This is a genomic window from Rhodopirellula bahusiensis (assembly GCF_002727185.1).
Lineage (GTDB): Bacteria > Planctomycetota > Planctomycetia > Pirellulales > Pirellulaceae > Rhodopirellula > Rhodopirellula bahusiensis.
Genome location: NZ_NIZW01000040.1, coordinates 1 through 46,150, shown reverse-complemented (window position 1 = coordinate 46,150; position 46,150 = coordinate 1). Strand labels below are relative to the sequence as shown.

At 55.6% G+C, this 46,150-nt stretch carries 36 protein-coding genes and 1 pseudogene; 15 read left to right on the top strand and 22 right to left on the bottom strand.

The window, feature by feature from the left end:
• Positions 1 to 97: 97 nt before the first annotated feature.
• Positions 98 to 157, top strand: a pseudogene (locus CEE69_RS33785) (DUF1589 domain-containing protein); the annotation flags it as partial.
• 182 nt (positions 158 to 339) lie between these two features.
• On the opposite strand, the gene CEE69_RS29710 reads toward CEE69_RS33785, so the two are convergent.
• From CEE69_RS29710 to CEE69_RS29695, 4 genes are read right to left on the bottom strand one after another with little or no spacing between them, the layout of a single operon-like run.
• Positions 340 to 1,761 carry a FecR domain-containing protein gene (locus CEE69_RS29710; RefSeq protein WP_099264153.1) on the bottom strand — a complete coding sequence of 474 codons (1,422 nt, stop codon included), beginning with the start codon at positions 1,759 to 1,761 and terminating at the stop codon, positions 340 to 342.
• On the bottom strand, positions 1,748 to 2,332 hold the full coding sequence (locus tag CEE69_RS29705; protein WP_099264152.1) for a sigma-70 family RNA polymerase sigma factor: 585 nt from the start codon (positions 2,330 to 2,332) through the stop codon (positions 1,748 to 1,750). The genes CEE69_RS29710 and CEE69_RS29705 overlap by 14 nt, the downstream gene beginning before the upstream one ends.
• A 6-nt stretch (positions 2,333 to 2,338) precedes the next feature.
• Entirely contained in the window at positions 2,339 to 3,358 is a 1,020-nt protein-coding gene (locus CEE69_RS29700; protein WP_099264151.1) for a DUF4405 domain-containing protein, read from the bottom strand.
• Positions 3,358 to 5,208 (bottom strand): FAD-dependent oxidoreductase, encoded by a 1,851-nt coding sequence (locus CEE69_RS29695; protein WP_099264150.1) that lies wholly within the window; start codon positions 5,206 to 5,208, stop codon positions 3,358 to 3,360. The genes CEE69_RS29700 and CEE69_RS29695 overlap by 1 nt, the downstream gene beginning before the upstream one ends.
• A gap of 253 nt (positions 5,209 to 5,461) precedes the next feature.
• Here CEE69_RS29695 and CEE69_RS29690 point away from each other — a divergent pair, with 253 nt between their 5' ends.
• Together CEE69_RS29690 and CEE69_RS29685 are read left to right on the top strand one after the other, a co-directional pair.
• The gene (locus CEE69_RS29690; RefSeq protein WP_233215785.1) at positions 5,462 to 6,604 is read left to right on the top strand and encodes a DUF1559 domain-containing protein; all 1,143 of its coding nucleotides are present in this window, start codon (positions 5,462 to 5,464) and stop codon (positions 6,602 to 6,604) included.
• Positions 6,601 to 6,780, top strand: coding sequence for a hypothetical protein (locus CEE69_RS29685; RefSeq protein WP_099264148.1), 180 nt, complete (start codon positions 6,601 to 6,603; stop codon positions 6,778 to 6,780). The genes CEE69_RS29690 and CEE69_RS29685 overlap by 4 nt, the downstream gene beginning before the upstream one ends.
• 336 nt (positions 6,781 to 7,116) lie before the next feature.
• Here CEE69_RS29685 and nth read toward each other — a convergent pair whose 3' ends face one another.
• From nth to CEE69_RS29670, 3 genes are all read right to left on the bottom strand, one after another.
• Positions 7,117 to 7,776 (bottom strand): endonuclease III, encoded by a 660-nt coding sequence (gene nth, locus CEE69_RS29680; RefSeq protein ID WP_199169988.1) that lies wholly within the window; start codon positions 7,774 to 7,776, stop codon positions 7,117 to 7,119.
• 32 nt (positions 7,777 to 7,808) lie between these two features.
• Positions 7,809 to 8,783, bottom strand: a complete 975-nt coding sequence (locus CEE69_RS29675) for a serine O-acetyltransferase (protein ID WP_099264146.1) — start codon at positions 8,781 to 8,783, stop codon at positions 7,809 to 7,811.
• Between the two features lie 115 nt (positions 8,784 to 8,898).
• Entirely contained in the window at positions 8,899 to 9,360 is a 462-nt protein-coding gene (locus tag CEE69_RS29670; RefSeq protein WP_233215784.1) for a hypothetical protein, read from the bottom strand.
• Between the two features lie 412 nt (positions 9,361 to 9,772).
• Between CEE69_RS29670 and CEE69_RS29660 the strand changes: the two genes are divergently transcribed.
• Complete coding sequence (locus tag CEE69_RS29660) at positions 9,773 to 10,678, top strand: hypothetical protein (RefSeq protein WP_233215783.1); 906 nt, start codon at positions 9,773 to 9,775, stop codon at positions 10,676 to 10,678.
• A gap of 13 nt (positions 10,679 to 10,691) precedes the next feature.
• Here CEE69_RS29660 and CEE69_RS29655 read toward each other — a convergent pair whose 3' ends face one another.
• Positions 10,692 to 11,258, bottom strand: coding sequence for a TetR/AcrR family transcriptional regulator (locus CEE69_RS29655; protein ID WP_390180011.1), 567 nt, complete (start codon positions 11,256 to 11,258; stop codon positions 10,692 to 10,694).
• 410 nt (positions 11,259 to 11,668) lie between these two features.
• On the opposite strand from CEE69_RS29655, the gene CEE69_RS29650 reads away from it, so the two are divergent.
• Together CEE69_RS29650 and CEE69_RS29645 are read left to right on the top strand one after the other, a co-directional pair.
• Positions 11,669 to 13,264, top strand: coding sequence for an efflux RND transporter periplasmic adaptor subunit (locus CEE69_RS29650; protein ID WP_099264159.1), 1,596 nt, complete (start codon positions 11,669 to 11,671; stop codon positions 13,262 to 13,264).
• The gene (locus CEE69_RS29645) at positions 13,261 to 16,593 is read left to right on the top strand and encodes an efflux RND transporter permease subunit (RefSeq protein WP_099264141.1); all 3,333 of its coding nucleotides are present in this window, start codon (positions 13,261 to 13,263) and stop codon (positions 16,591 to 16,593) included. Before CEE69_RS29650 ends, CEE69_RS29645 begins: the two co-directional genes overlap by 4 nt.
• 1 nt (position 16,594) lies before the next feature.
• Here the strand turns inward: CEE69_RS29645 and CEE69_RS29640 are convergent, their stop codons facing one another.
• Together CEE69_RS29640 and CEE69_RS29635 are read right to left on the bottom strand one after the other, a co-directional pair.
• Positions 16,595 to 16,987, bottom strand: coding sequence for a hypothetical protein (locus CEE69_RS29640; protein ID WP_099264140.1), 393 nt, complete (start codon positions 16,985 to 16,987; stop codon positions 16,595 to 16,597).
• Between the two features lie 84 nt (positions 16,988 to 17,071).
• Positions 17,072 to 20,194 carry a hypothetical protein gene (locus CEE69_RS29635; RefSeq protein WP_099264139.1) on the bottom strand — a complete coding sequence of 1,041 codons (3,123 nt, stop codon included), beginning with the start codon at positions 20,192 to 20,194 and terminating at the stop codon, positions 17,072 to 17,074.
• Between the two features lie 58 nt (positions 20,195 to 20,252).
• On the opposite strand from CEE69_RS29635, the gene CEE69_RS29630 reads away from it, so the two are divergent.
• Entirely contained in the window at positions 20,253 to 20,996 is a 744-nt protein-coding gene (locus CEE69_RS29630; protein ID WP_158231104.1) for a hypothetical protein, read from the top strand.
• Here the strand turns inward: CEE69_RS29630 and CEE69_RS29625 are convergent.
• Entirely contained in the window at positions 20,906 to 22,636 is a 1,731-nt protein-coding gene (locus tag CEE69_RS29625) for a HEAT repeat domain-containing protein (protein WP_199169987.1), read from the bottom strand. The genes CEE69_RS29630 and CEE69_RS29625 overlap by 91 nt on opposite strands.
• Positions 22,637 to 22,929: 293 nt before the next feature.
• Between CEE69_RS29625 and CEE69_RS29620 the strand changes: the two genes are divergently transcribed.
• The 3 genes from CEE69_RS29620 (at position 22,930) to rdgB (ending at position 26,329) form a co-directional block, all read left to right on the top strand.
• Positions 22,930 to 24,441, top strand: coding sequence for a c-type cytochrome (locus CEE69_RS29620; RefSeq protein WP_233215781.1), 1,512 nt, complete (start codon positions 22,930 to 22,932; stop codon positions 24,439 to 24,441).
• A gap of 83 nt (positions 24,442 to 24,524) precedes the next feature.
• Positions 24,525 to 25,706, top strand: a complete 1,182-nt coding sequence (locus CEE69_RS29615) for a hypothetical protein (protein WP_099264137.1) — start codon at positions 24,525 to 24,527, stop codon at positions 25,704 to 25,706.
• Between the two features lie 5 nt (positions 25,707 to 25,711).
• A complete protein-coding gene (gene rdgB / locus CEE69_RS29610) occupies positions 25,712 to 26,329 on the top strand; it encodes an RdgB/HAM1 family non-canonical purine NTP pyrophosphatase (RefSeq protein WP_099264136.1) in 618 nt (205 codons plus the stop codon).
• Here rdgB and queD read toward each other — a convergent pair.
• On the bottom strand, positions 26,305 to 26,718 hold the full coding sequence (gene queD / locus CEE69_RS29605) for a 6-carboxytetrahydropterin synthase QueD (protein WP_099264135.1): 414 nt from the start codon (positions 26,716 to 26,718) through the stop codon (positions 26,305 to 26,307). The genes rdgB and queD overlap by 25 nt on opposite strands.
• Positions 26,719 to 27,177: 459 nt before the next feature.
• Here queD and CEE69_RS29600 point away from each other — a divergent pair, with 459 nt between their 5' ends.
• The 4 genes from CEE69_RS29600 (at position 27,178) to CEE69_RS29580 (ending at position 32,829) form a co-directional block, all read left to right on the top strand.
• Positions 27,178 to 28,128 carry a hypothetical protein gene (locus CEE69_RS29600; protein WP_099264134.1) on the top strand — a complete coding sequence of 317 codons (951 nt, stop codon included), beginning with the start codon at positions 27,178 to 27,180 and terminating at the stop codon, positions 28,126 to 28,128.
• Positions 28,129 to 28,144: 16 nt separating this feature from the next.
• Positions 28,145 to 29,986: a Gfo/Idh/MocA family protein gene (locus CEE69_RS29595; RefSeq protein ID WP_099264133.1), complete on the top strand. Its 1,842-nt coding sequence runs from the start codon at positions 28,145 to 28,147 to the stop codon at positions 29,984 to 29,986.
• Between the two features lie 459 nt (positions 29,987 to 30,445).
• Positions 30,446 to 31,000 (top strand): sialidase family protein, encoded by a 555-nt coding sequence (locus CEE69_RS29585; RefSeq protein WP_390180010.1) that lies wholly within the window; start codon positions 30,446 to 30,448, stop codon positions 30,998 to 31,000.
• A 260-nt stretch (positions 31,001 to 31,260) separates the two neighbouring features.
• Positions 31,261 to 32,829, top strand: coding sequence for a sulfatase family protein (locus CEE69_RS29580; protein ID WP_099264131.1), 1,569 nt, complete (start codon positions 31,261 to 31,263; stop codon positions 32,827 to 32,829).
• Positions 32,830 to 32,859: 30 nt separating this feature from the next.
• Here the strand turns inward: CEE69_RS29580 and CEE69_RS29575 are convergent, their stop codons facing one another.
• The 10 genes from CEE69_RS29575 to CEE69_RS33425 form a co-directional block, all read right to left on the bottom strand.
• The gene (locus tag CEE69_RS29575; protein ID WP_099264130.1) at positions 32,860 to 36,099 is read right to left on the bottom strand and encodes a DUF1583 domain-containing protein; all 3,240 of its coding nucleotides are present in this window, start codon (positions 36,097 to 36,099) and stop codon (positions 32,860 to 32,862) included.
• A gap of 435 nt (positions 36,100 to 36,534) precedes the next feature.
• On the bottom strand, positions 36,535 to 37,161 hold the full coding sequence (locus tag CEE69_RS29570) for a sigma factor (RefSeq protein ID WP_099264129.1): 627 nt from the start codon (positions 37,159 to 37,161) through the stop codon (positions 36,535 to 36,537).
• Positions 37,162 to 37,245: 84 nt separating this feature from the next.
• Positions 37,246 to 38,229 carry a DUF1559 domain-containing protein gene (locus tag CEE69_RS29565; protein ID WP_099264156.1) on the bottom strand — a complete coding sequence of 328 codons (984 nt, stop codon included), beginning with the start codon at positions 38,227 to 38,229 and terminating at the stop codon, positions 37,246 to 37,248.
• Between the two features lie 334 nt (positions 38,230 to 38,563).
• On the bottom strand, positions 38,564 to 39,505 hold the full coding sequence (locus CEE69_RS29560) for a PepSY domain-containing protein (protein WP_099264128.1): 942 nt from the start codon (positions 39,503 to 39,505) through the stop codon (positions 38,564 to 38,566).
• A 163-nt stretch (positions 39,506 to 39,668) separates the two neighbouring features.
• Positions 39,669 to 40,073, bottom strand: a complete 405-nt coding sequence (locus CEE69_RS29555) for a hypothetical protein (RefSeq protein ID WP_158231103.1) — start codon at positions 40,071 to 40,073, stop codon at positions 39,669 to 39,671.
• A 356-nt stretch (positions 40,074 to 40,429) separates the two neighbouring features.
• Positions 40,430 to 41,959, bottom strand: coding sequence for an arylsulfatase (locus CEE69_RS29550; RefSeq protein WP_099264155.1), 1,530 nt, complete (start codon positions 41,957 to 41,959; stop codon positions 40,430 to 40,432).
• A gap of 532 nt (positions 41,960 to 42,491) precedes the next feature.
• Positions 42,492 to 42,893 (bottom strand): hypothetical protein, encoded by a 402-nt coding sequence (locus CEE69_RS29545; protein ID WP_099264126.1) that lies wholly within the window; start codon positions 42,891 to 42,893, stop codon positions 42,492 to 42,494.
• A complete protein-coding gene (locus CEE69_RS29540) occupies positions 42,890 to 43,741 on the bottom strand; it encodes a hypothetical protein (RefSeq protein WP_099264125.1) in 852 nt (283 codons plus the stop codon). The genes CEE69_RS29545 and CEE69_RS29540 overlap by 4 nt, the downstream gene beginning before the upstream one ends.
• A gap of 217 nt (positions 43,742 to 43,958) precedes the next feature.
• On the bottom strand, positions 43,959 to 45,113 hold the full coding sequence (locus CEE69_RS29535) for an alpha-amylase family glycosyl hydrolase (RefSeq protein WP_233215778.1): 1,155 nt from the start codon (positions 45,111 to 45,113) through the stop codon (positions 43,959 to 43,961).
• Positions 45,035 to 45,520 (bottom strand): hypothetical protein, encoded by a 486-nt coding sequence (locus tag CEE69_RS33425; protein ID WP_233215777.1) that lies wholly within the window; start codon positions 45,518 to 45,520, stop codon positions 45,035 to 45,037. Before CEE69_RS33425 ends, CEE69_RS29535 begins: the two co-directional genes overlap by 79 nt.
• Before the next feature lie 150 nt (positions 45,521 to 45,670).
• On the opposite strand from CEE69_RS33425, the gene CEE69_RS29530 reads away from it, so the two are divergent.
• Entirely contained in the window at positions 45,671 to 45,976 is a 306-nt protein-coding gene (locus CEE69_RS29530) for a hypothetical protein (protein WP_099264154.1), read from the top strand.
• Positions 45,977 to 46,150 lie beyond the last annotated feature (174 nt).

Genomic DNA, 46,150 nt, shown 5'->3' with positions numbered 1-46,150 from the left:
GTGGAACGGCCTACGTCGCATGCATGACTTCACGCTCGCTTGGCGAGCGTTCGGCCGTGCCGAACAATGACGACTTACGTATAACTGACAGAGTCTAGTAGGCCAGGTTATCACCTGGCATCCCGCCGATGCTTTGGAACAAAGCGAGGCGGTTTAACCTGCATTCTCGAGTTCGCAGTTCACCGGCCAGTCACCTCGCCAGGTGGAACCTGGCCTACGTTGACGTCTGCTGAATGCCTTCACGCAGCGTAGCCGGATTCGCCAAGAATTCGGTCGAGAAGAATCTGGAACGTCTGAATTCTGGCGAATTCAGCTACATGCACTGGACACCAAGCGACTTCAGTTCGAGACCGTTTGCTTGACGTGCAATCGCAGCGTTGGCGGGCTGGCGGTTGGGTGGGTTCGACTGGCGAATCCGTGGACGTAGCTTTGCGTTTGATTCACGGATGTCAGCCGGGTGATCACCAGCGTCGGTGTGGAGCCCAAATTGTCCTGCAAGAATTGTTGCAACCGAGGGTCGGCGATCACAAATTGTCCTTGCGGTTTCGACTGTGGAATCACGAACTCACCGAGTAGCTGCACTTTATCTGGATCAAGCTTGTGAGTCTTCAATTTCCTGCCGGGGAAGTTGCTTCGATCAAGAGTCTGAGAATTCCAATCGGTGTTGTGCTCGGGCTTCACGCCGTAGATGTGGAAGGTGGAGTCCGGCAACAAGGACGTGTAACCCATTCTTGTGTGAACGCCTTCAAGCCGAAGCTCAACCCCTGACAATTCCGAGATTTCCAATCCTTGGAGGTCAAAACGAATGAACGCCTTTCGATTCCAATGAGGTTCGCTGTCCGCACGCTTGACCAGCAGCACATGATCGGGTGTGGGAAAGGAGTCGCCTTCTCGCCGTTCGCCTGAAGTGACATCGCCCTCGTCACCATCACCGTAGGCGGAGCTGATGTGAAGCACTTTGTCTAAGGTGGTCGGAGTCATGGCATTCTGTTGGTCTTCCCCTTCCTTTTTCGGGGCAAACGTTTCCAAGGCATGAACGGAGGCAAACGCTCGGCTGGCTCCTTCGAGTGTTAGCTGTCGTCCCGTTTTGGTATGTTTGACATCGACCTTGCCTTCCAGGACGTCAAGCCGAGCGTCACCGACGTTATCGACAAACACGCCAAACTTGGTGCCTCGATCGGTAATCTCAGCCCGAGGTGTTTCGACCACGAAGCCCTCGCCACCATCACTGACCGATCCGACGATGCTGCCTGAATGAAGCCGGCAGCGTTCGGCGGAGATGAGTTCGATATCAACCGGCCCTTCCATCGAAACTGTCGCGTGAGGGAATTGCAATTCCGCGATTCCTGAGATCAAACGCAAGCGTCCCGATGTCAATTCTTGTCCAACGGTGGTCGGCAAAGTCCCAGTGCCCCAATGGCAATCTGTTGATGAGAGAATTGTTGCGACGGATCGCGGTTTCAATGTCATCCATTCCCATCCCACTGCCGCAACAAACAAAAGGCTTGCCGCAATCAACGGCATGTAGCGGACGAAACGAGACGTACCCGCCGCTGATGTTGTTGGGTGGACTGTGGGCGAAGGGCGGTTTGGGATGCCATTCCAGATCAACGCTGCATCTTGGTTGGCATGTTCGATGTAGTCGTCGAGCCATTCATCCGAGGAGTGCAGCAATCGTTGCAATTCCTCCGTTTCAGCTGGCGATGCGACACCATCCAAAAACGCGTCTCGCAATTCGTTAAATCGTTCACGCTGGGTCATTGGAGCCAACTCCTTCGTGCGAGAGGGTGCGGTCAACACATGCGTGAAGTGTCTCACGAATACGATGCAACATTTTGTAGACGGCATCCACGCTGGAGCCCATCTCGTCTGCGATATTTTCCACCGGGACCCCCTGTCGATAACGTTGCTCCACAAATTCCCGTTTTCGCTCGGGAAGTTTCTGAACACAGTTTTCCAAAGCGTCCAATCGATGTTGCAAGTAGGCCGATCGTCGTTCTTGCCGTTCGGAAATTAGCATCATGGTGTCCGTATCGAAGTGGGGACGTTTGGCACGTCGCTTCGATGTGAAGGCTCGCACTTGATTGAGTGCCACCGTGCAGGCCCAAGCTTTGAAATTCGTTCCCATTTCGAATCGTTCGTATTCTCGCCAAAGCACGAGGTTGGTCTCCTGCAATACTTCATCCGCATCCGTTCGATTGGGAATGAGCGAATGGATGTAATAAAACAGCGATCGTTGGGACTCAGTAAGCAACTGAACGAACTCAGTGGTGGCCTGGTCGTTGTCGCTCATCAGTCTTTGATTGGATTCAGTCACCGCGCTGTTTCGCATGGGAGATCATCGGTCTGCCGAGGATGCGGATGGTTGGGGAAGGTCGATCTTCGCCAAGAACAGATCCGCGATGTTTCTAGCGGTCGAGATGTTCTCCAAGTCGTAGCGAATGTTGCCGTCGCTCTCGGATCCTCCCCCGTGTCCCGTCAATTCTAAGATTGCATGGGGACTCTCGCTATCGACATCAATGAGAGCCGTATAGAGCAACGAAGGCTGGCCCCATTCGCGTTCTTGCCAGTCGTCGCTGGTGTCTCCGGGCAAATTGAATTCCACGCAAACGACAAAGCGATTGCCTTTCCCCGGTTGAAGATATGGATCCAGTTCGAAACGGTGGTTTTGTGTGGCACCTGATAGTCCGTCGATGTCGCCGTCGGGATCAACCCCAGAGACAATCGTGTATGCGTGCCGCCAAATCGGAAGCACATCGCTTCGGCGAAGAACCGAGTCCACGCCAGAACTTTGTGTGCGTGGAACGACTTCGCCGTAGGCGATTCCTTCGTCCAGGTACAGAGTTTCAATCATGGTGCCCGTGGTGGATTCAACCCAGGCGGCCGTCACCGGCAGTTGGTCGAGCGACGTCGAATAGCCCAGATGAATCGAAAGCGTCGCGTCGTCTTCCTGCTTTGGTTTCCGCACGACGATTCGTTGATGTGGGCTCGTTTGTCCAAAGCCCACCAATGACGAGGTTCGCACAATCTGGGTTCGTTGCCGAGTCTCATAGCTTTGGTCCATCAACCAATTGGTAGGCGGGACCGCGGCAACCGAGGCAACCAGAACCACCGCCCAAAACCCAAGCACGCTAGCCTTGCGCATCAGCCCCATCGCTTTTGACTGCCTCGATGCAATGGATCGAAAGTAGGTGAGTCGGCTCAACACATGCTTTGTCACCAAGACGACACACACGACCCCGGAAACCACATGCAATCGCGTGTTGGTTTGCGAAAATGGCAGCGTGAACGCCAGCACCCCGGTGACCATCAGGGTGCTGAACGAAAACAGCAAGGCAAGATTGACCCAGTGTCTCATCAGGACGAGCGATCCTCAAAACCGATCAGACCGCGGAGTTCTCGGACATGCTTCCGCCCAACTTCCCGTGGCGTTGTTTGGTAGGCCTTGCACAACGAAGCGGCGTACCCGGTTGCAACTCCCATTTGCCCGCAAGTGTTCATGACGCGAGGTCCAGCCAATCCAATGTGGGAACAACTGAAACACCGTCCGGCCATCATCAGATTGTCGATGTCCTTCGAATACAGACTTCGGAATGGAACGAAGTATTCACCACCGGTTTTGTAGAACAACGCCTTGGACAAGAAATCGACCAGGTTGCCTTGCAAGACTTGTTGGTAGTGTGAGTCAATCTCGCGAGTTTCCACCACCACCGCATCCTCAAATTCGCGTCGTTCAGCGGCATCTTTCATCGTATAGATGTGATCGCCCATCAGACGCCGTGATTCGCGTTTGCCACCGACAAACGAAACCCATTTCAATGTCCAGGGTGCATTCTTGGGATGGCGTTTGGCATTTGCAAACGATCCGTAGATTGCACGCAACATGTGGTCACGGATCGTTTCCGCATCGTCGATTTGGTCCAAATCGTTGTTGGAGTATTCCCAGTACCATTCCCCCGCGGTCGCTTCGTGATCCTTTGCCACCGGCATGGCCCAAGGCACATCCGGGAAGTTGCTGCGTTGGTTTGTTTTCTCGGCGTTCCAAAGCACCGACGTTCCCATCACACGTTTGTCGGGAATTTCGGGACTCCAAAGATCGCCGTGCTTGTCCCAAGCTTCACCGAACTCCGTGTGCGATTCGCGTCCGACACGGTACTCTGCCCCGGCCCAGTATCCCAACCAGCCATCACCGGTCGCATCGACAAAGACCGGAGCGTAGAAGCGACGCAAAAGACCGGAGCCCACGTCCCTGGCTTCCACGCTTTCAATGCGGCCATCGTTCTTTGATAGTCCACACGCGACGTGCCCGGCAAACAGTTTGACACCCGATGCGGCCATGGTGGCCTCTCGTTTTTTCTGGTCCTTGATCGCCAGAGCGCTGCCGTTGGGGTAGTGCTCGGTGTCAATCTTTTTCAGGATCCCCGCCGCACGGCCATGGATGCCAAGCGTGTGAACTCGGACCTCTTCCGACGCATTGCCACCGAAGATCGGCCGGTCTTGGATCAAAGCGACCTTCAGTCCCTGAGATCGTGCCGCGAGGGCCGCGCCGCAACCGGAGATTCCACCGCCGACGATGACCAGGTCGAATTCGAATTCATCGACCTTTCGTGCGGCGCGGCCGGTGACTTGATCTTTCCACTGAACCACTTCCGCGGCTTCGTTGGGCAGCGATGGCGCGGATGACTTCGAAAAGTAGACCGCGTCGCATCGGCCATCAAAACCAGTGAGGTCAGCGAGCTCGATCTTGACCTTGGTAGGATCATCGATCTGAACCGCACCGCCTTTTTGCCAATGCCAGCTCGTGTCTTCCGTCCCAAACTCGGGCGAGAGCGTTTCGTCGTTGACCGACACTTGGAAACGTCCAGGTGATTTCCATTCGCCCTGGCACCAATCGCGAGTCCGCACCCAAACGTGCCAAGTTCCCGCGGAAGGGAGTGCAACTTGGGTGGTCGCATTGGCGACAGGCTTTCCCATTCCGTGGGCCAACAGATAGCAGCCGCCCATTTGTTGGTAATGTTGTGTGTCGATTTTCCATCCGCCCAGTTCATCAAATTGACTGGACTCAACCAGAACACCGTCGGCAGCGGAGCCTGCCTTTGAGAACAGTTGTTCACTTCCCAGTACGTAACCCGGCGCCGTCGCTGATAGCACGCCCGCTCCTCCGACCACTCGCAGAAAGCCACGTCGTCCAATTCGGTTGTTTTTCATCGTTTCTCTGGTGTCGCTGGATGGAAATCGATTGATTGAATCGTCGACGCTGAACGCCCGATCCACGCAAACACAGAGTCCAACTCAGCCGTTTTTGGACAACTAAAAGGACCTATTTCAGCTTTTAAGAGAAAATTCTGTCCAAAAGGAAGCTTGCCCCCCTCTATCTGAGCGAGACACGAGTTCCATCGTGTTATTGGTGCCGAGTTTTAGGCGGCACAGTCGTTGTTCGTTCATTCAAAGGAGGCGTATTGTGAGAACAGACATGAAGCGTCATGCGTTTACGCTCGTTGAGCTGTTGGTCGTCATTGCAATCATTGGGGTTTTAGTCGGGCTGTTGCTGCCGGCGGTCCAGGCAGCTCGTGAAGCTGCTCGGCGGATGTCGTGCAGCAACAATTTCAAACAGATTGGCTTGTCACTGCACAACTATCACGCGGCATTCAACCGATTGCCACCCAATGGCACCGGTCCTTCGATGCCCGCTTTGAAGCAGCTCAGTGCCAACATTGGTCTGTTGCCGTTTCTGGAGCAGCAAGGTTTGTGGGAGATGATGTCCAACCCATTGATGCCCGAGGCTGGTGAATCAGCGTCGGATGCCCTTGCTTCGGGTGCGTGGCCACCATTCGGTCCTCGTCCGTGGCTCGACTTGAACGAATACGATCCTTACCAAATGCAAACACCGGCGTTCCGATGCCCTTCGGATCCCGGCATGTCGCCATTGGGAACCGGCATGACGAACTATGCGTTCTCGCATGGCGATGCGATCTTGCGAATCGGTTACCCGCCTTCGAACCAGTACGCCGATCAAGGCGTCTTTCGTGGTCTTTTCAAACGAGATGATCCACGCAGATTTCGAGATGTACTCGACGGTCTATCCAACACCATCGCGATGGCCGAGATCATGACGAATCTGGGCGACCGCAGTGTTGGTGGTTCCGTTGTCAACCTCTCGCACTTCCCCGCTGATGACTCGATGGGATCCGATCTGACGATCTGCACCGCGGTGATCGATCCCAATCGTCCTCAGTTCATCGAGAGCAGCGTCCCGTTATGGGACAGCGGAGGAACATCACGTGGCGGTCGCTGGTGGAACTATCACTTGATGATCACGGGAATGAACACCGTGCTTCCTCCGAACTCACCAACCTGTCCGATGGGATGGGGAACGGGTTGGCAGTCGGGTGTGTTCAGCTCGGCAAGTCACCATCAAGGTGGCGTGCATATCTTGTTGGCGGACGGGGCGGTGAAGTTCGTCACCGACTCCATCGAAGCGGGCAACCAACAAGCCCAAAGCATTTCAAAGAACTACGGCAACCTGGGACAGAAAAGCCCCTACGGATTGTGGGGAGCTCTCGGTTCCATTTCCTCCAAAGAAACGATTGAAGGACTCGAATGATGAATATGAAGCAAGCAATCGCCGCACTGTGTATCGCCTTGGGCCTATTGGGTTTGACCGCTTGTGCACCGGGCGGCGGTGACGCGGAAAAGTTGACAGCTCCCGAAGGCATCGACTGGGAAGCCATCGAAGCGGAAGGCGGCGCGATCGCTGACGCACAAAGCGAAGGCGAGTAGAGCGTTCGGAATCGAATCAGTGTTCACCTCGGTGTTTGGTCGCCGAGGTGAACGCTGGTTTGACCTGGGAATCATCTGGCCGTAGCCGGATTCGCCAAGAATTCGGATGCGACGCAACTGGAACATCTGAATTCCGGCGAATCCAGCCACATGCATTCACGTAGGCCAGGTCTCACCTGGCAACCCAGCCGATGCTTTGGAACAAAGCGAGGCGATTTAGCATTCATCCGCGAGTTCGCGAGGCTCCGTCCGGTCACCTCGCCAGGTGGAACCTGGCCTACGTCGACGTCTGCTGAATGCCGTCACGTATCGGCGATGAATGGAATGTGGGACGGATCAGGGTTTGTTCCAGGTCACTGGCTTGCGGCGGTTCGGGTACAGTTCCCGACACAGATCACAAACCCGTCCGTCACAGGCTCGTGCGGTGCAGAATTCTCGACCGTAGAAGATGATTTGCAGATGCAATTTGTTCCACGTTTCTTCGGGGAACAACTGTTTCAAGTCTCGCTCGGTTTGCACAACGCTTTTGCCGCTGGACAATCCCCATCGTTGGGCCAATCGATGGATGTGCGTGTCGACAGGAAAAGCGGGAAAGCCAAACGCTTGCGACATCACCACGCTGGCAGTTTTGTGCCCGACGCCCGGCAATGCTTCCAGCTCTTCAAACGTGCTGGGTACTCGGCCTTCGTGCAAATCGATCAGCATCCCGGACAACTTGGCCAGGGCCTTGGCTTTCTGCTTTGAAAGTCCCAGCGGCCGGATGATTTCGAGGATTCCATCTTCGCCAAGCTCACGCATCTTCGATGGCGTTCCGGCAACCGAAAACAACTCCGGCGTGATCTCATTGACCTTTTTGTCGGTGCACTGCGCACTCAACAAAACAGCGACCAACAACGTGAACTCGTCGGTGTGGTCCAGCGGGATCGGCGGGTCAGGATAGAGCGTGTTGAGACGCTCGAGGACAATGGTGGCACGTTCTTTTTTCAACATCGCCACACTATACCGAATCGTCTGGATATACCCAGTGATCAGATTTGGTAGTTCACTTCGGGACGCAGCTCATCAGCAGGCTCGTCCGAGCCACGCACTTTCAGCTGCGGCTTTTCAAGCACCACCGTTGTGCCCGGCGAGACCGTGCGAGTGATCCAAACGCTGGACCCGATCACCGATTCACGACCGATCACCGTGCGTCCACCGAGAATCGTTGCGTTGGCGTAGACCACCACGTCGTCTTCAATGGTTGGGTGTCGTTTCTGACCACGGATCAGTTGACCATCCGCGTCGGTGGGGAAGCTGAGTGCTCCCAGCGTGACGCCCTGGTAGAGCTTGACGTGTTTGCCAATGTGACAAGTTTCGCCAATCACCACACCGGTTCCGTGATCGATGAAGAAGTATTCTCCGATCGTGGCACCCGGGTGAATGTCGATGCCCGTTTCTTTGTGCGCCCATTCCGTCATCATTCGAGGGATGAAGGGAACGTCCAACTGAACCAATTCATGAGCGATCCGGTAGACCGTGATCGCTTCGAATCCAGGGTAGCAAAAGACGACTTCATCGGTCGTTTGACAAGCTGGGTCGCCGTCATGAGCGGCTTGCACATCGGTTGCGAGCATCTCTCGAAGCTTGACGATGCGTTTCAGCATCTCGATCGCCATGGCTTGGCCTTTGGCTTCGAAATCGATGTCCGTCTCGCAATCCTTGTGATTCTGCAGCACCCGGTGCTCGTGCCGCAAGGCGCGAGCGATCTGGGTCGTCAGTTGATCATGCAAGGAGTCGATCAAACCGCCAACGTGGTAACGAATGTTGCCAGCGTGCAAGTTCGTATGACGCTTGTACCCGGGATACAGGATGTCCTTGAGATCCAACAGGATGTCAACGACAGCGGTGTAGCTAGGCAATGGGCAGTGCCCCAAATGATTGATTGAATCATCGGAGGTGTATGTGCTGACGATTTGCTCGGTCAGCTCAGGTAACTGCTCTTTCAGCCGAAAATCGGATGCCACGCCTAAACTCCCTCGGGCGACTGCGGAACATTCTTCACCGTCGGAACCAGTTCGAGGGACTCAGGCACGATGGCCTGAGCTAGCTCGATCTCGTTTTCCAAAACAACCAGTTCGATCAGGGACCGATGCTGGGCGGGTTGTCCAGCAAGAAGTCGCGAGGACCGCGGTGGGTATAGTAAGGGTACGCGACTTGGGCAGACGGCGCACCTGCAGTGAATGGCTGGCCTTGCATTTGAGCCGCCGCTCCGTGACCCAACAGGCCCGGATTCAAGTGCGAGCTGTAGTCCAAGCCACCTTGTTGCCAACCGAGTGGACCGGCTTCGCAGCCAGTCCGGCAACCGGTTTTGCAACCCATCAGGCGACCGCGGGTTTTACCCAACAGTCCGCCATTTCCAACGCGACCGCACGAGCCGCTGCTGCATGCGCCGTTTCCGCAAGACGAGTCACCACATCCGCAATCGCTCGATGCGGCACCGCAGTTGCCAGTCGAGCATCCGCCGCGAGTGTTGTGGTGAAGGCATCCGGTGCTGATCATCAGCATTCCGGCCATCGATCCGAGTAAGAGCCAACGATTCATTCCGAACCCTTCCATCCAATATGAATTGGGTGCCGAGAACAAACGCCTCGGCACGTGATACGAGCTTTTCTTTCACCTTTCGTTTCGGCCGTTGACACCGATTCGATGCACACAATCGCACCAACCGCGCCAGAAGTCGGACGGGGTTGGCGGCAAGGTTTACCTAAATTGACAATCGCGGCTTCACGCGGTGTTGTCGACATCAGTGGCCCACCCGAGGTTCGCGGCGGAGATGACTGGCAAAACCACGCCCCACAGCCGTTTTGCCGGGTTTCCATATTGAAACTGCGTGCAAAGATCGCGGGTCCGCGTTAGGCTGAGATGTCCGAACAACTTCGGCACACCTAGGATTGCAATCGAGAAGGTGTCGCAAGTTACCCAGAACGAAAGCCACCATTCGCAGGCAGGGATCATGACTATCCAGACGCCCGCCATCGCGCCGGACGAGCCATTCCCCGACGAGCCAGGGCCGAACGAGACGGTCTCAGATCATTTTGCAGCGATCCAAGAGTTTGGCTCCGATCTTCCGGCGGAACGCCCCGGGCGAGTGCTGAATTGGTTCCGCCAAATCGTGACGCTGCTGGGCATCACCGTTTTCCACGGCACGCTCGCCTTCATCGCCAGCATGTGCTTTATCGTGACGGTGCGGTTCGTCTTTTTCTCATCCCGGGTGGATGCATACGGGACGCTCTTGTTTGTTGGTTCCGTGATCGTTGGTGGGCTCGTTGCTTTGACGCAACTGACGATTGTGTGCCGCTACGAGGAGTACCCGTTTCACCTGCTGTTGGCCCGTCGCCTTCGCCGAGTGATCGCCGTTCGTTCCAATCCGGTCGTTCGCCCGAGTGACGATGGCGCGAGGTTCTGTGAGATTGTTCCGCAAGAACGATGGAATCGGTTGCGGTTGGAAACAGCTTCCGACCTTGTCTGGGTTCGCGTCGACGAAAACGGAGTTTGGATGGAAGGAGATCGGCATCGCTATCACTTCGGGCCAAATTCAATCCTTGGCGCGATCCCACAATCATTCACGCCCGCGGGTGGTTGGACGCAATTGCACGCGGCAATGATTTATGTTCGCACCGCAGATGGTCCCGAGGAATTCCCGTTGGTCTATCGCGATTTTCAATTCGCGAACATGAAGTCGGCTGACCGGCGACGCCAAAGGGATGCAATGGTCGATGCAATCTGCGAGATCGCACGAGGCAGTGAATACGAACCAATCTCAGTGCCTGGCCTATCGAACGAAGCGCATCTGTCAGTCGTTCAAGCGAACGACAATCCCTACGCCCCGCCGCGAATGACATCGAACACTGGAGTCTGACGGTCGCTTGTGGTCAGTCAGATACTTGGTAGCTGGCGAGGAATATTTCGACGGTGGATTCGACGATGCAGTCCCGCTTCTTCTTGCTAGGCGGGGATTCGCCGTTGACGATGGTTGGCCAAAAAGCAAACGTCATCAACATTCCAACGAATTGCTTGGCCGCAAATTCTGTGTTCGTGTGATTCAAGCATCCCGCGGCGTGCGCGTCGTCAAGCCAATGCTCGACGCGTCGGTGAAAGCGACGATGATCGATTTTCTTCCCGACTTCAGGCTCGGCGAGGACTCGAGATATCCCGGCCCGAGCCAAGGCGACCACCGATTGCGATGTCATGAATTGCACCTCAACGAGAGCGAGCTCGATCAGTTGTTCTCGTAAGTCACGAGTCGGGTCGAATGAACAAACGGGCAGCAGCTCGGCTTTCTGAGTCAGCTCTTCGATGATGGCGTCGAACAGAGCTTCCTTGCTGTCAAAGTGGTTGTAGAGCGTTCGTTTGCTCACTTTCGCGGTCGCTGCGATCACATTCATGCTGGTCGAAAAGTAACCTCGGGTTTGAAACTCCGTCGCTGCAGCCTGGACAATCGCGGCGCGTTTGCGATCAGTCAGCTTCAGTGGGCTGGGCTCAGAGGTCTCTTTGGAACGGTTGGGCAAAACTTGCTCCTGCCGGTTTACTTTTGGGGACTGCGATGTAGAGTACACCGCCGGGTGTACTTATTGCAGATGCATTGTGCGAACGCCAGAGACGTTTCACCGCAACGGCGACCGGATTGTGCCGCTTTTTCCGGTTCCGAGCAGCCTCAACCGCTGCTGGTGACACGTCACCCTTCTGAGTCCGTCTTATATAACGAGCTGCCGTGTTTGATCGATTCCATCCGCTTCGCGGTCCATTCGCCGTCGGCTTCGCAGTGCTGACGCTCATCGCTTCGGGGTGTTCCAGCGAACCGACAACCTCGAACGAACAAGTCGAAAAGCCGCCTAAGCCGGTGACCACGATGACTCTGCGTCAAAGCAGCCCATCGTACCAGCACCACACCACCGCGTCGGTTGCACCTTGGAAAGCCGAACGAATTGCGTTCGAACAAGCCGGCCGTGTGGTCCAGGTGATCGAGCCCAACGAAATGGTGACGGGTATCGGCAACGGTCGAGTCGGCGTGCCGCTGGCCAGGCTGAACGATGAGCAATTTCAAATCGCGGTCGACGCAGCCGAAGCCGATGCGGCGGTTGCGCAGCGTCGACGAGACGCGAATCTGATCACGATTGAGCGTCGATTGCCCAGTCGAATTCGAACGGCCGAAGCTGAGTTGCAGTTGGCTGAGAGAGAACTGGCTCGAGCTCAAAAGTTGTCACGTTCCAATGCCATGTCAGGATCGGAACTGGACACCACACGAACCCGAGCGTCGACTGCACAATTGCAAGTCGACAGTGCAACTGCTGAGTTGGCACAGGCCGACGCTGAACAACTGGCACTGGACGCTCAAGTTCAACAAGCCAATCAGCGGTTGGCAGAAGCCAAACGGAACCTTCGCAACACGACCTTGTACAGCTCCTTCCCCGGCCAAGTCGCCGAAGTGCATGCGGTCCCGGGAACGTATGTCAAAGAAGGTGATCCGATTGTGACCGTGCAAATGGTCGACCCGATGATGGTCGAGTTCGAAGTCACGGCTGCCAATTCCCGTCGCTATCAACGCGGCGACACGCTCGGTGTGACCGTCACCCGTCGAGACGGCGTTCAAAGGCAAGTCACCGGCATGGTTTACACGGTTGACTCGATTGCGGATGCGAACACTCGGACGTTCACGGTTTCATTGCACGTCCGGAATCAACAGGAAAGCAGTGTCGAACTTTCTGAATCAACCGCGAGCAAGCTGAAGACCAAGGACATCTTTCCGTTGAACATCGGACCGATTGTCACCGGCGATCGACGCTTGCTAGTCGAGCAACGTTGCATTCACCGGATCGGCGATGAGGCCTTTGTTTGGAAAGTCACCAATCGAGCTTGGAGCCAACTTTCGGACACTATGAATCGTGATTTGAACGTCCAGCGTTTGAAGGTGAATCTGCTCAGCGATGTGATTCCGTTTCTGGGAACATGGAACTTTGTGGCGATCGAGTTCGCTGATCCTTCCGCAATCGATTTGGAAGATGATCTCATCACCGGCCAGTTGCTGACTCTGGATGGGAATCAAATTCGTCCGGAAGTCCTGTCGCGTTGGGAATCCGGAAGCGTGGTTTTGGAGCAGACACGCTGGATGCTGCGTTCGGGTGACACCGTTCGAGTCGCGTTGATCCCCGACAATTCCAACGTGGGTTTCTATGTGCCTATGAAGGCCGTTCGCAAAGAAGACGGAGCAAACTTTGTGCACGTGCTCGATGACACGCTAGCGGAGCCGACTGCGAAGCGAGTGCAGGTTCGCGTCACGGCCGAAGACACGGTGGCCGACGATTCGTTGATCCTGTGCATTGAACCGGTTCAAGCCGACGAATTGGTTGATGGATCCAACGTCGTTGTCCGGGGCACGCACTACCTCGACGACGGCGATCGAGTTCGAGTCGTCCCGACACCTCAAGCATCGGCGGTTGCCCAATGAATCGTCTGCCCGCATTTGCCGTTTCGCGGCCAACGGTCGTGATCACTTTCGTGTTGATGTTTGTCTGCTGGGGCATCCTTGCTGCGCTAACGATGCCGCGTCGTGAAGACCCTGAATTCACGCTGAAAATCTGTGTTGTTTCCGCCCGATGGCCAGGGGCGTCCGCTGAAAAGATGGAAGAGTTGGTCACGGACCCATTGGAAGAAGCGATCGATGGGATCGAGGAAGTTCGGCTGATTCGGTCAACGTCCAGCAGCGAACAAACCGTGATCTTTGTTGAACTGGAGGAGTGGTTGCCAGGGGCGAAGATCGACGACGCTTGGGATCGCGTCCGAGCTCGGGTGGAGAATGTCCCGATGCCGGATCCCGTGGTGGTTCCGTTCGTGAACGATGAATTCGCGGACACCAGCGTCATCCTGTTCGCGGTCCATCAACAACCGGACGAAGAAACCAATTCAATCGACCCGCGATTCGCTTACTCGGATCGTGAACTGGACATCTACTCCGAACGCATTCGCGATGCATTGCGATTGCTGCCGGGGGTTGCCAAAGTGGAACGTCATGGCGTCCGCGAAGAAGCGATCTATGTTGAGACCGACGAACGCAATTGGTCCAAGTTGGAACTGACGATCGACCAAATCGCCGCTCTGGCGAAGGCTCAAAACATTGTTGAACCTGGGGGCCGCATCGACGCGGGAGATGGACGCTTCTTCGTGAAGCCCGCTGGGGAAGTCAACGCGCTCGCAGAAATCAACCGCTTGGTCGTCAGCGGAGTGCCGTCGCGAGGCGGAGTCAACCCGATTCACTTGGAAGACATGGGGCTTCGCGTCCGCCGCGGTTATGTGGACCCGCCGACGCGAATTTGCCGATACGGAGATGTCGATTTCGAAGCGACAGCCAACGTCGTTGCGGTTCAAATGAAATCAGGAGCAAACATTGTCGATATTTGCAGCAGTGCGAAACAGCGTATCGTTGAACTTCGAAACAGCGGTGCACTGCCGCCTGATTTAGCGGTTCCGATCATTTCAGATCAATCCGACAGTGTGAATCAACGTCTTCGCGAAGTCGTGTTCAACATCATCTCGGCGATCGTGATTGTGGTCGTTGTTGTCTACCTTGTCGTTGGGTTTCGCACCGCAGCAGTGATGGCCGCGAACATTCCATTCGTGGTGCTGACGTCGCTCGCGATTGTGACCTTGTTCGGTGTCCAGTTGGAGCAGATGTCGCTGGCGTCGATGATCATTTCGCTGGGATTGCTGGTCGACAATGCGGTCCAAATCTGCGACCAAGCTCGAACAAATCAAATCGCCGGGATGCCGCCCAAAGAAGCTGCCGTTCACGGAGCCCAAACGTTGGGCAAATCAATGTTGAACGGAACGTTGACTACCATCGCTGCGTTTGTACCGATGCTGATAGCGATGGATGGGGTCAATCGCGAATTCATTTACAGTTTACCGACAACGCTTTCGGTGATGCTGGCAGTGAGCTGGGTCTTAGCGATGACGTTTTGTGTGATCTTGGCAGCCTGGTTCATTCGTCCGCCCAAGGACCCGAGCAAACCCACGGCTCCGTTGCCCTGGTTGATGGCCAAGATCGGCTCTTCGAAACTCGCTAGTCGATTCGGTCGCCAACCATCAGTTGCGACTGATTCCGCAGGTCAACCGATCGGCCAGACCGCTGGATCGAATCAAGTCGCCGAAGCCAACGGATTTTTCTTTCGCGTCTATGGTTCGTCGCTGCGTTGGGCGCTCAAGCATCGCTTCGTTACGATGGCGGGTGCCTTCGGCGTACTCTTGGCAACGACCCAGTTGCCGATCTCCGCGGAGTTCTTCCCACTCACGCAACGCAATCAATTTGCCGTTGAAGTTTGGTTGCCGGAGTCATCCTCGATCGCCCAAACCAACGAAGTCGCTCGTCAAGTCGAGGACGTGATTCGCCGCTGCAGTTCGTTCACGAATGAAGAGGGTGAACAGGACGATCGTCTGCTGAACATGCGCACGATGGTCGGTGGCGGCGGTGCTCGTTGGTACCTGTCTTGGGAACCCGAGGCGTTGAAACCCAACTTTGCGGAAATCTTGATTCAAACCACTGATGGGCGTCGAACGCATGATTTCGCAGAAGAGCTGCGCCGTGTCATCACGCACGGCGACGAAGATTTAGGGCTTCAGCCAATCGTAGGTGCTCGAGTGGTTCCGATTGAGTTGTTCTTGGGCCCGCCCGCCGATCCGGTTGTCTTGCGAGTCGTGGGCAATGGTTTCGCGAATATGAAAACGCTCCGAGACTCTGCGAATCGTATCAAGAAGATGGTCGATTCCGATCCGGATACGATTTCACTCAATGATTCTTGGGGAGTCAGCAGTCAAGAATTGTATGTTGACGTGGAATCCGATCGTGCCAATCTGGCTCGGGTCAGCAACGCTGAAGTCGCAAGCACGCTGGATACGTACTTCTCCGGTCGACTGTTGACCTACTACCGCGAGGGCGAGCACCAGGTGCCCGTGTACTTCCGGTTGGAACCCGAGAGTCGCTCGTTATCGGCAATCGCGAACGCGCATGTGGAAACCAGTCAGGGCAAACTACCGCTGGCATCCATCGCCACTGTTATCCCTCAGTGGCGTCCCGCCTTGATCGATCGTCGCGACGGAAATCGAACCATCGAAGTGCGGTCGCAAGTGAAGTTTGGTGCTTCGGGGAACGATATCACGATGGGCGTTTTCAACTCACCTGAGATGAAAGAGTTGCAAGGTGAGTTGCCCGATGGATTCAAAGTTGAAGTTGGTGGCGCACTCGAGGAGTCGCAGAAGGCTCAGTGGAAAATGTTGAAATCGTTCGGGATGTCCTTCGTCGCAATCATCATTTTGCTGATTGTTCAGTTCAACAGTCTGTTCCGAACATCGATCATCATCGCGACGTTGCCTTTGGCTCTCGCGGGTGCGTTGATTGGGTTGTGGCTGACCAACAGTGCGTTCGGGTTCATGCCGCAGCTCGGTGTGCTCGCGTTGTTTGGGATCGTGCTGAACGCAGCGATTCTATTCGTCGAATTCGCGGACATGTCGGTTGCGGAACGAAATGCAAATGACTCCGATGACGCCGACGCGAGCGAGGCGTTCAATCAGGCGATCGTTGCCGCAGGCCAGCAACGATTGACCGCGATTTTCCTGACCACGGCCACCACGGTCGGCGGATTGATCCCGCTGGCGCTCGATGGCGGGCCGCTTTGGGAAGGAATGGCGTGGCTGCTGGTTTCAGGGCTCAGCTTTGCAACGTTGTTGACTTTGATCGTCGTTCCGGTGCTGTATTCCTTCGGCCGGAGATGGAGCCCGTCGTAGATCACGTGCCCGAGTCAGCGTCATCCTTTGAGATCCGGTCATCGTCTCGTGCCGCGAAAAAGCCCCAGCAATAGGCGGGGACGAGTTGGCCGTGGATTTTGCTGTGGACGATCGATGCCGCGAACCAAATCAGAATCATTGTTCCGATCGGTGGTGTGAAATCAATGATTTTGTAGGAACGCAGTCCAATCGGAATGACAATGATTCCGATGAAGCTAGCGGTCCAGGACCATGACTCTCGTCCCCAGTCGCGAATCGTGAGGTAGTTGCGGCAGTGCTTGCAATATCCAAATGGGAACGCGAAACGATAGAAGCCGACCGGTTGCTCGCAAACAGGACAATCGTGCGTCAGGTTCGCTGGCGCGGTCTCAGGCGGCTGGTACGGGTTTGGCATGTGAAAGTGAAGGAAGCAAGCACGGGGAGTGATCCACAATCATATCAGGAACGATTGCGGCTCGGCGTTGCTTCGATTCGCTCGTCACTCATCGCTTTTGGGAGCTGGCAAGCCAATTGATCCCGAGGTCATGTACGTCGCCCAGAACAACGGTTGATTCCCATTGATGCTTTGCGACTCTTCATCGGCTTTTCCGAGTAGCGGTTCTCCAGTGACGGAAAGGTCCGCTTGCCGAAGCAGCGAAACTCCGCGTCGGGTGGCGGACGCAAGCGAGGTATGAGGTGTTTCGTTGATCAATTCGCCGATCACGGTGGCGGCGGAGTTGCCGCCGGTGACCCAGCGGCTGAGAGTGATTTCCTTGACCCCGCTGCATCGAAGCGCGGCCAGGGGAAAGAAAATCTCGGAGCCATCGCCGAGCTTGGCCGCGCCGGCTGCTGTTCGGTATCCGGGTAGTGCAACTGTTCTTGGGCCGCCAGCGGGCAAACGCACCCAACCGAACAATTGATCCCACGGTCCGTTGGCGTCGGATCGCGGTGTGGAGGTGCTAGTCGGGATAGTTGTGGTGGCCATCGGCGCGGCAACGTTGGGTGTCAGAGGTGAGGCGACGACCAAGTGTGCCACTCCCAGTCCCACTCGATCGGTCGGCGGCGCTGAGCCGAGGGTCCACTTCAGGGGATCGTCCGCCGCGGCCAGCATCTCCTCGATCATTTGGTCATTCAGTTCTTTTTGACGAGGTGCGAAGAACGTTCCCGCCATCACGGCAACGCGGTTCGCTTCACTCGCCGAACCGACTTCGCGAAGTGCCAAGCCTGGGGTGGGAGCGTAGCTGATTTCGATCGTGTCGGCCCAGAGTTGGCCAGGTGATTCGGGGTCGACGTCGGCGGCGTCTTCGGGCGCGTCGTCGTTCTCTTCGGCTGTCACGTCCGGTCCATCGCTGGCGGGTAACAACTCAAACGGCAAGTACCAAAGCGGGCCGTCCGGAACAATCACCAAATTCTCCAGTCCTGTTTCGTTCCAACCCGAATTGGATGGGAATAGCATCTCTTTCAGTTTGGCGGCGGTGTCTCGCCATGATTCATCATCGGGAAGACGCTTGCCACGAGAGCGGTTGGCGCCGATCTCGGCCAACAGCTTCGAAATCATCGTTGGGATGCGTCGTCCGGCAGGTGAGATCCACCCCGTCGTGTTGCCATCGCGAGAAAGCGTGGCGACCAATCGAGGGCCGTCGACGACAAAGGTCAGCAATCCTGTTCCAGGTGGCAACGACGCGGCGTCTTCGGACGCGACGGGTGGTGGGCAAATCGCGGGAATTCGCAAACGTTGAAGAGCGATCTGCGTGACCAGCGATTCCTGCAGGCTAGCGACCGCGGCGTTGCGAGGTTCGGTGTCGTCCGCGCCTTCGCGAAGGGATGCTTGGACTTTCTGGCGAAGGTCGGCGATCATCGGTGAGGGCTGCACGACCAAGTCCTTTGCCGACGGCCAGAACGATTCCGCCGGGTCGGTCACCAGCGATCGAACGTCCATCAGTCGACCTCGAAGTGGCAATGCGGAAGCCAACCGAGCCGCGTGGATTCGGTCCGTGGATTTGAGCACATCGATGCCGTTGTTTTCTGCGACGGCCAATTCCAATCGGCCGCGGTGCAGAGGCGTTGAATCAAGCCCAATCAACGCGATTGCGTCCACGGGATCTCGTCGCCAGGTTGGCATCGAAACTGGTGATGTGAAGTATGTGAGAAGGCTCTTCGACGACTGGTTGCCGATCGATCGGCCCATCATGGATTGAACAAGACTCAACTGGTAGTGAGAGGGCATCGAGATGACCGGACGATTGCGGTCACGTCGGTTGTTGACGAACTCGTTGAGCGATCCCATCGCATTGGAAAGCTTTCCGTCAGGACCGCCGAGCGATTCGCCCCGGGCAGCCGCGATGCGAGCGGCAACGTAGGCGCCGTAGGCTTCCAAGCGAGGGAATTCCACATCGCGGCGTGATGCGATTTCGATGGCAAGCGTCATGGCTTCCGCGGCCGCGTCAACTCGCCCGGCGCTGATCGCAGCGTCCGCGGCAACGAGATAGCAATGAAGCGAAGCGAGCCGCGATTCGCGAATCAGTGTGCGTCCGGCGAGCAGGGAGGTTTGTTCCACCTTTCCATATTGTTGAGGCCCCGCGGCACCCACGGCCAATTGCAACGCCTCGCCAATGAATTCGTATTGCTCCAAAGCCGCTGCTGAATTGACGGCTCGTTGGCTGGTCGCGACCAAGCCGGATGCGACATTCGGATCCAGGTTCCCGTTGGCATCGCCGGAGACGCCGACCGACATCCCGGCCAGCAACATCAGCGGCGTCATCGGGTGCACCGCACCGCCGAGCGTGGCGTACTTGCCAACTCGATCGACAACCGTTGAGTCTTCTCCGACAGCGATTTGTCCGACGCCACGCATTGCGCCGATCAACGAACGACCGCCTGGCGAATTCAAGCCCTGCGGATACTTGGTCGACTCCATCAGTTCGGCGGCCAAGGGTTCTTGTGCCGACAGTTCTCCCATCACGACACGTCGTCGGTACATCATCAACGCGATTGATCGCATGATCTCGATCGCGTCGATGCGTTTCAAATTTTGACTTTCGATCGCCCCGCCTTGTTGCAGGCGTTGTTCGGTCATGACGTCGCCGCTTCGAAGCATCAATCCTTTTGGAACGGGGGCAAGCCGAACAGCGTTGGCTTCCGGCCAAAGGTTGGTTGCGCCGGCTCGGATCGCGCCGCCTTGATTCAAGCTGGTCCAGTCAATCGCGCCCAACCAACCGCGATTGCGAACCGTGATCTGCATACCGGCGTCCAGGTGCGTTCGGCAAAGCGGGAGGTGCCCCAAGTGCCAGTAGCATTCCGCAAGCATTGCATGGACCGGAATCGCGTCGATCCACTTGCCGTTGATGTCGGTTCGAGAGCTGCGAAGTGCGGACTCGAACGCATTGATCGCGTTCTTCAGGTCGCCGTCGCGATAGATTTCCAGACCGGTGTAGTAGGTTTGCGGCGGGTACTGTTTGCCAGTGTTTGCTCCGCCAAGAACCTGGGCGTGGGTGGAACGCGAAGAAGCGCAGAGCAGTGCTGCGATCATCGCGAGCGAGAGAAGTGTCCAAGATCTTTGAGAGGTTGATGTTGGGTGCACGGTCATGCCAGCAAAGCGATGGGAAGGAAACATGGGTTCCATTCTATCCGCGAAGCCCGATCGGGACGAATGAATCGCTTGCCGGGGGATGAGAGAATCCGTGATCCCTTCCGTGTACAGCAGCCGAACCGGTTATGCTGATTGCATGAATTCCGACGTCGACCATGCCGTTACGCCAAACCCCTACGCGACGGGCCCTCTGGAAGAGGGAGAGGACGAGGACCGCGAGTTATTGCTCGATGACCCCTTGGACGAAAAGCCTTTTCCGTCGCTGCCATACACCGTCTTTCGGTGGACGCTGGTCTGCAGCATTGCGGCGATACCCAGTTTCGTGGTTGGGTTGAGTGTCACACAGGGGCAGGTTCTGGCGATGGTCACTGGGGTAGTGATCTTCGCTGCCGGCTATGTCTGGGCGGACTTGGTCACGCGGGCTCGTCCATGGCGACGTTACCGGAACATGACGATCACTTTGCGGACCGTTTACGTTCTTCGGCTGGTGGCTTCAGTGATTTTTCCCGCGGGAATGTTCCTGGATATGTTCACGGGGATGTTCGCGGTTTTGCTTGTCGGCTCGGTCACGCAGGCAGATGCTACTACCGGGTTTGGTTACATCACCACTGTCTTCACAACACTGGTTCAAGGCATTCTGCTGAACGTGCTTTTGATGGTGCTCGCCCTGTGCGTCTACCCGATCGTACGACTGACGGGACGATCGCGTGAAAGCCGGAAGCGGCGGGAACTTGGCCGCGGCGATCAGACGCCGTCGGAATCCGATTCGGAATCGCTCGCAAATCCTTTGCTGTCCTCGTCCGAGTCATCTTCGTCGGAGCCTTCGTTGCGATAGTAGGTTCGCAAGCTTTTCGGAAGCGGATCGAACGCCAGTTGATCGGGTAGGATTCCCTGTGTCTTGGCCATTCGCAACAGCGACAAGGCGTCGCCATAGCCGCCACCGACCTCGGTCAAGCCTTCCAGCATGGCAGCGAGTGTGTTGTCGACTTCTGCAAAGGCGTCGTCCTTGCCAGCTTGGAAACGACTGATTCGAAGCTGTCCAGATTCTGGAACCGAACGAATCATGATCCCGGAAGGGCCCAAGAAGAACGTTTCGATTTGCAGTGGTTGGACATCGCCAAACAGTACGATCTCGGGTTTACGACGCAGCGAAACGACCACGGCAGGCGTTGCTGTCGATGGGACTTGATACAGTCGGTATGTGCCACGCAAGTTTTGGCCGGCTAGCTTTTGTTTGCCGTCTTCGCGATTGCGGAGCGTGTTGAATCCGCCGTAGCGAGTTTCCAAGCTCGGCTCGTCCATCAATCGCGTCAGGCCTTCGACCACGTTGTGGTGCTGCATGTCTTCGAGTGCTTTCAGGGCCGGAGCACGGAAGGCGGGCTCCGCACGAATCGCCGCGATCAAAGGATCCACCGCTTCTTCGCGATCCAAGTAGGCGAGTGCCTCGGCAGCGTAGAAACGAAGTTCCGGATTGGATGATCGGACAGCTTCCAGCAACGTTGGGATGGCAGGTTCGCCGAGACCTTCCAGTTGCAAAGCAGCGTCAGCCGCTTTAGCCGGCAACTTCATCCGTTCGCCCAGTTCGGTGAGGCGGACTTGCGTGTTGGAGGATTCGGGTGCGACGCCGATTGCTCGGACAACGGCCATCAGTCGAGCGACGTTGTGCCGATAGCGAGGATGGACATCCAACTGAATGAAGTCATCTTCGATCGGTTCTGCGATTCCACGACGGGTTGATCCGTCGAAGAAGTAGAAGCGATTGTTGATCGCTTGGGCGATGGCCGCAGACATTTTGACGTGTTGGAAATCGGGCCGAAGAACCAAGCCGAGCTTGCGATCGCTTTGCACGACGCCGCCGGACAAGATCGAGCCTTGAACTCGTAGGGCACCATCTTCTTCGCCTTCGTGATCGGCTCGGGTCAGCACGGGACCGGTCGCAACGGCCAATACATCGCTGCTGCGAACGGCACTGTCTAGGACCTTTTGGTGACGAAGCCGAGTATCAAGCAACCAACCGCCATGCAAGTCGATCGCTTCGGTCTTGGGTGGTGTCAGGATTTCCAGGTCCAGTGTGTCGCCACGTCGTGCACCTGGGCGAATGGTGCCGCGAACCTGAACGAGTGCGGTGTCGTTGCGTTCTAGGAATTCGTTGGGGTTGGGGATCTCTTTGCGTTTCATTTCCTCCAGCAACATGTCGCGAAAACCCGATGGCAGGGCGGGACCGCCGGTTTCGGGCAGAGCGTTGACGATCGCGACGCCATTGACGCGAACGCTTTGCATGCCGTGAGGGATGGCCGCTTCACGCACCAAATCCGGTGGATCAGGAACCTTGAGCAGCTTGGCCAATTTTGGATTGTTCGCCTCGTCGTTCTGGTCGCGTTTCCAGAATGAACTGCATCCACTAGCAGCGGTCAGCGACAGCGTGATCCACACAAAACCGAATCGGCAGCGTTGGAGAGCGGTAGTTGCGTTCATGAGCGTACGAATGCGTTCGTCGTAAGTTGATTGGCCACGATTACTTGAGGAAGTAACCAATCGGGAGAACGTGGCACAAGAGCAGACCGAAACCGAATTCGACGTCACCAGATCGGTCGTCTTTCGGCGGATCGAGACAATGATTCGACTGCGACGGTGGACACACTGTTAAACTTTCTTGGGAAAGGCGGTCCGTCTGTGGTCCGACCGGCAGTGTTGGATGTCTGCGACTGGACACACGCTTGAACGTTTTGAATTCCTTCTCGAATACATTCCTCCGGCAATTTGAATTGATGCTTGGTTTTTGTTTTCTCCGCGAAGACTGTTTGGTCACGAAACTTCGCCGCCTGAGTGTGCTTTGTGTCATCGTGTGCGCCGGTCTGGCATCACCGCAGAAAGCCGCCGCCACCGAACTCGCGAAAAGTTCGTCTGAGCAAACAAGTGAGGCTTCAACGGAAAATGTCCGCGCCGTTGAGAAGGGTTGGGAAGTTCTGACCCGGAAGCCGTTGCTGCCGAGCGATTTCTCTCAGAAAGTGATCGAAGACATCTGGCGGAGTTGGCCCGACGAGGCTCGTGCGGAGGTGGAGAACGCTTCGCCGGAAGATCGACTGCGATCGATCTACCACCGCTACGGTTTGTCCGAGCGACCGGAACTGACGGTGCGTGACGATGGAATCGCGATGTTCCAAATGCCGAAGGAGCAGGACGTTGTCGGCCCGCCGATGCAGTACGTCGTCGACGAGGACGGTGACTGGACAATGAATTGTCTGTCCTGTCACGGAGGTTCCGTCTATGGCGTGCCGACGCCCGGTGCACCCAACAACCGCTACGCCCTGCAGACACTCACCGAAGAAGTTCGTGGGACCAAGTTCCGTCTGGGCAAACCACTGGGACGAATGGAGTTGGGATCACTGGTCATTCCATTGGGCACAACGAATGGGACCACCAATGCAGTGGTCTTTGGAATGGGGCTGATGCAGTACCGGGATTCGCATCTGAACGTCGTTCCGAACACGCCTCAGGCTTTTGTTCATCATGACATGGACGCTCCACCGTGGTGGCACTTTCACAAACGCCCGTATCTTTACATCGATGGATTTGCGCAAAAGGGGCATCGCGGCTTGATGCAGTTCACATTGGTCCCCGAAAATGGCCCCGATTTCTATCGCGATCACGAAGACGACTTCCGAAACGTTTTCGCCTTTTTATCGTCATTGCGTGCACCGAAGTATGACGGCCCGATCGATGAAGACCTCGCCGACACCGGGCGGCATTTGTTCGAACAAACTTGCTCGCGATGTCACGGCACCTACGGGGGAGACGGCGGAAGTTATCCGAATGAAATGGTTGCGATCGATGAGATCGGTACTGATCCGGTCCGCTTCAAGGCCCTTTCGCGCGAAGGTCGCCAGAAGTACGCCGATTCTTGGTTCGCTGAACTCGAACCGGGAAAATCTCAAGAAACGCTGGTCAGTCCCGAAGGTTACGTCGCGCCACCTTTGGATGGTGTTTGGGCCAGCCCACCGTATTTTCACAACGGCAGCGTTCCGACTCTGTGGCACGTGCTTCACCCCGAGGAACGTCCCACTGTTTGGCGACGATCCGAAGAAGCGATCGATCATGACCGCGTTGGTTTTCAGTTCGAACTGGCCGAGAAAGCCCCTGTCTTTCAGCCCGATGTGCTGATTCGGCGCAGCTACTTTGACACACGCCGGTTCGGTAAAAGTGCGGCGGGGCACGACTATCCAAACGAATTGAACGAAGCGGAGAAGCGAGCCGTGTTGGAATACCTCAAAACCCTCTGACACTCTTGCCGCGAATCCACTGAATTTGCTAATGACGAGCCAAACAACTCGCTCGTATCGTTTCGATTCAGGAATTGGTTCCGATGAACAGTTCGCTTCGCCTCGGATTGATCGCAATCCTCGCCGTGGTCTCCTCCGGCCTCGTTTCGCCATCGCCCGCCGTCGCTCAGACCAACCCGTTTTTGCGGATGTTCAAACGCGGAGACAAAGTTCAGGTCGACACGACCACGACCTACAACCTGACTCAAGAAGACGGGCCCTGGTTGATCCTCGCTCATACATTTGTCGGAGCTGGTTCGAAAGAACGAGCCGAACGTTTGGCGTTGGAAATTCGTCAGGAATTGAACCTGCCTTCGTATGTCTACGAAGAAAACTTTGACTTCTCGGGCGAAGTGGAAACTCCCACGTCCACCATCCAAGTTGCTGGCGGATCGACCCGCACTCACCAACGTCGGATGAAGTACGCCAACAGCATTCAGTACGACGCACACGCGGTTCTGGTCGGTGAATACGACCACGCCGAGCACCCGCAAATCGCGGATGACTTGAAACGCATCAAGTCGGCCAAGTTGCCCGTCTTCGGTGACAAAAAAGAAATGGCAGCGGAGACAGATTATCGAAACCCGGTCACCGCGGTCAAAGCTCTGCACCGTCAGTTTGTCAGTCGCAATGGCGACAAAGATCGCGGCGAGATGGGCAGTGCCTTTTTGACTCGCAATCCAATGTTGCCGGACGATTTTTCGCACGCACCGGAAGTGGACTCGTTCGTGCGAAAGCTGAATGAGGACAAGCAATTCAGTTTGCTGGAGTGCGATGGCAAATTCACCGTCGTCGTTCGCACCTTTGAAGGATTCAAAACCATCGTCGATGGAAAGAAGGAGAAGAACTTTCAGCCCAACATCCATCGGCTGGACCGCATGGCAATCGATGCCAACAAAATGGTGGTTGCACTCCGGAAAGATGGCCAGGAGGCTTACCAGTATCATGACCGAACCCGGTCGATCGTGACGATCGGAAGCTTCGAGACGCTTGGCTACGATCTGCCCGGCGGAGGATTCGAATACACTCCCGAAATCAAAGCGATCATGTCGAATTACCGAGCATTCAATGTCGATCCTAGTATCGCCAACCAGGTCAAGAACAGGACCAGCGATGGTTTGGCGGCCAAGCACATCGAGAACATCCCGTTCGATGTTCAGCCCACTGCGATTGCGATTCCAAAAGCAAGCAAACGCAGTTTCTACAGCGCCGCTGTTGGACGCTGATCCGAATGTTTGATCTCGTTCTCGGAACTGGCAACGCGAAAAAGCTCGTCGAGCTTCGAATGATGTTGCCGGAAGACTCGATCGCTTTGACCGCCTTGTCTGAGATTGACGATGCGATCGACGTGGTCGAAGATGGCGAAACGTTTTCCGCGAACGCGGCAAAAAAGGCGACTGAGCAAGCCAAGCATTTGAAACGATGGGTGCTGGCTGAAGACAGTGGGCTATCCGTTGATGCCTTGAAGGGCGAACCGGGAGTCTATTCGGCACGTTACGCCGGAACTCATGGCGACGACGAAGCCAACAACGAGAAATTGTTGCGAGAATTGGCCGATGTTCCCGTGGACCGTCGCGGGGCCCAATTCAATTGTCACCTGTGCCTGTCCGATCCCGACGGCAACGTTCGGTTGGCTGAGTCAGGAATCTGTCGCGGCCGAATCGCGATGGAACGAAGCGGCGGCGCGGGATTTGGATACGACCCGTTGTTCGTGATCCCGGAATACCACAAGACATTTGGTGAGCTGAACTTGACCGTGAAGCGTGCCCTCAGTCATCGCTCGCGAGCCCTGCGGATTTTCATCCCGCAGTTGCTGCGTCTCGTTCAGTCAAGTTCGACTTCCGCGTAGGTCTCTTCACTTTCCCAAAGGCGGACCTTGTATGCGGTCGCGCCGGAGTCGCCCAGAATCTTCGGGCAAATTTGCTCCAGGAAATGCTTGGCCATGTTTTCGGCGGTGGGATTGCTGTCCAGCTCATAAATGCGATGGGGCTCGGAGCTGCGAATCGCGTCCAAGCCGTTTTGGTCTTTTTCCCACAGCACGAACGTGTGGTCCCAGTTCTCGTCGATCCAGTCTTTGCAACGAGTCTTCAGTTGTTTGAAGTCCAGGATCCGACCCACCGCGTCTTGCTCCGCTCCGGTCACGTAGACCTCGAGAACGTAGTTGTGACCGTGCAGGTTCTGGCATTTTCCTTCGTGCCCGACCAATCGGTGACCGGCGCAGAACGAAAAGCGTCGCATGATTCGAATGGACAAATGCGGGTTTCCTAGATCGTAGGGCGTTTTGGACGGGTGGGAGGCGTGATTTTTACCGCCAGTCAAACTGCCGGCTGCCGCGATTCATTTTGCGGACGGCGGTCGCAGTGACATCATTGACGACCGCAAAGGTGGCAGCGGAGCCGCTTGCGTTGTTTCGTTGCGTGTGTCGGCAAAGGGTTTCTGATCGAAATGACTTTGTCGACCCCCACAATCCGATCCAAGAGAGGAATGGGATTCGTTTCGTCCCAGGATTCGCGTGATTCTGTATACACTCGGTTGGCGAAAGGTCTCTCGGCTGCCATAATGAGCGTTCCCCCTTCACTGGAGGTCCCCTGGTGGAAACTGAACCAGCATTGAGCGTGCCAAATTGAGCACGCGTTGGTGCCAGCGTCGTCGACCCGGTGTCTCCATCCTTCCTGCCTATGACGGAGCCCATTCTCGGTGGCCAAGTTTTTGCTTTCCCCTTTGCGTTTGGCTGTCGGATGGGGAATCTCACCCCGGCTGCTCGGAACGATCGCGGTGGTCATGCTGACCCTTCTCCGTCTCACCGTCGGCTGGCACTTCATCAGTGAAGGCATCGACAAATACCAGGCTGGGAATTGGTCCGCGAAACCATTCTTTGCCAACGCTCGTGGCCCCTTCGCCGGACATTTCCGCCAAATGGTGTGGGATTACGACGGCACGATGCGGCTGGATGTTGACCAAACCAAGATCACTTGGGCCTACTATCGCGATCAAATCTCCGATCACTACGGATTTGATGAAAAGCAAGAGGCAGAAGCGCACAACAACTACAGCATTGCTGCGAAGCAATACGAGCAGGTTCTTCAGCTCAATGCGAACGAGGTCCAGGAGTTTGAACTCGGGCTTGAACGCGTCGAAGAACTCGACGGCGACTCGGTTGCGTCGGGCGTCAGCTCATTAAGCGGGCAACGCGAAAGCGTTCGCAAGGAGTTGTCGCAGAAGATCGCTCCAGTGTTTTCTCAAATCGATGCGATCTGGGAAAACTACGAAATCGCACAAAACAAAGTCGCTTCGGAGGAACAACGTGAGCAACGTCTTGCGTATCCACTTGTGCGTCCACGCTTGCAGATGATGGACACCAGCGTGATTGATTCGATCGTGCCTTACTTTGACATGCTGGTGGGCTGGTGCCTGCTGCTTGGGCTGTTCACACCCGTAGCCGCGTTAGCAGCAGCCGGTTTTCTCGGTTCAGTCTTCTTGAGTCAGTATCCACCGGTGACCGGGCCGACATCCAGCAATTATCAGCTGATCGAGTGCATGGCTTGTCTGGTGCTTGCCGCCACAGGCGCTGGTCGTTTCGCCGGCCTCGATTTCTTTCTGCATCTCATTATTCGAAAATTCAACGGCGACAACGCCGCAACTGCGTGACCGGGAGTCCTAGCAAATGGTAGATAAACTCAACGCCGATCAAAAAGAAGTCGGCTCACACAATTACTATTCCGCCGTCGGCAGTTACTACGACGTCAACCGTCGTGACTTCCTGCGTGGCATCGTTGCCACCGGTGCCGTCAGTGGTGCCGGCCTTGGTGCGGCTTACTTCGGTTACGGAAAGGTCACCGACCCCGTCCGCGTTGCGGTCATCGGAACCGGTGACGAAGGAAACGTTCTAATCGGCGGCTGCAACCCCGAGTATGTGGACGTCAAAGCAATCTGCGACATTCGTCCCTTCAGTCAATTCCGTGCTTTCCACGGTGACTGGTCTTCTCCATCGGCTCTGAAACGCCGCCCGGGTTTGATCAGCGTTGCTGGTTACAAAGACGAAGCGGAAGCTCGTAAGAACGTCAAGGTTTACGACGGATCCAACGGCGGCATCATGGCTTGCCTTGACGATCCCGATATCGAAGCGGTGATCATCGCATTGCCACTTTGGTTGCACGCTCCCGTCGCCGCTCAAGCGATGGAACGTGGCCTGCACGTGCTGACTGAAAAGCTGATGGCACACAACGTGGCTCAGTGCAAAGTCATGTCGCGAATGGCCGGCAGCATGGAAGACAAGAACGGCAACCCGCTGCACTTGGCGACCGGTCACCAACGTCACTACAACGTGAAGTACCAAGACGCGATCAACCTGATCCGTTGGGGATTGCTGGGCCAACTGCACCATATCCGTGCTCAGTGGCACCGTAGCAATGTGCCAGGTGCGGACAGCTGGTCGATGCCGATTCCCGGTGGCGAAATGGTCAACGGAAAGAACTTCGACAAGATCGCCAAGGACATCGAGTACCGCAAAAAGAAGCTTTCGGAAACGACTGATCCGGACGAGATGATTCGTCTGCAGATGGAAATCGAGCAGTGGACGGCTTGGGACGCGGACAAGAATGTCGATCCGAAAGAATTCGGATACGAAGGTTTCTCGGTCGGCGACAAAACGTTCAGCGCGATGGAAGAACTCCACCGTTGGCGATTGTTCAACCGCACGGGTGCCGGCCTGATGGCGGAACTCGGTAGTCACCAGCTCGACGCCGTGAGCATCTTCCTCAGCTCGTTGCGTGATGACAAGAAGAAGGTTCATCCGCTCAGCGTTCATGCGGTTGGCGGACGCCACATCATGCCGGTTGACCGAGAAGTCGGTGACCACGTCTACTGCATGTTTGAGTTCCCTGGGCCGGAATACAGCAGCACCTTCGACGTCGGTTATTACGACCGCGTGGAACGTTACCCCAACCCGGAAAGCCCCGGAAACGGTCCCGTTGCCGGTTATGAAACCGATCCGAACAAGAAGGTTGTTGTGACCTACTCGTCGATCAACGGCAACGGATTTGGTGGCTGGGGCGAAGTTGTCATGGGCACGAAGGGAACGTTGGTCCTGGACAAGGAAACCGACGTTTATCTCTACCGAAACAGCGACACCAGCAGCAAAGCCGGTGTGGTCAAGAAGGATGCTGGATTCGCATTGGACACATCCGCCAGTGGCGACTACGCCGCGCCGGTTGCCCAAGCTGCTTCGTCCGGTCCTGTCAGTCGTGGTTACCGCGAAGAGATTGAGCACTGGGCCTACTGCATCCGCAACCCTGACGGTGAAAACAAACCTCGCTGTTACCCCGAGGTCGCAATGGGCGACGCGGTCATCGCGTTGGGAACCAACGTGGCTCTGAAGCGTTCGGCCAAGGGCGAAAGCGGTTATCTGCAGTTCAAGGAAGAGTGGTTCGACATCGACAACGATGCGACTCCAGACGATAGCGACATCGCTGCGGAAACCGAGTTCATGAAAAAACCTGTGGCATAGCCCCCAGCAAATTTCCAATGACGAACAACACGGCGGCCTCTTGGTCGCCGTGTTTTTTCATGGAATCCCGACACGCAATGCCTCCCGTACGATGGCCTTCCAAGGCCCTCGAATTGGAAACCCGACGCGTCAGCGAGGCCAATGCGGCATGCCCAACGCCGGCCCCGTCCGGGGCGACCTTTTGTTTATTGTGATCGCTCTCGGGGCTTCCGCCCCGATCTAAGCAAGTCGGCCCCATCCGGGGCGAAGATTGCGGCCGAGTGCTCTCCGGTTCGTGCCCCGCATCGCCTCAACCGCCCTGATTTTTCAAATTCCAATTGTCAATTTCACTTTTTCAATCGATCCCCCATCTCATCGCTCGCCACCTCTCGCCGCTCCGCGGCTTGTCCGAGCAAGGGGGTGACGCCCGAGACCTCGGGTTGAAAACCCGAGGCTGACAACTGCCACCGCTCCGCGGTTATTCGCCCCCCGAACACACCCAGTCGCGGAGCGACGGAATCCGAATGCCTTGGGTTTTCAACCCAAGGTCATACTTGGCGACAGACCGACGAGAGCGCCCGCATGATCGTCTCGGATGACCAAGGCAAAACCTGGTCATGTCGCGGAGCGTGCAATGTCCCGAAAGATGTGCGGGCTTTCGATGAGCACATGTTCGTTGAGCGGAACGGCAAATCGATCTTGCTGCTTGCTCGTACCAACTATGGGATTGGCGAGAGCGTTTCGACCGACCGAGGCAAGACTTGGCCCGAGCTGACACCGTCGGAAATTGTTCACCCCAGTGCCCGCTTCTTCATTCGAAGGCTCACGTCGGGCAACCTTCTTTTGGTCAAACATGGGCCCATCGATCAGAAAACCAGTCGTTCGAATCTGATGGCCTTCATCTATGACTGCCACCGAACAAGTGACCGGCACGTTCTTCTCGCGAGCTTTCGAGAGGAAGATGCCGCTTCGGGGAAACCAGTCACGGGCTCGGTGAAATTGCGACAGGTGGTCAGCGACGCATCCGGAGAATAGCTCGGTGTTCTTGCCGCTTTTGAATGAAGCGGAGTGTGGCGGAACCCACTGGATATCACAAACGATTTGCGACACGGTGGCCTCGGGGCGCCGTTTTTTTGTGGTGGTTCGAAATCGGACTGCTTCGACGTTCCGGCGGCGGTCGCTAGGATTGATCGAGCCAGGTCAAAACCCTCGACCTTTGAAGCAACTCGCCCGACTCGGCCGCATGCTGCGGATCAATTCAGCCAACACGACAAGCTCACACGAGAACCTGAATCATGCCATCCACATGTCGACTGTGTGTCTCCGCCCCTACGCGTTGCCGATTCGCGATCCTCTTTTCAATGATCTTTAGCTTCGCGGTTGTGTCAGCCCATCAAGTCATCGCGGCGGACGAACCACCGAATATCCTGATCATCTATGCCGACGATCTCGGATATGGAGACCTGTCTTCGTACAACGAAAGCTGCGCGTACGAGACTCCTCACTTGGACCAGTTGGCAGCTGCGGGCATTCGGTTCACGGACGCGCACAGTCCTTCGACCATCTGCTCACCGTCACGCTACGGATTGATGAGCGGTCAATGTGTCTTCCGCACGGGACGCCGATCGACTGCATTCGAAGGAGCCAGCGGTCCCAGTTATTTGAAGCCTGATGATTTGACGATTGCCGAGATGCTCCAGCGGGCAGGGTACAAAACCGCGATCTTCGGCAAGTGGCACCTCGGACTGACTTGGTACGGCAGTGACGGAAAGCAACTTCGTGGTGGCTTCAAGGACGTCACTGAAATCGATTACGAACGCAGCACGCCATTGATCGATGGGCCCAACAACCAAGGCTTCGACGAGTCATTCGTGACTCCCAATTGCCCGACCACGGATCCGTTGTATCTGTACATCGAAAACGGCATGGTCCCGGTGCCAGCCAATCAACGGCACAAACGCGACACGCTTCCGAACCCGGGCGGAAAGTGGCGATGGGACAACGATGAAGGTTGGAAAGCACCGGGCTACGAGTTTGTCGAAGCGGACATTCTTTTCTTCGACAAGACCCGAGAGTTTCTCGACCGTCATGTTCAAGAGTCGCCGGACCAGCCCTTCTTCGCAGTTGTCTCCACCCAAATCGCTCACGCACCTGTGCTGCCGGCCAACCAATTCTCGGGTTCCACGCAGGCCGGTGCCCGTGGCGATTTTGTTGCTGAACTCGACACGCTCACTGGCGATCTGCTCGATCATTTGAAGGAGCTCGGCGTCGATGACAACACGCTGGTAATCTTCAATTCCGACAACGGTCCTGAAACCATGCATACGGTTTGGATGCGTGAAGATCACCAGCATGACGCTGCCGGAGGATGGCGTGGGATGAAACGGGACGCTTGGGAAGGCGGCCACCGCGTTCCCATGATGATGAAATGGCCCGGCCACATTTCGCCCGCTCGCGTGTCGGACCAACTGATCAACACGACCGATATTTTCAAAACGCTCGCGGCCGTCGCAGACGTGGACTTGCCCGAAGACGTTGCCCTGGACAGCTTCAACATGCTTCCGGAACTGCTGGGCCAAGTCCCCGAGGGCGAGTCCGTTCGTCCTCACATGATCACGCAAAGTTTTCGCGGAGAATTTCAACTTCGGGTTGGCGACTGGAAGTACCTCGACCACGCAGGCTCAGGCGGCAACAACTACAACGACCCAACGCTTCAGCCCTATGCCAAAAAGGAACCCGAGCCAAACTTCCCCGGTCAGCTTTACAACTTGAAGCAAGACCCTATGGAAACAAACAACCTCTACGAGCAAGAAGCTGAAAAACGAAAAGAGATGCAAGCCTTGCTCAAATCCATCGTCGAGTGAAACCGAACAGAGTGAGCTCCGCCACAAAACTCACTGTTCATCCGAGTGGATCGCGAACTTCTTGAGCCGAACGCTTGATTCACTGCCTGCACCTCCGCTGTGCAACATCACGATGACCCTGTTGATCGGAGCGTTCGAGTGGTCTGACATCGACACAATACGATCTTGCTGTTCACCTTCAGGACGCACCATCATAAAGAATCGCTTGTCCCGACGAGCGATTCGCAAGGCCGTGGCGGAGGTCACGGTGTGTCGTTCGGTTCCGTTGAACCAGTCACTTCCATCCGGCATTCTCACTCTCGCGTAGCCTTCCGCTTGGACGATCCCGGGTGCATTCAACCCCAGTATCGAATTGACTCTGATGATTGGTTCGGACGTCGGCTGAACCTCGATCGCAAAGATGGCCTGCTGGCCCTCTCCCGCGCTCGCCAAACGGAGTTCGTCGAATTCCAGACGGAGATCGAAATCACCGTCGAAGGGCATTCGCGAGACGAGAGCACTCGCACCCCAGTTGATCGTTCCGACGTTTTGCAATCGAAGACCGCCGTCAGCTTCGTTCCAAGGTCTTGTATCACTCAGTCTTGCAAACATCTCCGGATCGGGTGCGGCTTTCGTGAAGTCATGCACATACGACTTCTTCAACTGCTTCTTTGAGTCGTCCAACTGGTTTCGCAACGCTTGCATGTCCGGCAGAGCAACTCCCGTGATCTGCTCTGCACGCACACTCACGCTCGTCCATGTCGTTGATGCAGAACCACCTTTCGATCCAAACACTTTCAAGGTGATGCCTCCCGCGTTCAAGGGGCCACGGCCGACTGGATCAGTCGACAGAAGTCTGAAAGTTGCCGAATCGTTTTCAGCGAACAAGTAATGAACCGTGGTGCCCAAACGAACCATTCGAAACACTCCCGATGTCGCTTCGTTCGCCACCCAATGGTCTTTTGCTCGCTGAGCTTGGTGGCCGGCATCCGTCATCGGAGAAAATCGGGTGCGTAACTTTTGCTCCTTGTTATCCCAACGGTGCCGAGCGACCCGAATTTTCTGACCGTCACTCGGCAAGTACGCAAGCATCTCGAGAGCCCCGTCGCCAACGTTTGCATGTTCAAAGTTCTCGAAACTTGCTCGCAGATCAAAGTCGCCGTGAACCTCAAGCCAAAGAGGCAGAGCGGTGCTTCGGCGATCGCCCGCTGCCATCGCGATGCCGTTCTCCTCAACTGTGATCGAGCCGCCTCGCTGGATGAAATCGCTCGAGTCAAAATCCAGCTTGCGAAAATCCTGCTCGTAAAATTGTGGCAGCGCAGACGCCAACTCTTCCATTTCCGCCGTATCCGGCCTCACGCGGTGATGCTCGCCAAACACTTCGTCTACATTTGGCCAGTCACCTGACCATCGCAAGTTTCGAACTCGAACGTTGGTTTTGTCCGCGAAATGGAACAATCCGAACTGCCGCTGGTTCCATGGTTCCAGCGTTCGCTCGATGATCGGGACTCCATTCAGTAGCAGCTGAACCTCGTCACCTCGAAGTTCCAATCGCACACGGTTCCATGAGTCGTTCTTCAAGGCAACCTGGGAACGCCTCTGATCTTGCTTCGCCACAACCGCTCTATTCGCGGGTGAAAGATTGCCCGGCTGAAACGCACCGTCCGTCACCCAGTGAACATTGACGCCATCGGGTTCGAGCATCAGAGCCATTCGATCGATCGTCGGGTGGACCGACGCTTCTCCCTTTGCGTAGAAGAACTCATATTCGATCGAGCCGTCTTCCATCATTGGCCGGTGATACACCAGCAGACTCTCTAGATTGGATCCCGCGAGTTCGCGTTGTGCTGCGTGTTGAACCTCGAACGAAGATCCCGATTCTTGAACCGCAACGGATCGCCATGCAGCCGAGTCGCTGGGATTATCAACAGGCTCATCGTAGTAGCTGTACCAACCAACCAATTTCGATGAATTGACCATTGCAATGTTAGAAGGGACCTCTGGTGATCCCGAAATGGTGAGGTTGCGAATGGCGCCATGGCTCAATCGATGCGTTCGCACGGCCAGCCAAGGAAAATGGCCGTCCGCCAAGTCGTGCTGCAACAGCAACCTTCCGTTGATGAAGTGGCGACAAACACCATCGCGGACCGAGACTCGGCAGCTCAACCAATCGTCCGGTGGGCTCATCGGTGGATCGAGAGGCAGCATTGTTTGGCTGCGGATGCCACCGATCTCAGCTTGGCTTCTCGAAGAATGGTGCGAAGCGAAAACACCACCGTAAGCGACTTGCGATTCTTTGAAGTTGAAACCAGTCACCTCACATTCGATTTCGAAATCTCCGGTCAGAGGTGATGGGAAATACAAGTAGTCATTGTTGTGCCCGGCGAGCTTGTGCACGGACTCTCCCGCGGGCCGCCACATCGCCTCAGTGAATCCGTTGCCTCGCGAATTGGCGGACACGACCGCGGCGGGATGCCACGACTCGAATGAATTGTCGGTTGATTCCAGCGAAGGTGAGTCGCTTCGGTTACTCAGTTGAAGTTTTGCAAAAACACCGAACGCATAGACGTCCCAGGCAGCGTTTTTGTCCCAGCTCAAGTTCTCGATCTGAAACGAGTAGATGCTGGTGACAAACTCGAGAAACTCATCGCTGCGAAGTTTGGCTTGCATCCCGTAAGCCAATGCCAATATCTCAGGCCAGTCCCGTTCATCGACGTCTGGCTCTCGCTTCCGCACGGACGTCGCCAGAGCGGCCAGAATTGGTGATGAAGACTCTTCTCGTCTTGCCAGTGGCTTCGAAGCGGAGTCCGCGATGTCGATCATGAACCGCAAGGCAAGTTTCGCTCGCGATTGCTGCGGATCCATCGGATACGTGATTGCTTGAACACGCTGGCGAAGTTCCGGCAGGCGTCCGGTTTGTTTCGCGACCGAGAGGAGAAAAAAGACGGGCGATGCGATGCCGTCGACGACGCTGTCCTCAGGAGCCAATTCGGAATTCGCGATCGGGTCGATTTGCACGAATCGAGAATTCATGCGAAACGAACGACGTGATTCTGATGCCAAAACCCAGTCGGTCAGAAAGTCGAATCGGTCGGTTGCTGATAGCTTCGACGCCTCTTGAATGACGCCATCCACACTCAGCGAAACGACGTCTTGTTCAAGCGAGAACAAATGCTTCAAAGCTGATTCGTCCGACGCGTTTCCGTTCGAACGCTGTGGCATTGCGAATGCCGGGAATGCAATCAGCAACGCGGTGAAGACAGCGGTGCGATACCTTCTTGTAGACGTCATCGATCACATCCTGGGGAAGTAGGATAGTTCAGAATCAAAGGCGCCCGCCGCATGTCTAGGCTCTCGCTTGGTTCAAGCGGATTACGGCGAGTCGTCAAAGCATCTCACTGTGACGATTGTACGCCAGCACATGACCCACGTCACATCGCGAACGGCGTAGCCGGTTTGTGCCACCATAAGAGTCTTCTCCCAACGCCTGACCCGATTGCAACACGGTTCGCCGAAACGGAAGGCTTGGGAGACGCTCTCGGTCTGCTATAGCAGTGGATTGATGATCACCGAGTATCTACGCAAGGGTTTTCGGGGATGTAAGCCGTGCGAATGTCAGCCGTTTGGCGTTGGCCACGGTTACTATGCACAACCAGGGCTAACAACCAAACGGCTCATGGGGTCAACCACAATTATTCCCGCCTCCTTGCTTACCAAGAAAAAATGCTACTGAGGGATTTGGAAGAGCGGGCGGATTTCGACAGTGCCCTTTTTCGCCGGCGGAATTTTGGCGGCGATTGAGATGGCTTCGTCGAGGTCTTCTACGTCCGGGATGACGAACGGAATTCCTGCATCGCGAATCTTCGCTTTGCCACGCACAATCCGCTGCGCCATTGTCGTCGGAGTGGTCAAGAACGCGCGAGCAATCTCATCGGTGGTCAGCCCGCACACTTCGCGAAGCGTCAGCGGAACCTGGATCTTCAAATCAATGGCAGGGTGACAGCAGGTGAAGATCAGCCGCAGTCGGTCATCCTCAATCACGGCGTCGCCGCGCTGCGTGTTGGAGTCAGTGACCTGTTGCAAACGAACGGCAACGTCCGGGCCCATCGATTTCAGCTTTTCGCGGCGACGGATCGTGTCGATCGCCTTGAATCGGCCAGTCGTGATCAGCCAAGCGATTGGCGTTTCCGGGATCCCTTCGTCCGGCCAACGCTCCATTGCAGCCGCAAAGGCATCCTGCATCGCATCGTCGGCCAAATCCAGATCACGAAACGCGCGAGCCAGCGAAGCAAAAACCTGCCGAGATCCTTCGTGGAAAATCTGCTCGATCTGCTGATGAATCGGTTGAGTCATGCCAGCGATTCTCGTCGCAACACACTCGTTCGGAAAGAGAGGGTGTTGCTTTCATCACACAGCGGTCCGCGAACTCGCCGGCGCTCAATACTCGCCGATCACGTTGCGATCGTTCTTACGACTGAGGTTGATGTAGATCTCGGACGAAACTGAATCGGTCAACGTTCGTGTGGATCCGTCCGCAAGGACGATGGTTACGAGGCCGGGGTGGAAGCTGTAAGGCGAAGCTTCGTTATCAACGTTGATATATTGCTCGCAAGTGTCACAGCCCTTCACCAGCCCGTCATCCGACCAGTTGTAGACACCAACGCCGTTGTTCCCAGCCCACGGACCGTAGCTGTAAAACTGCGCGTTTGTGGGTGGAGGTTGTTGCCGGCCCATTTTCCAATGTCCAGGCTTGCCGGACATTTCGAACAGCAAGATTGTGTTGCTGGTTCCATCAAGAATATCAGCAAACCGACTGCCTTTTTCATTCAAAATGCCACAGTCGGAATCGAACACGTGGACCTTGTCGCCCGTGGGAGAGTCCTGCAGATAGTGCATCCCTCGGACACCTTGATAGTCCGTTGCCATTCCCGTGATATCGGGAAGCATGTTGACGTCAGTGGTCCAGCCAACCTTCCATCCCGCGTAAATCGGCATCGTCCGTTCGCCAGGTGCGGAAGGGCAACTGAAGGAAGGGACTTGCCGATTGACAGCCGGTTGATTGGCGATGTCATCAAAGCCGTAGTGTTGATTGTAGGTGTCGTGAAGATTCGAACCTTCGATGTATGGCAGGATCATCGCCAGGAATCCGGTCACCACTTTGGTCGGATTTCCAGTGGAACCAGTTCCGTCGTAAACCAGTCGACCCGGTGGCAATGTTCTCAGAGCACTGTGGTAATTGTGGCAGGCCAGCCCAATCTGCCGCATGTTGTTGCTGCATTGCAACCGGCGGGCAGCTTCGCGTGCCGCCTGAACTGCCGGCAGCAACAATCCAACTAAAACGCCAATGATGGCAATCACGACCAGCAATTCAACCAAGGTAAAAGCTGAACGGCGGTGCTGGTTCTGTTTGGCAAACCCCATGCGTTTCCTCCGCGAAAGAAAGATGTCAACAGTTTGTTGTCACGTTCCTGGCTGGCGGAGGAAAAGTGGTCGATACCGACTCTTCCGGGCTGGCTTGGTTATTGCAACTGAGAATTGGTTTCAAAAGTACACCATGAGGTTGCATGCTGCAAGTCTCGGTGAGGCTGTGCCAAGGCAAATGACTCTTTCAAAACGCATCAGCTGGTCGATTGCCGTTGCGTCAGGTTTCGTCGCAGAAAGCATTGCGAATGCACTTCGGCTGATCTTTGAAAACACCATGGATGAGTTGCCTTGGGGGCAGATTCAGGATCTCACCACTGCCCAAGTCGCAGCTTCAAAGCTTGGTGGAGGCATAGAAGCCCATCATGCTGTAGTACATGAAGGCAGCCGTTAAGACACTGACCGCAATGACGCCGCTCCCGATCAGTCGTGTTCGTTTGATCTGCCACCACATCACTAATCCGGTCACGCCCCAAGTGACCATCGCGATCGCCATCGCGTCGATGAAAAAGGACCAAAGACGACGGCCATTCCAGTGTGGTGGCTGACCGTGCGAAGTATGCAATCGCACAAAGAACTGACGCGGTGAATAACCGTCCTCGCCGGTGTACTCGGTGACGTCAACGTGCCCGTCGCGAAGGACGTAGGTAACGCGAACCGGCACGTCATCGACCGTGGCCAGAAAGTTGAGTTTGCACCAACCAAGTGGCTCGATCTTTTCGTTGGGTTGCAAGCCGGCGGCACTCACCACTGTGGGGACGGTTTGCTCCGCAATCTCCATCGGATTAGGAGAAATATCGACTCGGCGAATCTCGCTCAGGACTGGCCGCATCGGTTCGCGATTTGGCGGATATGTTGCCACCCACGATGACTTGTTGACTGGGTTCAAATGGACGGTGTGTCGAGTCTCGCCATCTTTCCATTGAAAGCCAATTTCATTGGTAAATTCGGGGGCATGGTTGGGATTCAGTTCAATCGTCGACTCGGGAGATCCTTGACGCAACGCGTCAACAACTTGCTCTGCCAATGCGGATTGGTTCGGAAAATTGGACCAGCCCGATTCAGCCAACTGGTTCGCGCCAATCTGTTGCGAGACAGCCTCGGGGAACAGTCCCGAGTGATTCAGCATGGCTCCGGTTGCACCGTACAGAAACACCCATGGCAGAAGAAACAAACCGACGTACAGGTGGGCCCGCCGCGCGAGAATCAGGAATTTGCTTCGGGTCTTTCGCGGGCTTCGTTTCTTTGTTGTGGCTACTTCGTTCTGAGTCTTCATTTACTTGTTCACTAGTGATGCCGGAAGCCTGTCAGTACGTGCGGCAATGGACCATCGGATTGGTGCGGTGTCGAGTCATTCACCAACTGGAAGTCGAAGACAACAGCCGGTCGCGATCTTTGCGATCACCTTGGGAGGGTGCCTTCGTCGTTGCTGTAGCTGATCAGAGATGCAGGAATTCAAAATACGCAACATTTTTCGCAGGATCGATGAAAAGCAGAATCGGCTCGCTTCCATGCCGTTCGAATTTGGGAGCATCTTCAGGAACTTCAGATGGCGTGTACCAAGGCGGAAGACCAAAGGTTTGGATCGGCTCGGCATTTGGGTTTCGCGTGAGATCATGTTTCTTGATGAGCACGGTAAGGTCATCGATCGCGTTGAAGCGGAATCGGAAGTGATGTGAGAAATCGATTCCTTGGTCGGTGTAGTGTTGAATGTCATTGAACGCCGACGCATCTTCGTGAACGATGGTCTCGAACCAATTCTGTGCTTCCTGCGGTGACGATTCCCCCGGGCGAGATAGCAAGAAGAAAAGGCCGCCGGACGCCAAGATAGCAATGGCAGCCAAGCCGAAGCTCGTTGAGATGATGTAGCGCATGCACTTTTGCTCCTGCTCACATCGGGCCTGATTGATTAATCTGAGATTCCTCTTTTGCGGCGGCTTCGGCTTTGGGCATCAGTGGCAGCGGGATATCCTGAAGATCTGCGTCGACCGTCTCAAAAGCGATATGACTTTGACGCACCCGCTTTGTTCAGTTGAACCGCCAACCTGAAGGTGAATTCGCATTCTTACGACTTTGCTGATTCAGGCAAGGTGTTGCAGCCAATCTCTGGCTGAGCATCCAAAGCAACCGTAAGGATCGAGACGCGGCATCACATCAGGACTTCGCGAAGCTGTTCCAGTCGGGCGATTCGCAGGTTTTGCTACGGAAGGTCCGGACGCGGGGAGTCGATCTCTCGCATCAAGATTTGTTTCAGTTCCTCTACCTTTTCCGGGTAGCCAGATGCCAGATTGGTGCGTTCTTCGTTATCTGTGGAAATGTCGTAGAGCTGAAAGACTCCCTGCTTTCTGTCCGCTTCCACGAGTTTAAGTCCTTCGCCCGTGATCAAGGCTCGACTGCCCATTGCGTTGAAGCGATTGTTGATGACGACAAAATCATGTTGCTCCGGTTGCTCTTGTCCCAGCAGAGTTGGCAGGTACGAGATTCCGTCCTTTCCGTTTGGCTTGTCTTCCCCGACCAAGTCCGCCAGGGTCGCGAGAAAGTCGTAGTGTGCGGTCAGTAGCGAGGACTCGGAACCTTCCTGAATTTTGCCGGGCCAGCGAACGATCATTGGACACTGCATTCCGCCCTGGTAGCCGCTGCGTTTGAGACCGGCACGACCGCCGGCACCGTCGAAGATGTCGTTGCACTCGGATGTTCGCCATTTTTTGTCCGTGAGGTTGGCGGGATCTCCGTTGACGAGCGTTTGGGCTTTGTAGCTTGGTTTAGGACCGTAGTAGAGTTCGTGACCGTTGTCGGATGTGAAGAGCACCACCGTGTTGTCATCGATACCCAGCGTGACCAATTCGTTCATGATCAACCCGACATGATCGTCGAGCATTTTGACCATCGAGGCGTATTTCTTCTCCGCCAAACTCATTTTGGGGTGGTCTGCGAAGTCAGGATGCAACTCGGGAACTGCCACGGGGCCATGCGGCAATTGAGTGGGATGATACAGAAAGAATGGCTGATCGTGATCGGAACGCAGGTAGTTCAAGATTCCTTCGATGAAGACGTTCTGTGAATAGGTTTCACCGCCGTAGCCAACGGGTTCGTCGCCTTTCTCGCTGGTCTTTCCACAGTCTGCCATGGTGTTTCCGGGCAGCTCAAACCGTTCTCCGTTGCGCCATAGATAGGGCGGGTAGAAACCATGGCAACGTTGATGGTCGTAGTAGCCCTCATGAAAATCCCAGCCGAAACGTTGAACACGTTCATTCCAAGTGAGGAATCCGCGATCAAGTTTTCCGAACTGCGCGGTTTTGTATCCGGCTTGCTGAGCGACTTGAGCCAGAAAGACTTCGTCGTCAGAAATCGGGTTTGAGTTGGCTTTGTGCTTCGCGAACCGCTCTTGATAGTCCTCTTCGGTGATCTGGCCCGCATCTCTCCAGATCGGCAATCCAGCACGGTTTTGCGCCCATCCACCGTTGCGGCCGTCATGCATTCCTGTCAACAACGTCCAACGAGATGGTGCGCAGTAGACGCCGCCGTAGTAGTTCGTGAACTTCATTCCTTCGCGAGCCAAGCGGTCAATGTTTGGCGTTGTGACGACTTCTTGGCCGTAGCATCCGAGCATCCCTGGGCCGAGGTCGTCGGCAAAGATCAAAATGACGTTGGGGCGATCGTTCGCGTGGCATTTTGCTAGGAAACTGAATGCCGCAACCAGAACGAGCAAGGTCTGGATAAATGATTTCATTTTGTACTCTGGCCTAGCGGCGGTTCGTTGGACGCGGTTCGGTAGTTGATCGATTGGTGGACTGACGGCACGGTCCGATTCGAAACGTTGGCTTGTGTTCCGTCGAGAATTCAGATCAGCGATGTCCATTGGATTCACGAAGATCGGTCGCTGATCAAAAGTCTATTCACGATCTTTGCGTCTAGAGAAAAAGATGAGCGACACGAGAATCGCGAGTGGGATACCAAGTGTCACCAGCAGCATGACCCCAATCACAATGAGTTCGATAGGACCTGGAAAGCTCATGGCGATGGTTCTACGAGAGGAAAAGTCGTGGCGAATGGTGCCGAGACGCGTTCACTTTTGAAACGCCTGAGATTGCAAAGAGATTCGGCGAGCAATCGATCGCTCACCCAATCAGTGCATTTTACGTTGATAGAAATTGTACTTGAACATCAAAACAGATCCGTGCGCAATCAACAAACCAAACGCGACCGCAAAAGAAGCAATCGCGATTCGCGATTGAATCAAAGCATGCGTTTCAAAATCGGTCTTAGTCTACGAGCTTTGATGACGATTCATGTTCGCCAAAGAGCAATTGCCCAGCGATGCGACCGATGGTCATCACGGAAGCAAAGGCGAGCGTAAAAAGCGATATTCCAGCTTCGGTGGAAAAGCGGGAGAACGGAATCAGCACCGAGAAACATATGATGTAATAGACCGCATCGGATTGGGGGTTTCTAGCTGAAGAACGTCCTGTCCACTTTTGGATGATTTTGCCCGCGTACTCCATTGCGCAGAATGATGCCGTGATTGCAGCGGCTCCCACCAACGTTTGAAGGAAAGAGTAGCCTTCCCACCAAAACAATGCCGCAGAGAGCGGTATGAGTAGAATTGAGGAATGAGCGAGGAGCCGACTTACCTTAATGGAGTTCATCCGGTTCGCTTGCATCATTCGGATTCGGTAATCGTTGCTGGCAAACGTTTGTCACGTAGGTTGAGACCGTATTTGGATTCAATCTTTTGCGGATCAAAACGGTCGTCGATGTCGGAGTTGATGCTCCGCCAGTCAAACTGGAGCGTTCGAGTGCGTTCCGGTTCCTCGACCACTGCGGAAAGCGGGAGCCAGAATCCATTCTTTGAAATCAGTTTGAGAGAAACGTTGAAGGTTCCTTTGTTGCCGGTTCGGTCACGCAGGCGGACAGGTGAATAGCCCCGCTCTGGGTCGAGAAAAAGCAGATACGATGACTGCCCATCGTCCTCCCCGTAGCGAACCGTCTTGTCGGCCATGACGCGGGACTCAAGTGATGGCCACTCCATGTAGAATTCTGCAATCTTGTGGAGCGATGAGCCTCGATGCATGTCTCCGAGCGGTGCAATTCCGAAAGCCAGTGGATCAAAGTGGCCATCCATTCGACGATTGCTCGGATGCGAGATCGAACCTTTCGCGTTCTGCACAAGAATACTGAACTGCGGAGTGCGAACCTGCAAACGCTGCAGCTGATTCGCACCGTCCTGCAATTGATACTCCGCGACGAGTCGTCGATTCGCCGTTTGATCGGCGGCGATTTCTAACGTGACGACAGGTTCATCGACCGCCGGATTGACAACGCCATTGGTCGCTCGAGATGGGCGTCCGCGTTCGTTGATCGTCAAAGTGAGTTCGTAGTTCTCAATCCCCTCCCGGGACTCGGCAAAGTTTCGGATCGCATCTTTGAACGGAAGCGTGTCTTGAGCCAAGACAGCTTTGGGCGACAGTACCGGGCCAACGGCGATGAAGACCCAAAAACAAAACCGATTCATAATCTCTCCGTACGAACTCACTTGCCTGATCCCAGAATGCGTTGAGCTTGAATGGGTCACGTGGGACTGAATTTGTCTATGTCGCATTCAGTTTGAGCGGTCTTCGCAGCGGATTCAAGTCGACGCGGAGATTTGCGAGTCATTCGTATTCGGATTGGCCTCCACTTCGGGATTTCGTCGACTTCCCGTTTCTCGCCATTTCAGCCGGGTGTTTTGATCAGAACGGTGATCGATCTTGATGGAATGTCGAGCGTTGGCTCCGCGGCGCAATCATCCGCTGGTTCGGCGGTATTCCGTCATCACCTTCCCACCCACAATCCCAACGAAATTCATCGGCACCGTCGGTGTTGTTGTGCCCGTTGGCCCAGTTGCATTTGTGGTTGTAGGCGGTCTGATCATACAGCGTGCTTCCATCGTGCGACGTGATGTAGTTGATGCTCAATGGCGGCTGCAATGCGTGCATCAAGTCGTCGGGGAAGAGATCGCAACTGCCGTACAATCGTGTCATCAACTCAGTAATCATGCCGCGATCGCCGCGCACAAATCGTTGCACGGTATCCCGATTGCGAGCATTCCATTGCATCCATCGTTGTCCAGGAAAACGTTTCCCGAGCTGATAGGCGCCGCTTGCATCCCACGGTTCGGCGATCAATCGGTTGTCGCTCAAGTCTGCGTCTGTGCCGATCTCGCTGATGATGGGCGGGTCATCCAAGTTGATCGTGCCGTCGCTGTTTCGGGTGAAGACCGATGCCAGGTCAAAACGAAACCCGTCGACATGCATGTGCGAGTCCCAAAACCGGAGGCTGTCAACAATCATCCGTCGGACGGCCTGGTTTGCCGTGTGTAGTGTGTTGCCGGTTCCACTGTGGCTGGCATAGGGTGCAGTCGGATCGCCGGTCATCATGTACGCAGTGCTGCTATCGATTCCTTTCCAGTTGTAGGTTGGTCCAAGGTGGTCGCCTTCACGTGTGTGATTGTAAACGACGTCCAAGATGACCTCGATGCCGGCAGCGTGCAAAGCTTTGGCCATCGTGCGAAACTCATCCCGTTGATTGCAAGCGGACGGATCCGTCGCATAGGCGTGGTGTGGCGAGAAGAAGTTGAGTGGCATATAGCCCCAGTAGTGCCCATCATCCGGGTCGAACTGAAAAATCGGCATCAGCTCCACCGCGGTGATACCCAGTTCCAACAGGTAAGGGATTTTGTCCACAACGCCCAGGAACGTCCCGCGATGTGCCTCCGCAATTCCCGAGTTCGGATTCATCGTGAAACCGCGAATGTGCATCTCATAAATCACCAGGTCGCTGCCATGGTGCAACAATGAGTCGTCTTGCCAATCGAATTCACCAAACTGATTGGGCAGGATTCCCAAAGGTGCTTGCCCGGCGTTGGAACCAGGTCGTCGCGCAGGGTCTCTCGAAACCCCGGTGGAAAGAAGACTCCCTTGGCGAATGGGTCGAGGAGGATCTTTTGGAAATCGAAGTCATGGAAGTCATAGCCAGGTTGCGGTGCCGGTCCGTCGACGCGGTAGCCATAGTAAGCCCACTCGTTCTCGGCTTCGCATTGGACTCGACAATGCCAGACGGGACCTGACTTGTTATGCAGATAGTCCAATGCAATTTCGTGAGCGGGGGCATCCAATTCATCGCGTCGGTACAACAACAGATGCACCGAAGTCGCATGCCGCGAATAGAGCGAAAAGTTGAAGGTTGATGCATCCGCATTCCAACTTGCCCCGAGCGGAAAGGGGGACCCTTCGGCCTGTTCCCAAGTGTTCATGGCTTGGCGACTTTTTATAGAGAATGTCCGAATTGCACATTCGGGCATGAATTGTAGATTCGAAACGCCGTGGTAGCGGGTCTGTCATGTGGAGTGGTTCGCGTTTTGCTACTCATTGGCTCGCCAAACATTTCACTCGGGAGTTTTCAGATGAACGATCCATTTATCCAATCCGAATGGCAAGCATTGTGCGAACATGTCCACTTGTGTGCGAGTGGGATCGCAATTGACGCTAGCGAACAAACAGAGTTTCAGTCACAGGCAGACGAGTTTTCTGCCCACACGCCTCCGACGCGTTACACGGAATTGCTCGCGGAAACCGCAGCCGCCGCGAGGCTCGCCGTTCAGTGGCAGGACCAAACAATCCACGACGCAGATGACCATCGAATTGACGAAGCCAGTGAAGAGAGCTTTCCCGCCAGTGATCCACCCGAGTTCAATCGCACGCATGCCTGAATGGTATGCTGATCGGTTCCCTCTGCCGCAGACGGTTCGCCCACTTTCTAAGCACGTGAGCGGGAGTCGTTGAGCTTGATCACGATAGGGGTAGGGAAGTCCGGTTGAGCCGGACTCCCCTCCCTCAGAACCGTACGTGCGGTTCTCCCGCATACGGCTCGCCAGTCAGTGGGT

What these genes read in the sequence shown, in the direction of transcription:
- CEE69_RS29635 (WP_099264139.1), bottom strand. Translation starts at nt 20,194, where the DNA reads ATGGAACCCATGTTTCCTTCCCATCGCTTTGCTGGCATGACCGTGCAC.
- CEE69_RS29660 (WP_233215783.1), top strand. Translation starts at nt 9,773, where the DNA reads ATGACTATCCAGACGCCCGCCATCGCGCCGGACGAGCCATTCCCCGAC.
- CEE69_RS29645 (WP_099264141.1), top strand. Translation starts at nt 13,261, where the DNA reads ATGAATCGTCTGCCCGCATTTGCCGTTTCGCGGCCAACGGTCGTGATC.
- CEE69_RS29620 (WP_233215781.1), top strand. Translation starts at nt 22,930, where the DNA reads ATGCTTGGTTTTTGTTTTCTCCGCGAAGACTGTTTGGTCACGAAACTT.
- CEE69_RS29530 (WP_099264154.1), top strand. Translation starts at nt 45,671, where the DNA reads ATGAACGATCCATTTATCCAATCCGAATGGCAAGCATTGTGCGAACAT.
- CEE69_RS29550 (WP_099264155.1), bottom strand. Translation starts at nt 41,959, where the DNA reads ATGAAATCATTTATCCAGACCTTGCTCGTTCTGGTTGCGGCATTCAGT.
- CEE69_RS33425 (WP_233215777.1), bottom strand. Translation starts at nt 45,520, where the DNA reads ATGAACACTTGGGAACAGGCCGAAGGGTCCCCCTTTCCGCTCGGGGCA.
- CEE69_RS29565 (WP_099264156.1), bottom strand. Translation starts at nt 38,229, where the DNA reads ATGGGGTTTGCCAAACAGAACCAGCACCGCCGTTCAGCTTTTACCTTG.
- CEE69_RS29615 (WP_099264137.1), top strand. Translation starts at nt 24,525, where the DNA reads ATGAACAGTTCGCTTCGCCTCGGATTGATCGCAATCCTCGCCGTGGTC.
- CEE69_RS29700 (WP_099264151.1), bottom strand. Translation starts at nt 3,358, where the DNA reads ATGAGACACTGGGTCAATCTTGCCTTGCTGTTTTCGTTCAGCACCCTG.
- CEE69_RS29685 (WP_099264148.1), top strand. Translation starts at nt 6,601, where the DNA reads ATGATGAATATGAAGCAAGCAATCGCCGCACTGTGTATCGCCTTGGGC.
- CEE69_RS29640 (WP_099264140.1), bottom strand. Translation starts at nt 16,987, where the DNA reads ATGCCAAACCCGTACCAGCCGCCTGAGACCGCGCCAGCGAACCTGACG.
- queD (WP_099264135.1), bottom strand. Translation starts at nt 26,718, where the DNA reads ATGCGACGCTTTTCGTTCTGCGCCGGTCACCGATTGGTCGGGCACGAA.
- CEE69_RS29595 (WP_099264133.1), top strand. Translation starts at nt 28,145, where the DNA reads ATGGTAGATAAACTCAACGCCGATCAAAAAGAAGTCGGCTCACACAAT.
- CEE69_RS29580 (WP_099264131.1), top strand. Translation starts at nt 31,261, where the DNA reads ATGCCATCCACATGTCGACTGTGTGTCTCCGCCCCTACGCGTTGCCGA.
- CEE69_RS29540 (WP_099264125.1), bottom strand. Translation starts at nt 43,741, where the DNA reads ATGAATCGGTTTTGTTTTTGGGTCTTCATCGCCGTTGGCCCGGTACTG.
- CEE69_RS29570 (WP_099264129.1), bottom strand. Translation starts at nt 37,161, where the DNA reads ATGACTCAACCGATTCATCAGCAGATCGAGCAGATTTTCCACGAAGGA.
- CEE69_RS29650 (WP_099264159.1), top strand. Translation starts at nt 11,669, where the DNA reads ATGACTCTGCGTCAAAGCAGCCCATCGTACCAGCACCACACCACCGCG.
- CEE69_RS29710 (WP_099264153.1), bottom strand. Translation starts at nt 1,761, where the DNA reads ATGACCCAGCGTGAACGATTTAACGAATTGCGAGACGCGTTTTTGGAT.
- CEE69_RS29705 (WP_099264152.1), bottom strand. Translation starts at nt 2,332, where the DNA reads ATGCGAAACAGCGCGGTGACTGAATCCAATCAAAGACTGATGAGCGAC.
- CEE69_RS29575 (WP_099264130.1), bottom strand. Translation starts at nt 36,099, where the DNA reads ATGACGTCTACAAGAAGGTATCGCACCGCTGTCTTCACCGCGTTGCTG.
- CEE69_RS29625 (WP_199169987.1), bottom strand. Translation starts at nt 22,636, where the DNA reads ATGAACGCAACTACCGCTCTCCAACGCTGCCGATTCGGTTTTGTGTGG.
- CEE69_RS29695 (WP_099264150.1), bottom strand. Translation starts at nt 5,208, where the DNA reads ATGAAAAACAACCGAATTGGACGACGTGGCTTTCTGCGAGTGGTCGGA.
- CEE69_RS29545 (WP_099264126.1), bottom strand. Translation starts at nt 42,893, where the DNA reads ATGATGCAAGCGAACCGGATGAACTCCATTAAGGTAAGTCGGCTCCTC.
- CEE69_RS29560 (WP_099264128.1), bottom strand. Translation starts at nt 39,505, where the DNA reads ATGAAGACTCAGAACGAAGTAGCCACAACAAAGAAACGAAGCCCGCGA.
- CEE69_RS29670 (WP_233215784.1), bottom strand. Translation starts at nt 9,360, where the DNA reads ATGAATCGTTGGCTCTTACTCGGATCGATGGCCGGAATGCTGATGATC.
- rdgB (WP_099264136.1), top strand. Translation starts at nt 25,712, where the DNA reads ATGTTTGATCTCGTTCTCGGAACTGGCAACGCGAAAAAGCTCGTCGAG.